At 65.5% G+C, this 57,039-nt stretch carries 52 protein-coding genes (1 of these 52 only partly in view); 25 read left to right on the top strand and 27 right to left on the bottom strand.

The window, feature by feature from the left end:
- The 3 genes in view from mshB to typA are tightly spaced (at most 48 nt apart) and all read right to left on the bottom strand, a layout consistent with a single transcriptional unit that may run on beyond the window.
- Positions 1-768, bottom strand: the 5' portion of a protein-coding gene (gene mshB, locus WIMU1_RS23690) for an N-acetyl-1-D-myo-inositol-2-amino-2-deoxy-alpha-D-glucopyranoside deacetylase (RefSeq protein WP_030164121.1). 105 nt of this gene lie to the left of the window's left edge; the window shows 768 of its 873 coding nt (coding positions 1-768); the start codon lies at positions 766-768; its stop codon lies beyond the left edge, outside the window.
- Between the two features lie 16 nt (positions 769-784).
- Positions 785-2,761, bottom strand: coding sequence for an ABC transporter family substrate-binding protein (locus WIMU1_RS23685; protein ID WP_062800799.1), 1,977 nt, complete (start codon positions 2,759-2,761; stop codon positions 785-787).
- Positions 2,762-2,809: 48 nt separating this feature from the next.
- Complete coding sequence (typA, locus tag WIMU1_RS23680; RefSeq protein ID WP_023963277.1) at positions 2,810-4,720, bottom strand: translational GTPase TypA; 1,911 nt, start codon at positions 4,718-4,720, stop codon at positions 2,810-2,812.
- A 173-nt stretch (positions 4,721-4,893) separates the two neighbouring features.
- Between typA and WIMU1_RS23675 the strand changes: the two genes are divergently transcribed.
- Positions 4,894-5,076, top strand: a complete 183-nt coding sequence (locus WIMU1_RS23675) for a hypothetical protein (protein ID WP_033335720.1) — start codon at positions 4,894-4,896, stop codon at positions 5,074-5,076.
- Here the strand turns inward: WIMU1_RS23675 and WIMU1_RS23670 are convergent.
- From WIMU1_RS23670 to WIMU1_RS23655, 4 genes are read right to left on the bottom strand one after another with little or no spacing between them, the layout of a single operon-like run.
- A complete protein-coding gene (locus WIMU1_RS23670) occupies positions 5,048-5,467 on the bottom strand; it encodes a (deoxy)nucleoside triphosphate pyrophosphohydrolase (RefSeq protein ID WP_062800797.1) in 420 nt (139 codons plus the stop codon). The two genes, WIMU1_RS23675 and WIMU1_RS23670, sit on opposite strands and share 29 nt — an antisense overlap.
- On the bottom strand, positions 5,460-6,506 hold the full coding sequence (locus WIMU1_RS23665; protein ID WP_062800796.1) for an ABC transporter ATP-binding protein: 1,047 nt from the start codon (positions 6,504-6,506) through the stop codon (positions 5,460-5,462). Before WIMU1_RS23665 ends, WIMU1_RS23670 begins: the two co-directional genes overlap by 8 nt.
- A gap of 1 nt (position 6,507) precedes the next feature.
- Positions 6,508-8,112 carry an ABC transporter permease gene (locus tag WIMU1_RS23660; protein WP_062800794.1) on the bottom strand — a complete coding sequence of 535 codons (1,605 nt, stop codon included), beginning with the start codon at positions 8,110-8,112 and terminating at the stop codon, positions 6,508-6,510.
- A 35-nt stretch (positions 8,113-8,147) separates the two neighbouring features.
- Positions 8,148-9,179: a thiamine ABC transporter substrate-binding protein gene (locus WIMU1_RS23655; RefSeq protein ID WP_062800792.1), complete on the bottom strand. Its 1,032-nt coding sequence runs from the start codon at positions 9,177-9,179 to the stop codon at positions 8,148-8,150.
- Positions 9,180-9,467: 288 nt separating this feature from the next.
- On the opposite strand from WIMU1_RS23655, the gene WIMU1_RS23650 reads away from it, so the two are divergent.
- The 4 genes from WIMU1_RS23650 (at position 9,468) to WIMU1_RS23635 (ending at position 13,332) form a co-directional block, all read left to right on the top strand.
- Positions 9,468-10,277, top strand: a complete 810-nt coding sequence (locus tag WIMU1_RS23650; protein ID WP_030164144.1) for an Rv1157c family protein — start codon at positions 9,468-9,470, stop codon at positions 10,275-10,277.
- Between the two features lie 245 nt (positions 10,278-10,522).
- A complete protein-coding gene (locus WIMU1_RS23645) occupies positions 10,523-11,389 on the top strand; it encodes a hypothetical protein (RefSeq protein ID WP_084248523.1) in 867 nt (288 codons plus the stop codon).
- A gap of 32 nt (positions 11,390-11,421) precedes the next feature.
- Entirely contained in the window at positions 11,422-12,594 is a 1,173-nt protein-coding gene (locus WIMU1_RS23640) for a lipase family protein (protein ID WP_120802688.1), read from the top strand.
- Positions 12,595-12,600: 6 nt separating this feature from the next.
- Positions 12,601-13,332: a lysoplasmalogenase gene (locus WIMU1_RS23635; protein ID WP_062800786.1), complete on the top strand. Its 732-nt coding sequence runs from the start codon at positions 12,601-12,603 to the stop codon at positions 13,330-13,332.
- On the opposite strand, the gene WIMU1_RS23630 is transcribed toward WIMU1_RS23635, so the two are convergent.
- Entirely contained in the window at positions 13,319-13,534 is a 216-nt protein-coding gene (locus WIMU1_RS23630) for a PspC domain-containing protein (protein WP_062800784.1), read from the bottom strand. The genes WIMU1_RS23635 and WIMU1_RS23630 overlap by 14 nt on opposite strands.
- Positions 13,535-13,695: 161 nt before the next feature.
- Here WIMU1_RS23630 and WIMU1_RS23625 point away from each other — a divergent pair, with 161 nt between their 5' ends.
- Positions 13,696-14,505: an enoyl-CoA hydratase gene (locus WIMU1_RS23625; protein ID WP_062800782.1), complete on the top strand. Its 810-nt coding sequence runs from the start codon at positions 13,696-13,698 to the stop codon at positions 14,503-14,505.
- Between the two features lie 2 nt (positions 14,506-14,507).
- On the opposite strand, the gene WIMU1_RS23620 is transcribed toward WIMU1_RS23625, so the two are convergent.
- On the bottom strand, positions 14,508-15,989 hold the full coding sequence (locus tag WIMU1_RS23620; protein WP_030164163.1) for a sugar porter family MFS transporter: 1,482 nt from the start codon (positions 15,987-15,989) through the stop codon (positions 14,508-14,510).
- Between the two features lie 202 nt (positions 15,990-16,191).
- A complete protein-coding gene (locus tag WIMU1_RS23615; protein WP_120802686.1) occupies positions 16,192-16,677 on the bottom strand; it encodes a hypothetical protein in 486 nt (161 codons plus the stop codon).
- Between the two features lie 139 nt (positions 16,678-16,816).
- Here WIMU1_RS23615 and WIMU1_RS23610 point away from each other — a divergent pair, with 139 nt between their 5' ends.
- Both WIMU1_RS23610 and WIMU1_RS23605 read left to right on the top strand, forming a co-directional pair.
- Complete coding sequence (locus tag WIMU1_RS23610; protein ID WP_062800852.1) at positions 16,817-17,383, top strand: HhH-GPD-type base excision DNA repair protein; 567 nt, start codon at positions 16,817-16,819, stop codon at positions 17,381-17,383.
- Between the two features lie 40 nt (positions 17,384-17,423).
- A complete protein-coding gene (locus WIMU1_RS23605; protein WP_062800851.1) occupies positions 17,424-18,167 on the top strand; it encodes a hypothetical protein in 744 nt (247 codons plus the stop codon).
- 36 nt (positions 18,168-18,203) lie between these two features.
- Here the strand turns inward: WIMU1_RS23605 and WIMU1_RS23600 are convergent, their stop codons facing one another.
- Positions 18,204-19,535, bottom strand: coding sequence for a wax ester/triacylglycerol synthase domain-containing protein (locus WIMU1_RS23600; protein ID WP_425470436.1), 1,332 nt, complete (start codon positions 19,533-19,535; stop codon positions 18,204-18,206).
- Positions 19,536-19,799: 264 nt separating this feature from the next.
- Between WIMU1_RS23600 and WIMU1_RS23595 the strand changes: the two genes are divergently transcribed.
- From WIMU1_RS23595 to WIMU1_RS23580, 4 genes are all read left to right on the top strand, one after another.
- The gene (locus WIMU1_RS23595; RefSeq protein WP_062800777.1) at positions 19,800-21,416 is read left to right on the top strand and encodes an aldehyde dehydrogenase (NADP(+)); all 1,617 of its coding nucleotides are present in this window, start codon (positions 19,800-19,802) and stop codon (positions 21,414-21,416) included.
- A 29-nt stretch (positions 21,417-21,445) separates the two neighbouring features.
- Positions 21,446-22,381 (top strand): 5-dehydro-4-deoxyglucarate dehydratase, encoded by a 936-nt coding sequence (locus tag WIMU1_RS23590; RefSeq protein WP_062800775.1) that lies wholly within the window; start codon positions 21,446-21,448, stop codon positions 22,379-22,381.
- The gene (locus WIMU1_RS23585; RefSeq protein WP_062800773.1) at positions 22,381-23,652 is read left to right on the top strand and encodes a glucarate dehydratase family protein; all 1,272 of its coding nucleotides are present in this window, start codon (positions 22,381-22,383) and stop codon (positions 23,650-23,652) included. Before WIMU1_RS23590 ends, WIMU1_RS23585 begins: the two co-directional genes overlap by 1 nt.
- Positions 23,653-23,736: 84 nt before the next feature.
- The gene (locus tag WIMU1_RS23580; RefSeq protein WP_023963249.1) at positions 23,737-24,630 is read left to right on the top strand and encodes a LysR family transcriptional regulator; all 894 of its coding nucleotides are present in this window, start codon (positions 23,737-23,739) and stop codon (positions 24,628-24,630) included.
- Between the two features lie 21 nt (positions 24,631-24,651).
- Here the strand turns inward: WIMU1_RS23580 and WIMU1_RS23575 are convergent, their stop codons facing one another.
- Positions 24,652-25,047, bottom strand: coding sequence for a universal stress protein (locus WIMU1_RS23575; RefSeq protein ID WP_023963247.1), 396 nt, complete (start codon positions 25,045-25,047; stop codon positions 24,652-24,654).
- On the bottom strand, positions 25,044-26,090 hold the full coding sequence (locus tag WIMU1_RS23570) for a 2-hydroxyacid dehydrogenase (protein ID WP_084248520.1): 1,047 nt from the start codon (positions 26,088-26,090) through the stop codon (positions 25,044-25,046). Before WIMU1_RS23570 ends, WIMU1_RS23575 begins: the two co-directional genes overlap by 4 nt.
- A gap of 423 nt (positions 26,091-26,513) precedes the next feature.
- Between WIMU1_RS23570 and WIMU1_RS23565 the strand changes: the two genes are divergently transcribed.
- From WIMU1_RS23565 to WIMU1_RS23530, 8 genes are all read left to right on the top strand, one after another.
- On the top strand, positions 26,514-28,031 hold the full coding sequence (locus WIMU1_RS23565) for an ABC transporter substrate-binding protein (RefSeq protein ID WP_245969238.1): 1,518 nt from the start codon (positions 26,514-26,516) through the stop codon (positions 28,029-28,031).
- A gap of 70 nt (positions 28,032-28,101) precedes the next feature.
- The gene (locus WIMU1_RS23560) at positions 28,102-29,028 is read left to right on the top strand and encodes an ABC transporter permease (protein ID WP_030164191.1); all 927 of its coding nucleotides are present in this window, start codon (positions 28,102-28,104) and stop codon (positions 29,026-29,028) included.
- Positions 29,029-29,037: 9 nt separating this feature from the next.
- Positions 29,038-30,054: an ABC transporter permease gene (locus WIMU1_RS23555; protein ID WP_023963241.1), complete on the top strand. Its 1,017-nt coding sequence runs from the start codon at positions 29,038-29,040 to the stop codon at positions 30,052-30,054.
- On the top strand, positions 30,051-31,073 hold the full coding sequence (locus WIMU1_RS23550; RefSeq protein WP_062800770.1) for an ABC transporter ATP-binding protein: 1,023 nt from the start codon (positions 30,051-30,053) through the stop codon (positions 31,071-31,073). Before WIMU1_RS23555 ends, WIMU1_RS23550 begins: the two co-directional genes overlap by 4 nt.
- Entirely contained in the window at positions 31,066-32,133 is a 1,068-nt protein-coding gene (locus tag WIMU1_RS23545) for an ABC transporter ATP-binding protein (protein WP_062800768.1), read from the top strand. Before WIMU1_RS23550 ends, WIMU1_RS23545 begins: the two co-directional genes overlap by 8 nt.
- The gene (locus WIMU1_RS23540) at positions 32,130-32,846 is read left to right on the top strand and encodes a sulfite exporter TauE/SafE family protein (protein ID WP_062800767.1); all 717 of its coding nucleotides are present in this window, start codon (positions 32,130-32,132) and stop codon (positions 32,844-32,846) included. Before WIMU1_RS23545 ends, WIMU1_RS23540 begins: the two co-directional genes overlap by 4 nt.
- 25 nt (positions 32,847-32,871) lie before the next feature.
- Positions 32,872-34,230: a glucarate dehydratase gene (gene gudD / locus WIMU1_RS23535; protein ID WP_062800765.1), complete on the top strand. Its 1,359-nt coding sequence runs from the start codon at positions 32,872-32,874 to the stop codon at positions 34,228-34,230.
- A gap of 17 nt (positions 34,231-34,247) precedes the next feature.
- On the top strand, positions 34,248-35,222 hold the full coding sequence (locus tag WIMU1_RS23530; RefSeq protein WP_062800847.1) for a 2-hydroxyacid dehydrogenase: 975 nt from the start codon (positions 34,248-34,250) through the stop codon (positions 35,220-35,222).
- A 137-nt stretch (positions 35,223-35,359) separates the two neighbouring features.
- Here the strand turns inward: WIMU1_RS23530 and WIMU1_RS23525 are convergent, their stop codons facing one another.
- Both WIMU1_RS23525 and WIMU1_RS23520 read right to left on the bottom strand, forming a co-directional pair.
- Complete coding sequence (locus WIMU1_RS23525) at positions 35,360-36,574, bottom strand: HNH endonuclease signature motif containing protein (protein WP_255283894.1); 1,215 nt, start codon at positions 36,572-36,574, stop codon at positions 35,360-35,362.
- A gap of 211 nt (positions 36,575-36,785) precedes the next feature.
- Entirely contained in the window at positions 36,786-37,268 is a 483-nt protein-coding gene (locus WIMU1_RS23520) for a LuxR C-terminal-related transcriptional regulator (RefSeq protein ID WP_084248519.1), read from the bottom strand.
- A gap of 54 nt (positions 37,269-37,322) precedes the next feature.
- Here WIMU1_RS23520 and WIMU1_RS23515 point away from each other — a divergent pair, with 54 nt between their 5' ends.
- From WIMU1_RS23515 to WIMU1_RS23505, 3 genes are all read left to right on the top strand, one after another.
- Positions 37,323-37,583 (top strand): hypothetical protein, encoded by a 261-nt coding sequence (locus WIMU1_RS23515; RefSeq protein ID WP_174548777.1) that lies wholly within the window; start codon positions 37,323-37,325, stop codon positions 37,581-37,583.
- A 173-nt stretch (positions 37,584-37,756) separates the two neighbouring features.
- Complete coding sequence (locus tag WIMU1_RS23510; protein ID WP_062800764.1) at positions 37,757-40,075, top strand: carbon starvation CstA family protein; 2,319 nt, start codon at positions 37,757-37,759, stop codon at positions 40,073-40,075.
- A complete protein-coding gene (locus WIMU1_RS23505; protein ID WP_062800843.1) occupies positions 40,075-40,266 on the top strand; it encodes a YbdD/YjiX family protein in 192 nt (63 codons plus the stop codon). Before WIMU1_RS23510 ends, WIMU1_RS23505 begins: the two co-directional genes overlap by 1 nt.
- A gap of 4 nt (positions 40,267-40,270) precedes the next feature.
- Here WIMU1_RS23505 and WIMU1_RS23500 read toward each other — a convergent pair whose 3' ends face one another.
- Together WIMU1_RS23500 and WIMU1_RS23495 are read right to left on the bottom strand one after the other, a co-directional pair.
- Positions 40,271-40,801, bottom strand: coding sequence for a hypothetical protein (locus tag WIMU1_RS23500; RefSeq protein ID WP_147431378.1), 531 nt, complete (start codon positions 40,799-40,801; stop codon positions 40,271-40,273).
- A gap of 46 nt (positions 40,802-40,847) precedes the next feature.
- Positions 40,848-41,933 carry an NADH:flavin oxidoreductase/NADH oxidase gene (locus WIMU1_RS23495; protein ID WP_062800760.1) on the bottom strand — a complete coding sequence of 362 codons (1,086 nt, stop codon included), beginning with the start codon at positions 41,931-41,933 and terminating at the stop codon, positions 40,848-40,850.
- Positions 41,934-42,069: 136 nt separating this feature from the next.
- On the opposite strand from WIMU1_RS23495, the gene WIMU1_RS23490 reads away from it, so the two are divergent.
- Together WIMU1_RS23490 and WIMU1_RS23485 are read left to right on the top strand one after the other, a co-directional pair.
- Positions 42,070-42,951: an alpha/beta hydrolase fold domain-containing protein gene (locus WIMU1_RS23490; RefSeq protein WP_062800758.1), complete on the top strand. Its 882-nt coding sequence runs from the start codon at positions 42,070-42,072 to the stop codon at positions 42,949-42,951.
- 138 nt (positions 42,952-43,089) lie between these two features.
- Positions 43,090-44,550, top strand: a complete 1,461-nt coding sequence (locus tag WIMU1_RS23485; RefSeq protein ID WP_084248518.1) for a family 43 glycosylhydrolase — start codon at positions 43,090-43,092, stop codon at positions 44,548-44,550.
- A gap of 16 nt (positions 44,551-44,566) precedes the next feature.
- Here WIMU1_RS23485 and WIMU1_RS23480 read toward each other — a convergent pair whose 3' ends face one another.
- The 10 genes from WIMU1_RS23480 to WIMU1_RS23435 form a co-directional block, all read right to left on the bottom strand.
- A complete protein-coding gene (locus WIMU1_RS23480; protein ID WP_371850315.1) occupies positions 44,567-45,622 on the bottom strand; it encodes a glycerophosphodiester phosphodiesterase family protein in 1,056 nt (351 codons plus the stop codon).
- Between the two features lie 141 nt (positions 45,623-45,763).
- On the bottom strand, positions 45,764-47,962 hold the full coding sequence (locus WIMU1_RS23475) for a sensor domain-containing protein (RefSeq protein ID WP_062800756.1): 2,199 nt from the start codon (positions 47,960-47,962) through the stop codon (positions 45,764-45,766).
- Positions 47,963-48,116: 154 nt separating this feature from the next.
- Positions 48,117-50,501: an ATP-binding cassette domain-containing protein gene (locus WIMU1_RS23470; RefSeq protein WP_062800754.1), complete on the bottom strand. Its 2,385-nt coding sequence runs from the start codon at positions 50,499-50,501 to the stop codon at positions 48,117-48,119.
- Between the two features lie 106 nt (positions 50,502-50,607).
- The gene (locus tag WIMU1_RS23465) at positions 50,608-51,078 is read right to left on the bottom strand and encodes a nitroreductase family deazaflavin-dependent oxidoreductase (RefSeq protein ID WP_062800753.1); all 471 of its coding nucleotides are present in this window, start codon (positions 51,076-51,078) and stop codon (positions 50,608-50,610) included.
- Complete coding sequence (locus tag WIMU1_RS23460; RefSeq protein WP_030164251.1) at positions 51,078-51,488, bottom strand: VOC family protein; 411 nt, start codon at positions 51,486-51,488, stop codon at positions 51,078-51,080. The genes WIMU1_RS23465 and WIMU1_RS23460 overlap by 1 nt, the downstream gene beginning before the upstream one ends.
- A gap of 5 nt (positions 51,489-51,493) precedes the next feature.
- Entirely contained in the window at positions 51,494-51,943 is a 450-nt protein-coding gene (locus WIMU1_RS23455) for a helix-turn-helix transcriptional regulator (protein ID WP_062800751.1), read from the bottom strand.
- Entirely contained in the window at positions 51,940-54,066 is a 2,127-nt protein-coding gene (locus tag WIMU1_RS23450) for a heavy metal translocating P-type ATPase (RefSeq protein ID WP_174548776.1), read from the bottom strand. Before WIMU1_RS23450 ends, WIMU1_RS23455 begins: the two co-directional genes overlap by 4 nt.
- Before the next feature lie 112 nt (positions 54,067-54,178).
- Positions 54,179-54,832 (bottom strand): DUF305 domain-containing protein, encoded by a 654-nt coding sequence (locus WIMU1_RS23445; protein WP_062800749.1) that lies wholly within the window; start codon positions 54,830-54,832, stop codon positions 54,179-54,181.
- A gap of 89 nt (positions 54,833-54,921) precedes the next feature.
- A complete protein-coding gene (locus WIMU1_RS23440) occupies positions 54,922-55,347 on the bottom strand; it encodes a DUF6153 family protein (RefSeq protein WP_062800747.1) in 426 nt (141 codons plus the stop codon).
- Between the two features lie 77 nt (positions 55,348-55,424).
- Positions 55,425-56,858: an HNH endonuclease signature motif containing protein gene (locus tag WIMU1_RS23435; RefSeq protein ID WP_084248516.1), complete on the bottom strand. Its 1,434-nt coding sequence runs from the start codon at positions 56,856-56,858 to the stop codon at positions 55,425-55,427.
- Between the last annotated feature and the right edge of the window lie 181 nt (positions 56,859-57,039).

The raw sequence follows: 57,039 nt of genomic DNA, 5'->3' as shown, positions 1-57,039 counted from the left end.
GTTGTTGGACAACGCGTACTCGGTACCCGACGCTGACACCGTGACCTGTGTCGCATGAGCGGCCAGTGCCCGGACCTTGTGGTCGTACACCTCTCGCACGTCGATGGCCGTCGTGACCTCGGCATCAGGATGACTGGGCAGCTCTCCCGCCAGCGGCATCCGCCAGCCCGAAGGGACCCGCGTCTGCGCAGAGGCCAGCCCGTCGGCAAGCGCCGATTCCTCGGTCACCGTCCAGTAGTGCTTGCTCACCGTCCACGGCCGGGTCTCCGACGCTGCCGCGAGCTCGATGGCCCGGGCGCAGATCGCATGCACCTGGATGTGGTCGGGATGCCCGTAACTTCCCACCGGGTCGTAACCGACGAGGACCTGCGGACGCGTCTGACAGATCAGCTCGGCCAAGACCTCGGCCGGTACGGTACCGGCGCCGATGAATGCCCGCGGGTGGTCGTTCGACGGCGCCCCGGCCATACCCGAGTCACGCCACCGGCCGGCGCCGCCCAGAAACACCGGTGCGAGGGATTCGGCCGCCGGAGCGCTCAGCTCCGCCAGGGCCCGGGTCAATTCGCTGATCCGGTAGCCCCCGAGCTGATCGGCACCGCCGTCTGCGGCCAGACCACTCCACTGCTCCCCGATCACCTCTCCCTCCTCACCCAGCGTGCAGGTGACGACGGTGACCTCGGCTCCGTCGGCCAGGTACTTCGCGATTGTGCCGCCGGTGGTGATGGTCTCGTCGTCGGGATGGGCGTGCACGAACAGCAAACGGTTCAAGGTGAGAGTTCTCTTTTCAATTTCCGGTCTGCTGCTGCCAGCCCGCGGACCCACCGAAGATACCCGTCTGAACCGGCCCGGTGACAGGTGCGCCGGTCACCAGCGGCGATACCGCCGTCGTGAGGACGTCCTGATAGACGGGCAGATACACAGATTGGTCGTCGAGGAGCCGCTGGGCGCCGCGGAGATCCTCGGTCGGGTCGTCGGCCGAGATGGCCCGCGCCGACAGGGCCTGCAGTGCCGGGTCGCATAGACCGGACACGTTGCTGGTGTACCGCGGTTCGGTGCGCTCCTCGGGTGCCTGCGACGAGCTCGACGCCGACTCGGTGGGGCCGGGCGATGGTGTCGCCGACGGGCTGGGACCGGGTTCACCCGAGGCCGATGTCTCCGTGGTCGCCTCGGTACTGAGGCATTCGGTGTTCGATGCCAGTGCGGTGGCGGGCGACTCGCCCGCGCGGCTCCAGCCCACGACTATGTCGACCTGACGGCCGGTCAGAGCCGAGCTGTAGAGGTCGGCGGTGGACAGGCTGACGGTCTCGGCGCGGATTCCCGAGCGGCCCAGCTGGTCCACGATGTTCGCGGCCGCGGCGCCGGTCCGTGGATCGCCGCTGACCGAGGCAACCCGCACAATGAGGGGGTCACCGTCCCGCTCCACCTGCTGGACGCCCACGGGCAGGCGGGGCAGATCGCCGGCTGGGGTCTGCGGGGTGGATGTGCCCGACTCGTCAGACGAACCAGGTGCAGTGGTGGTGGTCTCCGTTGTCGTCGAGACCGGCGCATCCGACGGGATCGATTCGTCCGACGGGGTCGGTGGCGGTTCGGCCAGTCCCCGGCGATATCCGGCGGCCGATATCCACCCATCGATCTGTTGAGGTGTGGCAACCGTGCGCGGAACCGGGTAATAACCCGGGTCCGACGGTGCGTACACCGAGTTCATGGCCGGCAGCACCTCGGTGTCGTCCGCTCCGGCGTAGGTGACGAGCTGGGTGTCGATGGAACCGAGCACCGCCCGCCGCAGATCCAGATCGGCCATCGAGTCGGTCCGGGTGTTCACCGTGATCCCGAGCGTGCGGGACTGGGCCACTTTCCCGGTCTGGACACCCCCGATGCTGCCGAGGTTGGCGCCCAGGGCCGGCCCGCCGCTGATCGCGGCGACGCGCGTGTCGCCTGAGCGAATCGAGTCCGCCACCTGGCTGATGGTGCCGGCGCGCCGGAGGGTCAGCCGGTCGACGATTGCCGGCTTGAGCCAGAACCGATCGTTGCGGATCATCCGCACCTCGTCGCGGCTGTGGTCGATGCCGCTGATCGTGAAGGGGCCACCGGACGCAGGGAAGCCGCTGTCCATGCCCGACTGGAAGCCGCCGGGAGCGCCCTTGAGCACATGCGACGGAAGGAGGTCGTTGAACAGCTCCCGCCATGCCGGGTACGGCGCCGCGAAGGTCGCGGTGACCTCTTTGCCACCACCGCCACTGCGGACATCGGTGATCAGCCGGTATCCGGCGGGCGCGGTGACGTTGGGTTGACGTGACATCTGCTGCCAGAGGTAGATGAAGTCCTCTGCGGTGATCGGCAGCCCGTCGGACCACTGCGCGTCCTCGTGGATGCGATAGGTGATCGTGAACGGCGCGGTGCCGGTCACCTCCGCGCTGGTGAGCAGAGCCGGGTCCATCACCCATCCCACCCGCGGGCCGTCGGCGACCGGCCGGAATGAACTGGGCAACGTCATCGCCGCGACCGCCGTGGTCACCGCCGACTGGTCCGCGGCCAGGTGTGGGTTGAAGCCGATACCGATCGAATCGGTGGCGACGTACAGCACCTGACCCGACGGCTCGGTGGGCTCGGGCGGAACCGAATTGGTCTGCTGCACAGGGGGCGGCGGGTCGGCGACGCACGCCGTGACGAGCATGAGACACGCCGCGACGAGCCCCAAGCACCTCAGCGCGCTGAGCGCCTTGGTATCCAACCGCGATTGTCCGGCAGCGTCGCCCGTCATCAACTCCCCGTCGTCGATCCTTCGCCCGATGTCAGCTCACACAGCGAGTCAGCTGACGCTCTGGTTGCGGGCCTTGGTCTTCGACCGCTCACGTGCGCGGGTGTTCGAGTCGAGGTTGACCTTGCGCACCCGGACGACCTCCGGGGTGACCTCGACGCACTCGTCGTCGGTACAGAACTCCATCGCGGCCTCGAGCTCGAGCTTGATGGGCTTGGCCAGGGTCTCCATCACGTCGGCGGAGGACTGACGCATGTTGGTCAGCTTCTTCTCCTTGGTGACGTTGATGTCGAGGTCCTCCATGCGCGGGTTGATACCCACGACCATGCCCTCGTACGTGTCGGCACCCGGCTCGACGAAGAACGTTCCGCGATCGGCGAGCTGGATCATCGCGAACGGCGTCACCGTTCCCGCGCGGTCGGAGACCAGCGAGCCGGTGTGGCGGGCGCGGATCTCGCCGGCCCACGGCGCGTAGCCGTCGAACACCGCGTTGGCGATACCGGTGCCGCGGGTCTCGGTCAGGAAGTCGGTCCGGAAACCGATCAGTCCGCGGGAGGGCACGATGAACTCCATCCGAACCCAGCCACTGCCGTGGTTGGTCATGTCGCCCATGCGACCCTTGCGGGCCGCCAGCAGCTGAGTGACCGCACCGAGGTACTCCTCGGGGACGTCGATGGTCAGGTGCTCGAACGGCTCGTGGAGCTTGCCGTCGACCTGCTTGGTGACCACCTGCGGCTTGCCGACGGTCAGCTCGAAGCCCTCGCGGCGCATCTGCTCGACGAGGATGGCCAGCGCGAGCTCGCCACGACCCTGGACCTCCCAGGCATCGGGACGGCCGATGTCGAGGACGCGCAGCGAGACGTTACCGATCAGTTCGCTGTCGAGGCGGTCTTTGACCATGCGAGAGGTGAGTTTGTGGCCCTTGACCCGACCGACGAGCGGCGAGGTGTTGGTGCCGATGGTCACCGAGATCGCCGGCTCGTCGACCGTGATCCGTGGCAGCGCGATCGGGTGATCGATGTCGGCGAGGGTGTCGCCGATCATGATGTCCGGCATGCCGGCGACGGCCACGATGTCGCCGGCGACGGCGACCTCGCCGGGCGTCCGCTCGACACCGACGGTGATCAGGAGCTCGGTGATCTTGGCGCGTTCGGTGACGGGCTCGCCGTTGACCTCACGCAGCCAAGCGACGGTCTGGCCCTTCTTCAAGGTGCCGGCGTAGAGACGGACCAGCGCGAGGCGACCGAGGAAGGCCGACGCGTCGAGGTTGGTGACGTGGGCCTGCAGAGGCGCGTCGAGATCGCCCTTGGGGGCCGGCACGTACGAGAGCAGAACGTCGAAGAGGGCGTCGAGGTTTTCGCCTTCGGGGACGTTGCCGTTCTCGGGCGCCTTCGTGCTGGCGATACCGGCGCGGCCCGAGGCGTAGAGGACGGGCAGATCGAGGGCCAGTTCGGCGGCCTCGGCAGCTTCGTCATCGACGTCCGAAGCGAGGTCGAGCAACAGATCGTGGCTTTCCTCGACGACCTCGGCGATGCGGGCATCGGGTCGGTCGGTCTTGTTGACCAACAGGATCACGGGCAGCGAGGCGGCAAGGGCCTTGCGCAGCACGAAGCGGGTCTGCGGCAGCGGACCCTCGGACGCGTCGACCAGGAGCACAACACCGTCGACCATGGACAGGCCGCGCTCGACCTCACCACCGAAGTCGGCGTGGCCGGGGGTGTCGATGACGTTGATGACCACTTCGGTGCCGTCGGGCTGACGACGGTGCACCGCGGTGTTCTTGGCGAGGATCGTGATGCCCTTTTCCCGCTCGAGGTCGCCGGAATCCATCACACGATCGACGAGTTCGGCGCGTTCCTCGAAAACGCCCGATTGCCGCAGCATCGCATCAACCAGGGTGGTTTTCCCGTGGTCGACGTGCGCAACGATCGCGACGTTGCGGAAATTGGGGGCAGCAGTCACTGAAGTTCTCCGGACGTGAAGTGGGCATGTCAAAAAGGTCGAGCGAGGTGCTCAGACCAATACAGGGTATCCGGTACCCCGGTGAGAGCGCCGTCACAGGACACATCGACCCTAGAATTAAGGTGCTGCTAACCTAACTTTTCCGGGTACGCACCGACGCGAAGAGGTCAGCAGTGGGCAAGAAGAAGGCGGCAGATGTCTGCAGCATGAAGGCGAAAAAGAAGTGCTGCCGATCGTCCACCCGGTGCCTTCGCTGCCCCGTGGTGATCCACAAGATGCAGAAGTTCGCTGATCAGGGCATGTCCAACAAGGAACTCACCAAAGCCCTCAAGAAGGTCCGTTCCCGCGCTGCCTGACGGCCAGCAGTTCGATCAGGTCATCTAGCCAGGCAGCGTCCGCAGGCACGAGTTCACCCCGCGCCGCCATCGACTCGAGTTCCGGAGTCTCGACCCACCGCACGGCCGAGTGTTCCGCCGGGCGGGGCGACCCCTTGATCAGATCAGCGGCCAGCGCGACCAGGACGAGGTCGGCGCGCAACGGTACGGGGTCCCCTAGTTGCCGACCGACTCGTACCTCGATGCCGAGTTCCTCGCCGAGTTCGCGGCGCAGGGCTTGTTCACGGGTCTCCCCCGCCTCGACCTTTCCGCCAGGCAGTTCCCACAACCCGGCGACCTCCGTGGGATAGGTCCGTTGCGCGAGCAGCAGCCGACCATCCCCGATCACTGCCCCGGCGACGACTTCACGCATCGGCGTCCTCCGTGCTGTGTTCGGTGATGACCGCAAGCCGGTGTGCGTCGAGCGCAATCGCCATCCGATCACCCAACGACACCGCAGCGCTGCTCACGGCATCGACATCGATTCCCGCCACCGACAGCCGCACTCGTGTCCCCTCCGGCAGCGACGCCACATGCCGCACCGTTCCCACGGGCGCCGACTGCCCGGCATCGGCAAGCGGTACGGCCGTGACGGCATCCGGCCGTAGCCCTATTCGCACTCGCCCATCGGGAACATCCAGTGCGACCGCACCGAGGTCGCTGTCCAACACACCCGCACGAACGGTCCCTTGGCAGATGGTCGTGCACCCGATGAACCGAGCGACCCGCTCGTTTCGCGGTGCGCGCCACAACGACGCCGGGTCGTCGTGCTGGATGATCCGGCCCCGGTCCATGACGGCGATGTGGTCGGCCATCAACGCCGCCTCGGTGTGGTCGTGGGTCACCACGATGGTGGGAGTGCCTGTGGCGTCGATGATCTCGGCGATCTCGACGGCGAGTCGTTCACGAAGTTGCCGATCGAGGGCCGAAAGTGGTTCGTCGAGCAACAACAGGCGAGGACGAGGGGCAAGAGCGCGGGCCAGGGCCACCCGCTGCTGCTGCCCACCCGACAACTCGGCGACCTGCCGGTTCCCGTAGCCGGAGAGATCAACCAGGTCGAGCATCTCGGCCACCCGGGCGGCGGTGGCATCTCTACGCCAGCGTCGGGCACGCAATCCGTATCCGATGTTGTCTGCGACGCTGCGTCCGGGCAGCAACTGTCCGTCCTGGAACACCACCCCGAAGTCGCGCCGATGGGTCGCGATCGGCGCCAGATCCGCTCCGTCGAACGTGATCGTGCCGCCGGTCAGTGGTTCCAGGCCGGCGATGGCACGGATGAGGGTGGATTTGCCACATCCCGACGGACCCAGCAGTGCCGTGATGGCCGATCCCTCGGTGCCGATCGACAAGCTGAGGTCGTCGAGGACGGTTTCGGACCGATAACCGACTGTCACAGAGGACAATTGGAGCATCTCAGAACTCGCCTCCCCGTTCTTCGCGACGGACGACCTCGATCAGGGTGACCACCACGGCAGTCACCACCAGCATCATCACCGAGCACGCCATCGCGGTCGCGAAGTTGCCCGACCCGGGCCTGGCAAGGGACGAACCGATCAGTACCGGCACCGTCGTGGTGTCGGGACGAGCGACAAAACTGGTCGCCCCGAACTCCCCGAGCGCGATGACAAAAGCGAAACCCGCTGCAGCGCACAGTGCTCGCCTGATGACCGGGAAGTCGACGGTCCACCACACCCGCCACGGACCGGCTCCCAGGGTGGCCGTCGCCTGACGCAGCCGCTGGTCGATCAGACCCATTGCCGGCACGAGGATCCGAATGACCAGTGGACATGCGATCAGGGCCTGCACCGCGGGCACGATGGCCGGCGAGGTGCTCACCTCCCGCGGCATCGTCGTCAGGACAACGAGGTACCCGAGGCCGACGGTCACCGCGCTGACCCCCAGCGGGAGCATGGTGATCACCGTGGCAACACTGCCCGACCACCCCGTCGCCCGGGAGATGGCAACGGCGCCGGCAAGACCGAGGACCATCGCGATGACCGTCGCCCACGTCGCACTGACCAGCGAATACCGCATGGTGTCCAGTGGTGTCTGACCGTTCACCGACTCCGACAGCGCCCGGTAACCGTCCAGATTCCAGCTCCCACCCACGGTGGGTCGCACCGAGCGCAGCACCAGGATTGCCGGTGGGGCCAGCAGGATCACCCCGGACACCCCGAGGATCGAGCCGATCACCGGCCATTCACGGCCGCGTGGTCGCCTGCGATATCGCGGAGCAGCTGTCGCGCGGGCCCGGCGCCCGAGGATCGCGCTGATCGCGACCACCACCGCGACCACGACGATCTGGACCATCGAGAGCGCAACCGCAGCAGGTAGCTGGAAGAAGCCGATTGCCTGCCGGTAGATCTCGGTCTCCAGCGTGTTGAATCTGCCGCCACCGAGTATCAGGATGACCCCGAAGCTGGTCGCGCAGAACAGGAACACCACTGATGCCGCAGAGGCGATGGCCGGGGCCAACGCGGGCAAGGTGATCGTGCGGAACACGCGAACGGGTCCGGCTCCGAGAGTCCGGGCGGCCTGCTCGGAGCGAGGATCTATTCCGGACCACACCGACCCGACCGTGCGCACCACCACTGCGACATTGAAGAACATGTGCGCCAAAAGGATTGCCCAGACCGATGCGGCGAGATCAAGTCCGGCGAGCGGACCGCGATCACCCAGCAGAGCTGAGAACGCAACGCCGACAACAACAGTGGGCAGGACAAAAGGGATGGTGACGAGCACCCTCAGCAGCAGCGCACCCCGGAGTTCATAGGTGGACAGCACCCACGCGAGCGGAAGGCCGATCAGCAGGGTGAGGGCAGTGGACGCGGCCGCCTGCGCGACGGTGAACCACAGCAGGTGTGCGGCGTTGGCGCCATCGAGAAGCTGCCACAGGTTCGACGCGGAGCGGCCGGCGAACGCCCGCTCCGCCAAGGCCACGAGTGGCCAGCCGAACATCACCGCCACGAACACCAGCGGGGCCGCGCCCAGAGCCGTCACCGCCACTCGGCCGGACATGGCCGAATGTGCCGGCCGAGCCGTCGGCACCTCGATCAGCGGCCCATCACGGTGCGCCACTCCTGTTGCCACGCTTCGCGGTTCGTCGCGATCTCGTCGGCGGGCATGGTTGCGGCGGACTCGGGCTCGGGAGCGTGCTGAGCCCAGTCGGCGGGCAGAGGTGTTCCTTCACGGACCGGGTAGACGTACATCGACTCGGGAAGCGCCGCCTGAACGGGCTCACTGATCAAGTAGTCGATGACTTTCTTGGCGCCGTCTTCGTTCGACGCGCCGCGCAGCACGCCGGCGTACTCGATCTGCTCGAAGCAGGTGTCGAGCAAGGCGGTGGTGGTGGGGAGAAACGCGGGCGACGATGCGTAGGAGACGACGATCGGCTTGGAGCCCTTGCCCTCACCCGCGGTGAACTCCTGGTTGTAGGCCTCGGTCCATCCGGGCGCGATGGCCACCTCGTTGTCGCGCAGTCGCTGCCAGTAGCCCCGCCATCCGCCGTTCACCCCATCCGGGTAGGCGGCGATGGTCGCGAGCAGGAACGCCATTCCGGGTGATGACGTAGCGGGATCCATGGCGACGGTCAGCCCGCGGTACCGCGGATCGGTGAGGTCGGCCAGGTTCCGGGGTGCGGGCAGGTTGCGGTCGGCGAACCAGGTGTTGTCCACGTTCACGCAGACGTCTCCCCGGTCGACGGCGGTGAGCAGGTTGGGGGGCGGCAACGCGTCGTCGGCGGGTCCGAGCGCGTTGTCGGGGCTGGTGTACTCCGCCAGGGCACCGGCGTCGATGACCCGGGACGCGAAGGTGTTGTCGATGCCGTACACGGCGTCGCCGCGAGGCGATCCGGCCGTGAGGGCGACCGAGGACGACAGCTGACCCGCATCGGCTTCCTTGACCACCTTCAGGGTCAGTCCGGTCTGGTCCTCGAAGGTGGCCAGGAGTTCGTCCGGCAGCACAAACGAGTCGTGGGTGAGCAACACCACCTCGTCGCTGGTGTCCGAGTCGCCACAGGCGCTCAAGGCGGTCGTGGCGACCGCGGCAGCGATCAGCGCTGCTACGAGTTGATGTCGTCGACGCATCGAGCCTCCAGAGGTGCGGTGGTGCTGGTCATCAATGATCTAACCAGGCACTCGACGGAACCCTCTCGCCCAGTGCGCGAGGTCGTGGCCCGAATGACACATAACAATTGTGTCTCCAGCCCCATGAGTCACTCCAGTAACACGCTATGGTCCCCTGGCGACAGAAATCGATTCTCGCGGCGCGTCCCCCTGTTGGCGGGATGGTCACGGAACGGTTACCGTCAGCACGGCGATTTACACACCAGCCGTCAGATCGCGGGCAATCAACGCAAGATGGGACACCACACAGTGCTATTCAGTGAGCCGACAGGTCGCAGCAGCAAGCGTTCACGCAAGCCGTTGCCCAACCTTTCCGCCCGCCGGGTCGTCACGGCCGTCGCGGTTGCCGCCAGCGCTGCGCTCGCACTGCCGGCCACGGCCTCCGCCGCACCGGCCCCGGCGCCGACACCCAAGGTCAGCGAGGCCACACTGCAGTCGCTGGGCGCATTCGTCCCGGCGATCATCGGTTCGGCCGCGACCCCGGGCCCCGACGGCAAGGTCAATGCCGATCTGATGGCGAACGCCAAGACCCTGGCAGCCGACTCCGGACTGCCGCCAGACCTCGCGAAGATCTGGGATCGTGTCATCAGCTTCCTCGAGGGCACCGGCGGTGGCGGTCCCGCCATTCCCACCGGCCCCGGCGCACCCGTGATCCAGCAATTCCTCTACCCGACCCTGGGTAACGGGTGCATTCCCGGAGGCAACTCCGTGGGCACCGCGCTCGCGACCGCAGGACCGCAGCAGGCACCCGCTCCCGGCCCCGCCCGCGGCGAAGCCGGCTTCGTCTACACCAGCCTCGGCACCGGGCCCGCAGTGAACAACAAAGAAGCCCCGCTGACCGTGGCCTGGGTCAACATCGACACCGGCAAGACCGGCCAGCAGAGCCTGCAGCGCAACGAGAAGATCAACGTCGCCGAGGGTCCCGGAACTTTCACCACGATCGCGAAAACCGGTAAGGGCCGGGTCATCTCGGCCATCTACGGCAACGTCACCACAAAGACCGAGGGCAAGGTGGTCAGCTGCACCATCATCCCGACCGTCGGCTTGATGAACATCTAGCCCTCCCCCGCACAGCAACAGGCGCCGACCATCTGGTCGGCGCCTGTTTCTTTTCTCATTGCGAACAGTCCCGCCGAGATCCGTTGACCCGCAGGGAAACCGGAACGGTAGCAGTTGCATCACAGGTCGGCGTCGCAGCTTGCCTTCTCCTTGAATCACATGGTTGTGTGTAACAAGCGCACCATTGGCCACATCTGTCACACGGGTAACAGGTGGCCCATCATCATTCTCTTCAAGGGGGAACCATGCCCAGCTCACCAATGCTTCGCCGAGGCGTCGCCGCACTAGCGATCGCAGCGTCCGGAGCGCTGCTGATGCCTGCCCTGGCTTCGGCCGAGCCTGCGGCACCGATCAACACGACCCTCACCGCTCCGAAGCACACCCCCAGCGACGCCGAACTCACCTCGGCGATCGGAACGCTGAAGAAGACCTCGGGAGATCCGACCGCCCTGGCCGCGGCGAAAGCACTCCTGGGCGGAACAGGTCAGGTGCCGACCGAGGTCGCCGGCACAGCGGCCACGCCGGCAGCTGACTCCTCGGACATGTTCGGCCTTCTCGCCGAAGCGAACGAGAGCCTGCGCAAGCTCGGCATCCAGAGCTTCATCAACCCGTCGGCGGCCTTCAACTGCACAGCCCCGACCGAATCCAATCCGCTCGGATTGGTCCCCGCAGTAGGTGGAGCGATTCCGGGCCCCTACTTCCTGCCCGGGCTGAAGCTTCCCGAAGGACTCGACGCCAACCTGATCAAAGACGGTGAGACGCTCTTCGGCTTCTTCCCGGCCGGCATCACTGCCGACGGCGCAGCCACGGGCATGCAGGTCGCCTGGTTCAACGTGAACACCCTCAAGGGCGGTTTCGCGGACATGGCGCCGGTGGGCACGACGATCGTCGACCTGCTGATGAAGAACGTCCCCGCCTCCTTCCCGGCCGCAATCCGCACCGCGATCGCCGAGCGCATCTCGGCCGTGGTGAACAACGTCAGCGTCAAGGGTGCCCGTCTGGCACCGGTGGAGACGGGCAACGGCACAGTGTTGTCCGCAGTCTTCGGCACCGTCCAGAACGGAAACCGCAGCTGCTTCTTCTTCCCGATGATCGGGATCACCCAGGCGTAGCTCGGTATCAGCGTTTTCTTGTAGGAGAAGTCATGAAAAGTGTTCACACACAAGCACTGCGACGGATGGGTGTCAGCGGTCTGACCGTTGCTGCCCTGGCCGCGACCGTTGCCACCGCGATCGGGACCGGCGTCGCAGCCGCCGCGCCGACCGCCACCTCGGGCACCGTCCACGCCAACATCGGTCTGCCAGACGACCGCTGGGTCACCGGCGCCGGCAGCGCCGACCGCTTCACGTACTGGACCACCGCGGCCGAAAATCGGAGCGAGATCAGCAGTGCCGCGGTGTACCTGCCGAGAGGCACTGCGCCCGAGGGTGGCTGGCCGGTGATCGCATGGGCGCACGACACCGTCGGCCTGGCCGACAAGTGCGCGCCGTCCTGGTCGGGCAAGACCGAATCCGCCGCCCACTGGAACGACATCACCCCCTGGCTCCGCAAGGGCTACGCCGTGGTCGCCTCGGACTACGCCGGTCTCGGTGTCGAAGGGGCCACGCCGGACCTGCAGGGCGACATCAAGGCACGCAACATCGTCGACGCGGTCAAGGCCGCCCACGACATCACCCCGGACCTGTCCGACGAGTGGATCGTCAACGGGAACGGGAGTGGGGCGACCTCGGCGCTGGCGACTGCGCGCAACGCCATCACATGGCAGGGCCCAGAGCTCGACTTCCGGGGCGCGGTGACCACCAGCGTGCCCGCCAACCTGGGCGAACTGGTGCTCAGTGCCGGACCGGGTTTCATCCCCGTGCCGCTGCCCACCGATCTCACCGCCGAGGTGCTCTATGCGATCGCCGGTATCCGCGGCTCGTACCCGGAGCTCAATCTGAACTCCTACCTCAGCACCGAGGGCAAGGCACTCGTGGACAAGGCCCTCAAGGTGTGTTCCGCCGAACTGCAGCGCTCGGTCGCCTCGACCGGACTCAACGAGTTGTTCACCAAGCCGGTCGCGTCGATCCCGAACATCAGGCCCGTCGTCGACGCCTATCTCGGTGTTCCTGATCGCGGCTACGACAAGCCGGTGTTCATCGGACAGGGCCTTCTCGACACCACGGTTGTGCTGCCGTACACACTCGACTTCATCAACAGGGTTCAGGCGTCGGGACAGAACGTGACGATCCGGACGTATCCGTCCGACGGTCAGGGCACGGCTGCGGCCGCATTGCCTGATGCCTCAGGGTTCGTCGAGAGACTCTTCGCGGGCTGACCAGACATGCAGGTATCCGGCTGGAAGTATCCGGAGCGCAAGGCGTTTGCGGTGACCACCGTGTTGGTGGCGGCAGCGGGAGCTGTTCGCCACCGGCCGGTGGTCGCTGTCGTCAAGCCGGCAGCGCTGGGAATGTTGGCGATCACCGTTGCCCGAGGCACGAAGCGACGGGCCCCGGCGGACAACGCATTGCTGGCCGCCACGATCGTCGCCTCGGCAGCCGGCGACTACTTCATGTATCGCGAAGAGTTCGCCGACGGTCCCGGTAAAGACCGGCACATACAGACCGGCGCAACCATGTTCGGCGCGGCACACCTGGCCTACCTCGGTCTGTTCACCCGACACGGTGCCCGGCCGACACGTCGACGACTGCTCCCCCGGTTCACGGTGATGAACGAGGTTGCTGCACTGCTGATCCTGAACCAGCCCAGGCTGCTGCCCGTACTCGGTACCTACGGAGCAGCCTTGTCGGTGATGGCGGCCACGGCCGCCGACCCGTGCCTGTCGTCGGGCACACGAGGCGATCCCACCCGCCGACTGGCAACGGGTGGGATCCTGTTCATGCTGTCCGATGCGATCCTGATGAATCGCCGGTATCTGTTGCGCGGCAATCTCCCACGCGCGATGAGCGAGGCAACCGTGCTGTCGACCTACTTCGTCGCCCAGATGTTCCTGCTCGACGGCGTCGACTCACTGGCCCGGCGTCGCCATGCCGCAGGCATCGTCAGACCGGCGTGACCCCGCCGGCGGGAACGGTCTTCCCCTGCATCGGCATCACCAACCAGAGAGCCAGGTAAACGACAAGCTGCGGTCCCGGCAGCAGGCACGAGACCACGAATGCCACGCGCACCGCATTCACGTCCCAGCCGTACCGTCGTGCGATGCCGGTGCACACGCCTCCCAGCATCCTGCCCTCGGAAACCCGAACCAATTCGTCCATGTCATTCCTTTCTGTTCAGTCCCCCAGCGACACCGAGCCGCTCTCACCTGTCCCAATGTATGGACGTCGAGCGCCCCTGCCATCGGGGATCGACCCTGATCTTTGTGGCCGACTTCCCTGATTCGCACCTCAGGGAACCCGGCTCGTGTCACGATGGCGAAATGTCGTATGTCCGGGTGGACCATCCCCGCGAACACATTGCCCTGGTGACCTTGGATCGCCCAGAACGCATGAATGCCATGGCTTTTGACGTCATGCTGCCCTTCAAGGAAAAGCTCGAGGAGATCAGTGCGGACAATGCGGTCCGAGCTGTGATCATCACCGGCGCAGGACGCGGGTTCAGTTCTGGCGCCGACCAGAAGTCGGCGGGCAAGATACCCGGGATCGACGGGCTGACCGCCCCCACGATCGCGCTTCGTTCCTTGGAGCTGCTCGACGAGACGATCAAGGCGATCCGCCGCATGCATCAGCCGGTGATCGCCGCTGTCAACGGCGCCGCGATCGGTGGCGGACTGTGTCTGGCGCTGGCATGCGACATCCGTATCGCAGGCGCAGCGGCCTATTTCCGTGCGGCGGGTATCAACAACGGGCTCACCGCAAGCGAGTTGGGTTTGAGTTACCTGTTGCCGCGAGCCGTCGGCAGCTCACACGCCGCGGAGATGATGCTGACCGGATGGGATGTCCACGCCGACGAAGCCGCCCGTATCGGGTTGGTATCGCGAACTGTTCCCGACGCCGTCCTGCTCGACGAGTGCTGCCGCGTCGCTGACCGGATCGCCGAATTGTCCCGCCCGGGAATCGAACTGACCAAGAGAACGCTCTGGTCGGGCATGGAGGCCTCGAGCCTCGACGCGCACATGCAGGCCGAAGGCCTCGGCCAGCTCTACGTCCGGTTGCTGACCGCGAACTTCCAAGAAGCGACGGCCGCCCGCAAAGAGGGACGGCCGCCGCTGTTCACCGATTCGCTGTAGCGCTATTTCTCTTTGGCCGCGGCCTTTTCGGCCTTGAGTGCGGCCTCGACGTCGCCGAGGGTGTCCATGTCCTCGAGTTCCATACCCTTGGTCTCGGGAACCTTGAAGTGCACGTAGAAGTACGACACGATCGCGCAGAACGCGAAGAACCCGTAGATCCATGCCAGGCCCAGGCGCGAGTTCAGTTCCGGGAAGAGCAGCGAGATGGTGAAGTTCGCGAGCCAGTTCACACCGGTGCACACACCGAGCGCCACACCGCGGATCCGGTTGGGGAACATCTCCCCCAGCATCACCCACATGACCGGACCCCATGTGGCAGCGAACGCGACCACGAACAGGTTGGCACCGATCAGGGCGACCACTCCCCAGTTGTCGGGGAGGGTGATGTCGTCGCCCGAACCCTGCTGCTGGGTGAAGGCCGCGCACGCCAGGATGAGACCGATGGCCATGCCGACCGAACCGATCAGCAGGAGCCTGCGGCGGCCGATGCGGTCGACGAACAGGATCGCCCCGAAGGTCATCACCACGTTGACAACGGCGGTGATCACCGACGTCTTGAACGACTCGCTCTCACTGAATCCGACGGACTGCCACAGCGTGGTGGAGTAGTAGAAGATCGCGTTGATGCCGACGAACTGCTGCAGCACCGCGATCCAGATTCCCACCCACACAAGGGGATGCAGACCAAACGAAGGCCCGCGGATGTCCTTGATCGACACGTTGGATTCGCGTTTGAGCGTCAGCCGGATCTCTTTGACACGTTCGAGCGGGTTGGGCTCACCGGTCACTTCGGTGAGGATGCGGGCGGCTTCCTCGTCGAGGTTGCTCCCCACCAGGTACCGGGGTGATTCCGGAATCAGTAGGGCCAGAACGCCGTAGACGATGGCGGGGATGACGCCGACCATGAACATCCAGCGCCACGCCTCGATACCGAACCACAGATCGCTCGATGCGCTACCGGCGCTGTCGGCGAGCAGCGCATCCGACAGCAGTGCGACGAAGATGCCCATGGTGATGGCCAACTGCTGAAGGGATCCGAGTGCACCACGGTATCGGGCGGGGGCGATCTCGGCGATGTACGCCGGAGCGATCACCGACGCGATGCCGATACCGAGGCCGCCGATCACACGCCAGATCAACAGGTCTGGAACCGACCACGCCAACCCTGTACCGATGGACGAGGCGATGAACAACGCGGAGCCGAGCAGCATCACCTTCTTGCGGCCCCAGATGTCCGCGAGCCGACCGGCGAACCAGGCGCCGAGCGCGCACCCGAGGAGTGCGATGGCGACCGCGAAGCCCTTCATGAACGAGTTGAGCTCAAAATGTGTGCCGATGGATTCGACAGCACCGTTGACCACCGAGCTGTCGAAACCGAAGAGGAATCCGCCGACGGCCGCGGCGACGGTCACACCGATGACCTTGGCGACGTGGGCCTCACCCCCGACCGGCCGACTGGATCTACTGGCTGCACCTGTGGACATCGGGGGGTACCCACCTTCCGGACGGCGGTCGGCAATCACCGCCGACGACATACGCCAAGAGCTGACGTTACTCCTGTCATGTCAGGCGAGTTCGCAAGTCCCCGAAAGACAGTCGGTCACAAGTCGGTCACCGGCGAGCGGGGGCGGCACGCGTTTACGCCCCCGCGAGATGGGGAACTCCAGCGCCCCACCCGACCGGTGGTCACACCGTTGCAGCGCCGCGACAGGTCGACGATTGCGGGTTCACCATGGGCATGAAGGCGAGTGCGCCGATCTTCTGGGTGACGACGTAGGCCACGTGGCCACGGCCGGTCGGCAGGGAACCTTCCCAACTGGCCGAACGGCCCCGCGCCGGGATGATCCTCGTCCCACGCGCTCCGGTGGTGGTGTTGACCCAGCGGACGGTTGCCTCGACGTTGTAGTCGAGCAGGAAGCCAGGACGCGAGTTGTTCGCACTGAGGTAGAGGACAGGCCCACGCGCCCCGTCGGGCGGGAAGACGACATCGTTGTACACGTCGATGTCGATCCTGAGCCGGCCCGGCGACCACGGGTCGGCGCTGTCGCAGCGCACGGTGTCCACCAGGTCGGGTTCGGTGTACGGCTCGGCAGAGGATTGGCCGGCGGCCAGCACAGACATCGTGGCCGCGGCAGCCAGGGCCGCCGCCGCAACTCGCGTACGTCTCCACATGACCGACTCCGCTCTCCCCGACCCGGACCGTCCTGTCGAGCATTCAATCACCACCGAGTCACCGGCGATCGGCGTTCGGTGCGACGGGTCCTCGCGCGCGTCGATGTGGGTTGGGTGCCCGGCACTAGACTTCGTGTCCATGACCAGTCTGCACATCACGGGCGACCCGTCCGCCGACGAGTTGCTCAGTACCGATTCCTTCGCGCTGCTGGCCGGGATGTTGCTGGACCAGCAGTTCCCGATGGAGCGAGCATTTGCCGGGCCTGCCAAGGTCAGGGAACGGTTCGGCAATCTCGATCCCGCCGCGATCGCCGCCGCCGAGCCCGACTCGTTTGCCGACCTGTGTGCCACTCCTCCGGCCGTCCACCGCTACGGCAGGTCGATGGCCGCGCGCCTGCAGGCCCTGGCCACCATCGTGGTGGAACAGTACGGCGGCGACACCGCCCGGATCTGGAACGAGGCGGCAGACGGACCTGATCTGGTCAAACGCATCAATGAACTGCCGGGTTTCGGTGCCCAGAAAGCCAAGATCTTCACCGCCCTGCTCGCCAAGCAATGTGGCGTCGCCCCGGCCGGCTGGCAGAAGGCGGTCGGCGACTACAGCAAGGCCGGTTACCGCTCGGTGGCGGACGTGGTGGACGAGGAATCCCTGCAGAAGGTGCGAGCCTTCAAGAAGGAACAGAAGGCAAAGGCCAAAGCAGGGTGATCGGCCACCGGCGTGGAGGGGACGTCTTAGGGTGAACGGCATGGATGCCAGATTGGTGATCGAACTCCCGACCCGGTTGGGATTCGCGATCGCAGGGGCGGCCCTGTCGGCCGTCGAGGCCAGCGTGGCGGTCAGTCGTATCGCCATCGAAAACGTGCAGCACGAGATCACGGTGGCGTTGGGGGTGTCTCAGGGACCTCCCGGCCGCAGTCCCCTTCAATTGATCGGCCAGGTGGCCGAGCTCCTCGAAGACGACCGCTCATTGGGTCGCGTCCTAGCCAGGGGCGGGCCGTTGGAACGCTTGGTGTCCGAGGACGGACTGGTGAACCGGATGCTGTCCGACGACGGCGTGCTCTATCAGATGACCGAAGACGGTGGACCTCTCGATCGCCTCCTCTCTCGTGGTGGCCCGGTAGACCGCCTTCTCGCCGAGGACGGGATCCTCGCGATGCTGACGACGACGGGCGGTTTGCTCGACCGTCTTGCCGAGGACGAAGGCTTCATGGACCGACTTGTCGCCGAAGAGGGTTTGCTCGAGCAACTCCTGGGCGAGAACGGCGCGATCGAGCGCACCATCGCGCCGGGCGGACCACTGGATCGGTTGACCGAACTCGTCGAGGTGATCGGCGAACTCGCGCCGAACATCCGAAAACTGCAGGAGACGGTGGATCAGCTCAACGATGCCGCCGAAGTCCTCGGCCAGGCCGTGCTCCCGCTGGGCGAACTCGTCGGCCGATTGCCGAAACGGTTGGTACGCACCAAGAACGGAAGCGACGACCACTGACGCCAAGCAACGGGCGGCCGCAGAGGAGCCGGTCGGTCACCGTCCGGCGACGATACGGTTCCATGCGATGGACGCACTCAGCGATTCGAGATAGTCGTCGATGTTCCCGATCGCAGACTCTGCGGCGTGCACGCTGATCGCCACCGTGTCACCGATTCCGTGCACCCCGTGGGTGACGCCCATCGCAGGCGACAGGGCCGGGTAGCCGGCGGTGAACGCAACCGGCGCCCCGCCGAATGTCAGGTCGGCCGGGCCGCGGTTGATGCTCGACACCACCGTGTTCCCGATGACCATGGGTGCGACCGCAGTCGGGTCGAATTGTGTTGTTCCCCAGTACAACAAAGGAGCGGGAACCGCCGCGAAGGCTTCGTCGGCTGCTCGCAACGCGGGATGAGCACCACGTGATCGACGATGCATCAGCGCCTCGGCGATCTGCTCGTTTCTTCGTTCCCATGATGGCGTGGTGCTGAACAGTTCGACACCGACGTTCCGGAAGTGGTTGCGAGCGAGGGGTTTTCCCGGTTTTGCAACAGTCAGCTCCGCACCGAGCGTGGCAGTGTCGACACCCTGGCCGGCGAGGTGCTCCGACAACCCCAGCGAGATGGCTGCGAGCGCTCCGACGGTGACGGTGGGCCCCGGAAAGTCGTCGCGGTCACGGACCAGCGTGCGGATCGCGCGGCGACCCTCCGGCCTGTTGTTGGTGGGCAGTGCCGGCCGCACATCGGCCTGCGCGGGCACGGATCCGTCGGCCACGTCCGCGACCAGCCTTCGGTGCGTCACAGCAGCATTCAGCCCCCGCAAACCCAATGAGCCGAGCTGCTTGGGTGTCCGGATCGCCGCGACCGTTGCCGCCCGCACCGTCGAGTAGCCGCTCTCGGGTTTCGCGGCAACGCTGCGGCGCTGTCCTCTGACATCGACGAACAGACTCCTGGCCACGCCCGTCGCACGGCGACCGTCGGCGAGGGCGTGTCCGATCTGCAGGACCACCACTGTCGCCGATCCCTGGCAGCGGGGAACGTCCCCGACACCCTCGAACACGTGCAGACGCCACACGCTGTCGCGGAGGTCGAGCTGATCTGCGAACAGATCCTGAACGGCCGCAAGGCAACCCGACCAGGTGGGCTGCGGCAACTGGTGCACTGCGACGTGATCTGGTCCGACCCCGTGACGAACCCAGTACGGGTAGTCGAAGGCACACCCTGGGTCGGCAACCCGCAGGGTCAGATCGACGTTCGACGCCGCGCGCCCGAGCACGTCGTCGATGGCCGACTCGAGGTTGCCGACTTCACCGTCGAAGGCGAACAGCAGGAATTGGTCGTTCGGAACTCGACTCGACATCCAGTACATCTGGGCATCGATGGGTGTCATTCGCTCCATCCGACGAACGTACTTCACCGCCGCGGGCAAATCGGGCGCCCATCTGTTGACCGCAACCGTCCGCCCACGTCGGTCGATACAACTTGGCTATTGAACACGTCCATATTTGACTTGGACATGAATGAATAAGCGGCCTACGGTCGATGTATGACCCAGGTCACGCCTGCCGCTGGGCGGCGTGGTCTGGGTCGACGACGCAGGTCGGCCGCGATCGCCATGGCCGAACAAGTACGCACAACAGGTAGGAGTCGGCACATGACGACGACAGAAGATCGCGCGACAGAGCAGGCGCAGATGAACACTCTGACCGGGCAGATGATCATCGCGGGCACCTTTGTCACCGGGCAGGGCGACACCGTGCACGGGCTCGACCCGGCGACCGGGGACGTCCTCGAACCCGGTTACTCCTACGGGTCCGACAGTGACGTCGACGCCGCATGTGCCGCTGCCGCCGCTGCCCTCGACCGGTATCGGTCGACCACGTCCACCGTCCGCGCCGAATTCCTCGAGGCGATCGCGGAGAACATCGAATCTCTCGGCGACGCCCTCGTCGACCGAGCCTGCTCCGAATCGGGTCTACCCCGCCCCAGGATCGCCGGCGAGGTGGGCAGGACCGCAGGACAATTGCGTTTGTTCGCAGGCGTACTGCGAGACGGCGGCTGGAACGGTGCACGCATCGATCCCGCACAACCCGATCGCACACCGTTGCCGCGCGCCGACATCCGGCAACGCAAGATCCCCCTCGGACCGGTGGCAGTGTTCGGCGCCAGCAACTTTCCCCTCGCGTTCTCCGTGGCAGGCGGCGACACGGCCTCTGCCCTCGCCGCCGGCTGCCCGGTGGTCGTGAAGGCACACGACGCTCATCCCGGTACCTCAGAACTGGTCGGTCGCGCCATCACCGAGGCAATCGCCCGCACGGGGATGCCTGCCGGAACGTTCTCGCTCCTCTACGGCTCGGGACCGATCCTCGGTACCCGGCTGGTGACAGACCCGAGGATCAAGGCCGTCGGATTCACCGGATCACGTTCTGGCGGAACCGCTCTGGTCGCTGCCGCCGCAGCCCGGCCCGAGCCCATTCCCGTCTACGCCGAGATGAGTTCGGTCAACCCGGTGTTCCTGATGGAGTCCGCCCTGCGGAACCGGGGCACCGACCTCGGGCAGGCATTCGTGGGGTCGTTGACCATGGGTGCCGGGCAGTTCTGCACCAACCCCGGCCTGGTCATCGCCGTGGACGGCCCCGCGCTGAATGACTTCGTGCGGTCTGCGAGCGACGCGATCGCCGCGTCGGCCCCAGCACCGATGCTCACCCCCGGCATCGCGAGGTCCTACGCCGACGGCGTCGAGGCGTTGTCGACCGCAGCGACCGCCGAGGTGAAGGCCCAGACGACCGACCGGCCGAACACGTGCGGTGCCGCTGTCTTCAGCACCGACGCCGATACGTTCCTGGCATCAGAAGTGTTGCAGGAGGAAGTATTCGGATCGGCCAGTTTGGTGGTCAAATGCGTTGACGCGAACCAGGTACGCGCCGTCGCGGCACGCCTGGAAGGCCAGCTCACCGCAACGGTGCACTGCGACGACGACGACCTCGAGGCGGCGGGCGAGCTGATGAGTGTTCTCGAACTCAAGGCGGGCCGGATCCTGTTCAACGGCTGGCCCACCGGGGTCGAGGTCGGCCACGCCATGGTCCACGGCGGCCCGTATCCGGCGACGTCCGATTCGCGTACCACGTCAGTGGGATCACTTGCCATCGAGCGGTTCCTGCGGCCGGTCGCCTACCAGGACGTCCCACCCGCACTGCTGCCGTCGGCGATCGCCGACGGCAACCCCGATCAGCTGTGGCGCCGCATCGACGGCCGCCTCGTCCAAGACTGACCAACCCCACCCATTCAAGGAGAAATCTGATGCTCGACGGAGTTCTGTTCTTTCCCGTCACCCCGTTCACCCCGTCCGGGGATGTGGACTACACCCTGCTCGCCGAGCACCTCGACAAGGGTGTCGCTGCGGGACCCGGTGGCGTCTTCGTTGCCTGCGGCACAGGCGAATTCCATGCTCTGGGGCTCGACGAGTTCAGCAAGATCGTCACAACGGCGGTCGAGGTCGTGGCCGGACGGGTGCCCGTGTTCGCCGGCGCCGGCGGATCGCTGGTCCAGGCAAAGGAATTCGCGCGTAGCGCCGAGGCCGCGGGCGCTGATGGCATCCTGCTCCTACCGCCGTACCTCGTGACGATGCCGCCCGCCGGGCTCGTGGAGTACACCCGCGCCGTCGCTGCCGCAACCGACCTCCCGCTCATCGTCTACAACCGCGGTTCGGCCGTCTACAACGAGGCTGCCGCGGTCGAGGTGGCGCAGCTGCCCACCGTCATCGGGTTCAAAGACGGTACCGGCGACCTGGACAACGTCGCCCGCATCGTGATGGCCGTCAAGGATGCCTTGGCACCTTCGGGCAAGAACTTCCTGTTCTTCAACGGTCTGCCCACAGCCGAGATCACCCAGCAGGCCTACCGCGCCATCGGCGTCACCCTGTACTCCTCGGCAACCTTCGCGTTTGCCCCTGAGATCGCGCTGGCGTTCTACAACGCCCTGGAGTCCGGGGACGACCAACTCGCAGAAGCTTTGTTGCGCAAGTTCTTCCACCCGTTGGTCCGCTTGCGCAACCAGGTCCCCGGTTACGCGGTGTCGATGGTGAAGTTCGGCGTCACAATGGAAGGTCTCGATGCCGGACCGGTTCGTGCACCGCTCGTGCCGCTGACACAAGCGCACCAGCAGGAGCTCATCGAGATCACCGCTGCCGGCCGGGCCGTCCTCGAAGGCGCCCTGTCACCGGCCGTCGCGGTCTGATGCCCACTGGACCCATCCGGATCACCGGCGCCCGCATCACACCGGTCGCTTTCGCCGATCCGCCGCTGCTCAACACCGTAGGCGTCCACCAGCCCTTCGCACTCCGGGCGATCATCCAGCTCGACACCGACGCCGGAATCGTCGGGCTGGGCGAAACCTACGCCGACACCGCGCATCTGGCTCGGCTCGAGGCGTCCGCGAAGGCGATCACCGGACACGATGTGTTCGCGCTCAACGCACTGCGAACGACCATCGATGCCACCCTGGGCACGCTGTCGGTCAGCGGCGGGGACGGTGTGGCCGGCATGATCACCACCGCCAGCACCACCGATCGGGTGCTGTCGCCCTTCGAGGTCGCGTGCCTCGACATCCAGGGCAAGGCCCTGGGCCGCCCGGTGTCGGACCTCCTCGGCGGCGCCGTACGCACCGAGGTGCCGTTCAGTGCGTACCTGTTCTACAAATGGGCCGCCCATCCCGGAGCAGACCCCGACGAGTGGGGTGCGGCGCTCGACCCGGAGGGTCTCGTCCGGCAGGCGCAGCGGATGATCGGCACGTACGGATTCAAGGCGATCAAGCTCAAGGGCGGCGTATTTCCTCCCGAGCAGGAGATCGCGGCCATGAAGGCGCTGCGGTCGGCATTCCCCGACCTGCCGCTGCGGCTGGACCCCAACGCGGCATGGACGGTGGACACCTCGATCGAGGTGGCATCCGAACTCGCCGGCGTCGTCGAGTACCTCGAAGACCCGACACCGGGCCTGCAGGGCATGGCCGACGTGGCGGCGGAAGCAAAGATGCCTCTGGCGACCAACATGTGCGTGGTCGCCTTCGACCAGCTCGAACCGTCGGTCCGGCAGAACTCGGTGTCCGTGGTTCTCTCCGACCACCACTATTGGGGTGGCCTGCAACGGTCTCGGTTGCTCGCCGGGATCTGTGAGACCTTCGGTCTGGGCCTTTCGATGCATTCCAACTCGCATCTGGGCATCAGCCTTGCCGCCATGGTCCACCTGGCCGCCGCGACGCCCAATCTGTCCTACGCCTGTGACACTCATTGGCCGTGGAAGACCGAAGACGTCGTACGAGCAGGAGCGTTGTCCATCGTCGATGGCGCAGTACCGGTTCCGACTGGTCCGGGACTGGGTGTCGAGATCGACGAAGATGCCCTCGCGGCTTTGCACCAGCAGTATCTCGACTGCGGCATCCGGGACCGCGACGACACCGGCTACATGAAAACCATCGACCCGTCGTTCGAGAACACCTGCCCGCGCTGGTGAACCCGCTCGTCCGGCGCTGAACCGGCGCGTACATTGATCCACTGGGCCGCTTACGCGCCCAATTCCGATACCGGGAGTGGATCAATGTTCTCGCTGGCTCGCCTCACCTGCTTCATCGCCGTCGCCGAAGAACTCCATTTCGGCCGAGCTGCCGAACGTCTTCACATGACGCAGCCGCCACTGAGCAGGCAGATCCAGCAACTGGAGAACGAACTCGGGGTGCAACTCGTCGACCGGACCAGTCGTTCGGTCACGCTGACCGCCGCCGGTTCGGCATTTTTGCCAGACGCCCGCCGCATCGTCCGGCTGTCCGAGAGCGCAGTACTGACCGTGCGCCGGGTGCCCGCCGGCGATCTCGGCACGGTCATCATCGGATTCACGGGCGCTTCTGCGCATGCGGTACTGCCCCGGTTGCTCGCCACCGCCCGCGAGGTACTACCCGACGTCAAACTCGTTCTGCGCGAGATGGTCTCTTCCGCCCAGATCGAGTCACTGTCGGGTGGAGAACTCGACCTGGGGCTCGTGCGCCCCATCATGACCCGCCCAGGTATCAGCAGCCGGCCGATCCATCACGAGCGGCTGATCGCCGCCTTGCCCGCGGATCACGATCTCATCGATGCCGAGCATCTCACCATCGAGGACTTCGACAACCGTCCCGTGGTGATGTACTCCCCCGTCGACGCCCGCTATTTCCACGAGTTGCTGATCAGCACGTTCACCATCGTCGGCGCGACACCACGTTACGTCCAGTACGTCACCCAGGTGCACACCATGCTGGTGTTGGTCAGGTCCGGTCTCGGGATGGCGCTGGTGCCCGAATCAGCCGCCACCATGCACCCTGAGGGCGTCGTCTTCAAAGAGGTGACAGCGGTTCGAGACCGCCCGGTTCAGATGAATGCCGCGTGGCGCCCGGACAATCCGAATCCGGCACTGGCCCGGATCATGGAAGACGTTCTACCGCAACGTGAATGGATATGACTCAACACCGTGAAGCAGTGGTCACACAGCCGAGCGCACCGGGGGTTTGACTGCCGCGACCGGGCACTGCGCGTCGAGCAGAACCCGTTGCATGGCGCTGCCCGTCAGCAACTTGCCAACCGGTGAACGTCGACGGATACCGATCACGATGAGCTCGACATCGTCGCGATACGACGCATCGATGAGATTGTCTGCGTGAGAGAGGGCCGGGTCGTTTGGCTCGATCGCAAAAACCACATCGGCCGCCCCGGCGGCCTGGCGAGCCGCGTCGAGATCCGATTCGAACTCCGGAGACGATCCGCTGTCGTCCTCGGCGATGACCATCAGATCCGTTCCGCGCATGCGTGCCTCGGCGAAACCGAACGACAACGCGCCGCGCCCCTCTGTAGAGGGAACATAGCTCAGCACAACGCTCATGGGCGCGGCCTTCCTTTCGGTTCAGGTTGCAGCACGGCCGTCCTCAGCGTGCCCTGGGCGAGATACTCGTCGAGGTTGGCCAGCGTCAGGGCTTCCATCGCGGCGCGGGTCTCGGTGGTGCCACTGGCTACATGGGGCAGCAGCACAACGTTGTCGAGGCCGACGAGCGCTGCCGGGACATGCGGCTCGTCGGCGAACACGTCGAGACCCGCGCCGGCCAGACCGCCAGACGTGAGCAGGTCGACCAGCGCTTCTTCGTCGACCACGCTGCCCCGCGCCACGTTCACGAGGAAGCCGTTGGGCCCCAGCGCCTCGAGGACATCACGATCGACGAGCTGCCGGGTGTGTTCACCACCTGAGGCCGCCACGACGAGTACGTCCACCGACGCCGCCAGTTCGGCCGGCGACGATGAGTACCGATACGGCGAGCCGACTATCTCGCGGCGGTTGTGGTAGGCAATGCTGCACCCGAAGCCTTTGAGGCGCTCGGCAATTGCCGAACCGATGCGGCCGAGTCCGATGATTCCGACTCGGGCGCCGCTCACCTTGCGCGTCAGGCGGAAGTTGCCCTCGCTCGCCCACCGGCCGGCCCGCACGTAGCGGTCCGCGGCAGAGAAACCGCGCAGCGTGTCGATGAGCAGTCCCACCGCAGTGTCCGCAACGCAATCGGTGAGGACGTCCGGGGTGTTGCTCACGCCCACGCCCCGCTGCTGGGCAACCTCGACGTCGGTGGTGTCGTAACCGACGCCGAAGTGGATGATCGCGCCGAGGTTCGGCAACTGTGCCATCAGTGCCGCGTCGACGCCCGTGCGGCCAGAGGTGACAACAGCGGCGACGGCATCGCCCCGAGTGGCGAGGAAGCCCTCTCGGGAACTGTCGTCAGGGAGCAACAACGCTCCGTAGCCGGCTGCCAGGGACTCAGCGAGTGACGGCTTGAGCGGGCCGACCTGCAGCACCCGTCCCGCCTGGTCCTCCGAGTCGTGATACTGCTGTGGCGCAGTGCTTTTCGCCGGTCGTGCCGCGACTGGTGCGACATCGGCCATCGTGCCTCCTGACGACAGGGAAAGACCATCATGGTCTTCATCGAGTTACCCGTACGGTAGGCCGCCTCAGGAATACCTGTCCAACTCGTAAATAACATGGACTGATACCCAAACGGCATCACTGGGTTGGCTGCCGAGCGGGCTCGGCGACAAGCAATCCGTAATGCGGCAGGTCAGAGGCTATATTGCAGGTGAGTCGTGTCACCAGATGAGACATCCAGTGACGCCCATCACCGACAGATATGGCGGTTTGCAGGCCTTTTGGCCTGTTGACGCCTCCTCGGGGCACTTCTAGGTTGTGGCTACCGTCACAAACGGTCAGCGTCTCGATCGACGCGATTCACCATCATCAACGGAGGACCCATGCACGCCGCAGCCCCGCAGCCGGCATCCCGACGCCATTCCGTACGGGCGGTCGTCGCCATGGCCGCCGTGGCCGCTCTGGCCACCGGTTGTTCGGTTGCCAACTCGACACAGACCGACGCTGCCGACCCGAACACCCTGCGCATCGTGCTCCCGCAGGAGCCTCCGACGCTCGAGCCGTGCGACGCCTCGCTGACGGCCACGGGTCCCGTGGTCCGGTCCAACATCACCGAGCCGCTCATCGAACGCAATCCCGATACCGGTGACCTCGAGCCGAAGCTGGCCGACTCATGGGAGCAGACCTCTCCCAACACCTGGACGTTCCGCATCCACCAGGGCGTCAGATTCAGCGACGGCACGCCCTTCGATGCCGAATCCGCCGCCTTCTCCATCAATCGCACGATCAACTCCACGATCGGCTGCGAGGTGGACGGCTACGTGTTCGGTGACGACGAACTTGTCGTCGAAGCGACCGATCCGGCGACGGTGACAGTGACCACCCCCACTCCGGATCCGATTCTGCCGCTGCGTGTCTCGTTCATCGAGATGGTCCCGACCAGTACCGACACCGCGGACAAGGTGCGTATCCCGATCGGCACCGGTCCCTACCGGGTCGACTACTGGGATCCGGGCCAAAAGCTGGCTCTCGCGCTCAATCCCGAGTACGCCGGTCCCACCCCGGAGTACAGCCGTGCGGTGTACCAGTGGCGTACCGAGGGCAGCGTGCGCGCAGCCATGGTGACCAACGACGAGGCGGAGATAGCCACCTACCTGGGCCCGGAAGACGGCGCCGGGGACCTGGGTGTGTCGTACCCGAACAACGAGACCACCGCGCTGCGGATGCAGGCGGATGAACCACCGCTCGACGACTACCGGGTCCGCGAGGCCATCGACCTGTCGATCAATCGCGACGGGATCATCAAGGCCCTCTTCCGCGGCCTCGGAGATCCGGCGGCACAGCTCGTCGGCCCGAGCATCATCGGGTTCAACGACACGATCTCCGCCACCCCCTACGACCTCAACCGCGCGAAAGAGCTTGTGGCCGAGGCTAAAGCAGACGGCGTGCCGGTCGACAAGCAGATCAAGCTCATCGGGCGCACAGGTATGTACCCGAAGATCAACGAGACCATCGAGGTCATCCAGAACTCACTCGACCAGATCGGTCTCAACGTCAAGATCGAGATGATGGACACCTCGGGCCAGATGCTCTACCAGATCCGACCCTTCCCCGACGAGGGACCGATCCTGCTGATGATCCAGCACGGCAACCAGGCCGGTGATGCCCAGTTCACCGCCGAGCAATACCTGCTGAGCGATGGCTACCAGAGCACCTATGGCACGCCCGAGTTCGACGCCGAGATAGAGACGGCCCAGAACCAGACCGGCGATGCCCGCCAGGGGGCGTTCGCCGCGGTCCTCGCCGACGAACCGAGCAAGATCCGTCAGTACGCCTACCTCGCTCACATGAACGCGGTACTGGCCAAGGCTCCGTCGGTTGCCTATCAACCGAACTCGGCAACCGGCGACGAGATGCGACTGGCCGAGATGACCCATGCCACCGCCTCCGGCAACGACTGACCCCCGCTTTCCACACCACCTGAAGGAACCTGTCATGACCAGCCCCATGTCCTCGAGAAAGCGGTGAGAGATGTTCGCCTTCCTGCGACGCCGCATGTACACCAGCCTCATCCCTCTGTTGGTCGTGCTCTTCGGTGTCTTCCTGCTCGCCCGACTCACCGGTGATCCCACCAACCTGTACCTCCCGGTGTCTGCGACCCCGGATCAGCGTGCCGAGTTCGCGGCCGAGAACGGTCTCGACAAGCCCGTCTGGAACCAGATGCTCGACTACCTGGGCGGCGTGGTCCACCTGGACTTCGGCGAGTCCCTACGCACCGGCGAGTCGGCCGCCGAGATGGCCTTGCGGGCATTTCCCGCGACGTTGCAGCTGGCGTTCTTCACCATGTTGCTGGCCATCGTCGGCGCGGTGATCCTGGGTTGCTGGGCGGCTTTCCGGCCCAACTCACTTGCCGACCGCTTCTCGTCGCTGCTGTCGATGACGGCGGCGAGCGTCCCCGACTTCTGGTTCGCCATCACCGGCATCTGGATCTTCGCGGTGGTCCTGGGCTGGCTGCCCACGTCCGGTACGGGCAGCACCCTCTCCTGGATACTGCCGATCGCCACACTGCTGATCAGGCCGCTGGGAGTCCTGACCCAGGTGGTCCGGGGCGCGATGGTGCAGGCGCTCTCCGCGCCGTATGTGCGACTTGCCCGCAGCAAAGGGGCCGGCGACATGCGCGTCGTCACGCACCATGCGCTGCGAAACGCCGCCGCGCCGGCGTTGACCGTGGCGGGCGACCTCGCCGTCGCGCTGGTCAACGGTGCGGTGGTGGTGGAGGCCATCTTCGGTTGGCCCGGCATCGGCAAGCTGATGATCGATTCGATCCTGCAACGCGACTTCGCAGTGCTGCAGGCCGCCGTATTGCTCACCGCTGTCAGCATTTTCATCCTCAACGTCGTCATCGACGCCGGTTACGCGCTGCTGGACGCGCGGGTCCGCGAAAAGGTCAAGGTCTAGGAGAACGTCATGTCGATTGTCACCGGACCGTCCGAGTCCACAGTCACCGATCCCACCGGTTCGCTGGTCGCGCCCACTGACATCACCGGCGATTCCGTTGCCGCAGGCAAGGTTCCGTCCAACAGGATGCCCCTCTGGCGACTGCTGCTGCGGGATCCGATGGCCACCGTCGCCGCAGGCATCCTCGCCTTTGTCCTTCTCGTCGCGTGCTTCGGGCCGTGGCTGGTGGGTAGCGCCGCCACCGATCAGAACCTCGACCAGTCGAATCTGGCCCCGTTCAATCTCGACACCGGCTGGATGAACGTGCTCGGCACCGACCCGCTCGGTCGCAGCATGCTGGCCCGTCTGATCGTCGCCTGTCAGACCACGATGATGGTGGCCCTGCCCGCCGTGGTGATCTCTTGCGTCATCGGTTCGGTGATCGGCATGTGGGCCGGTTACCACCGCGGCTGGCGCGAGACCACCGCGATGCGGGTCGCCGACGTGATCATGAGTTTTCCTTCCCTGCTGCTGGCGGTCGTGGTGCTCTACGTGTTCTCGCCGAGTGCAGCCAATATCGTTCTGGTGCTGGCCTTCACACGCATCCCCATCTATCTGCGTACCGCACGGGCGGAGTCGGCCGAACTGCAGAGCAGGGTCTTCGTCGATGCCGCCCGCACGTTCGGCGCCAGCAGTGGATCGATCATCCGCTCGCATGTCCTGCCTATCCTGCTGCCCACCTTGCTCACCGTTGCCACCCTCGACTTCTGTTTTGTCATGCTGGCCGAATCGTCGCTGAGCTTCCTGGGCATCGGAATCCAGCCCCCGGACATCAGCTGGGGCCTGATGGTGTCGCAGGGACGCACCTACCTGCAGACCGCATGGTGGCTGTCGTTCTTCCCAGGTCTCGCCATCGTGGTGACCACGGTGTCCGCCACGATCCTCGCGGCGTGGGCCCGGATCGCCACCGATCCCGGTCAGCGCTGGCGCCTCACCGTGCCGCGTGCCCGCCGCCGTCTGTTCTCCTCACGAAAGGCAGTCGCATGAGCGCACCAGCCATCACCGATCCCGGCGCGACCACCGCCGACGAGCGGATCGCCCTAGACGTCACCGACCTGACCGTCGACCTGCGCACCCCCACCGGGGTGGTGCGGGCCGTCGACCACGTCTCGTTTGTCGCCCGCCGCGGCGAGACGCTGGCCCTGCTGGGTGAGTCCGGATGTGGCAAGTCCATGACCGCCCAAGCCCTGGTCGGGCTCTTGGACCCGATCGCGGATGTCACCGATGGCACGGTGATGCTCGGGGACACCAATCTGACGACGGCGAGCAAACGCAAGCGCCGCCAGGTCGCCGGAACCGAATTGGCGATCGTCTTCCAGGACGCGCTGACCGCGCTCAACCCCGTGTACACGGTCGGTACCCAGCTCGCCGAGCCGTTCCGTATCCATCGCGGGATGTCTGCGCGGGCCGCCAAACGCGAGGCCATCCGGCTGATGGAGCACGTCGGCATCCCTGAGCCCGAGTCGCGTATCGACTCCTACCCCCATCAGTTCTCGGGCGGCATGCGCCAACGACTGCTGATCGCGATGGCGGTGGCCCTGAGCCCCAAGGTGCTCCTCGCCGACGAGCCGACGACTGCGCTCGATGTCACCGTGCAGGCACAGATCATGTCCCTGCTGCAGAACCTGCGGGCCGAGTTCGACATGGCGGTCATCTTGATCACCCACGACCTGGCACTCGTGGCCGAGCAGGCCGACCGCGTGGCAATCATGTACGCCGGCAACGTTGTCGAGACCGGGCCGGTCGCCGAGGTGTTCTCCCGTCCGAGACACCCCTACACCAAGGGGCTGCTCGACTCGGTGCCCGTGAACGCCAAACGGGGCGACGATCTCAAGTCCATCGGTGGCACTCCCCCGGACCTGCACTCGATCCCGACCGGGTGCGTGTACCAGGCCCGATGCCCCCTGGCACAAGACATCTGCGCCACCTCCCGACCTGCACTGAAGTCAATCGCCACCGGCCGTTCCGCGGCATGCCATTTCACCGAGGAGGTCGGCAATGTCTGAGTCCACACAACCGAGATCGACGGGATCGTCGGTCCTCGAGGTCCGCGACCTCACCAAGACGTTCCGGGTGCCGGCGGGCAAAGACGGCAAGACCGAGCTCAAGGCGCTCGACGGGATCGACCTCGATCTCGCCCCCGGTGAGACGCTGGGTCTGGTCGGTGAATCAGGTTGCGGCAAATCAACTCTCGCCCGCACTCTGATGATGCTGGAGCGTCCCGACGCCGGGACGGTCAGCTGGGATGGCGTCGATCCGTACACCCTCAAGGGCAAGGACATGCTCGCCCTGCGTCGCCGCGTCCAGATGGTGTTCCAGGATCCGTATGCCTCACTCAACGCTCGGATGACGGCCGCCGAGATCATCTCCGAGCCGTGGCGGACCCACAAGACCCTCTACAAGTCCAAGCGAGACAGGGCCGCTCGGGTGCGCGAACTCCTGCATCTGGTGGGTCTCCGCCCCAGCGACGAGCACCGCTCACCACAGGAGTTCTCCGGTGGGCAGCGCCAGCGGTTGGGAATCGCCCGGGCGCTGGCCCTCAACCCGTCGGTGGTCATCTGTGACGAGCCGGTGTCGGCACTGGACCTCTCGGTGCAGGCCCAGGTGCTCAACCTGCTCAACGACCTGCAGCAGCAACTCGGCATCTCCTACGTCTTCATCTCGCACGACCTGTCGGTCGTGCGGCACGTGGCTGATCGCGTCGCCGTCATGTATCTCGGTCGCATCGTCGAAACAGGGCCTACCGAAGCAGTTTTCGACACCCCGATGCACCCCTATACCGAAGCTCTGATGTCGGCGGCGCCCACCCTCGACCCCGGAACCCGGCGCACCCGGATCATCCTGGAGGGCGAAGTGCCCTCGCCGCTGAATCCGCCGTCGGGCTGCCGCTTTCGTACTCGATGCTTGCACGCCACTTCCGAATGCGCGGAGTCGGCGCCGCCCGTCGCCACTGACCTTCCACAGAGCAAGTCGATCCGGGCAGCGCTGAGCGGTCCGGCACACGTGGCTGAGTGCTTCCACCCGCGCAACGCGGTGTCGCTCGGTATGCCCGCTGCGGTCGGGTGAGCATCACAGCTCTCGTCGTGATCAGCGTGGCAGTGTTTGCTGCCGCCTGCATGCAGGCCTCGATCGGGTTCGGCATGGGGATGCTTGCCGCGCCGATCGTCGCCCTGGTCGATCCATCGCTCATCCCGGGCACGCTGATCATGTCCGCGGTGGTGGTGACGCTGCTCGTCGTGGTCCGCGAACGGCAGAGCCTCGACCTCAGGGGCACCGGGTGGGCGCTGGCGGGCCGTGTCCCCGGCACCGTCGCGGGGGCATTGCTGCTGCTGTTCCTGCCCGAACGCGGGCTCGCGTTGCTGCTCGCGGCCGTGGTGCTGGCCGGTGTTGTCATGGCGACGATGGGTTGGGCGCCACCGCCGCGGCGACGAAACCTCGCGACTGCGGGCGCTGCGTCGGGCCTGCTCGGCACCGCGACCTCGATCGGTGGTCCGCCGATGGCTTTGGTGTTGCAGGGATCAAGCGGCCCCCGGCTGCGCGGGAACATGAGCGCGTTCTTCTTGGTCGGGTCGTTGATGTCCATCGCGGTGCTGGCCGCCGCCGGTGCCATCGAACGGGAGAACGCCGAGATGTTCCTGATTCTCATCCCGGCGATTGTGCTGGGCTACGCGGCCTCTCGATTCGTCAACACATTGCTCGACCCGGTGCGGCTGCGCCGGCTCTCCATCGCAATCTCCTCGGTGGGGGCTGTCCTGCTCATCGGGCAGCAGATCATCTGAAATCACAACAGCGAAAGGCTCCACCATGACGTCATCAGCCACATCGCGAGTATCGCGTGGTGCTCCCGCGGTCACCGAGATGCGGGTGATCCCGATCGCCGGCCGCGACAGCATGCTGCTCAACCTGTCCGGGGCACATGCTCCGTTCTTCACCCGGAACCTGGTGATGATCACCGATGCAGACGGGAACACCGGGGTCGGCGAGGTGCCGGGCGGCGAACCAATTCGTCAGACCCTGTGCGACGCAATCGACATGGTGGTCGGACGCCACGTGGGCGACCACAACGCAATTCTCGGCGACATGCGGCGCGCCTTCGCCGATCGTGACTCGGGTGGCCGAGGCAATCAGACGTTTGATCTTCGCACCACTGTCCACGCCGTCACCGCTGTCGAATCCGCTTTGCTCGACCTGTTGGGCCAACACCTCGGAGTGCCGATTGCCGCCCTCCTCGGCGACGGCCAGCAGCGTGAGCGCGTGCAGGCGCTGGGATATCTGTTCTTCGTCGGCGACCGCACCAAGACGGGACTCGACTACCTCGACGGTTCCGGTGAGTCCGACGACTGGCTTCGACTACGGCACCAGGAGGCGCTGACCCCTGAGGCCGTCGTCGCTCTCGCCGAGGCCGCGCACGATCGTTATGGCTTCTCCGACTTCAAACTCAAGGGCGGGGTGCTGGCGCCCCAGGAGGAAGCGGCCGCGGTGACCGCCCTCGCCGAACGCTTCCCGGCCGCGCGCATCACGCTTGATCCGAATGGCGGCTGGCTGCTCTCGGAGGCGATCGAAACCTGCCGCGGACTGCGCGACGTGCTCGCCTACGCCGAGGACCCGGTCGGGCCCGAGGGCGGCTTCTCCGGGCGTGAAGTGATGAGTGAGTTCAAGAGGGCCACCGGGCTGCCCACCGCCACCAACATGATCGCCACCGACTGGCGGGAGTTGGGGCACACCATCCGATCCGGAGCGGTCGACATCCCATTGGCCGATCCCCACTTCTGGACGATGGCCGGATCGGTGCGGGTGGCGCAGCTCTGCGATGTGTGGGGCCTGACGTGGGGATCGCACTCCAACAACCACTTCGACGTCTCACTGGCCATGTTCACCCACGTCGCCGCTGCCGCACCCGGCGACATCACGGCCATCGACACCCACTGGATCTGGCAGGACGGTCAGCGGATCACCAAGGAGCCGTTCGAGATCATCGACGGTCACCTCACGGTTCCCGACCGGCCTGGACTCGGTGTCGAGCTCGACATGGACCAGGTCGAGCTCGCACACGAGCTGTACCTCCGCGAGGGTCTGGGGTCCCGCGATGATTCGGTCGGGATGCAATTCCTGGTACCGGGCTGGAGTTTCGACAGCAAGCGTCCAGCGCTGGTTCGGGCATGAGCGATCCATTGGGGCGGATGGTGATCGTCGTCGGCGACCGGAATCTGCTGCCGCATCGTGAGTTGTTCGAGAGCTTGCTGCCTGCCGAGAGTGAGGTCCGGTGGCACCAACGCTTCGACGAGCGGGCGATCATCAGCGATCTCCCGGCAGCCGATGTGTATGTGGGCGGCAGGTTCACGACAGCAATGGCAACCGCCGCCCCGCGACTGCAACTGGTGCACGTGGCAGGGGCGGGCACCGACAATGTCGCATTCGACGCGCTCGGGCCTCGCACCAAAGTCGCCAACACGTTCCATCACGAGGATTCGATCGCCGAATACGTGTTGTCCACGTCCGTCATGCTGCGCCGTGGTTTCCTCGCCCATGATCGGGCACTCCGCCAAGGAGTGTGGGCGACATCGGTGTACGACGACTCCCTTCCCCAGCCCCTCACCATGCGCGACGCGCACATCGGCTTCGTGGGGTTCGGCCACATCGGGTCGAAGAGCTGGAACCTGCTGCGCACGTTGGGCTGCACCGCGTCGGCGGTCACCGGCCGCGGCACCGTCGACGCCGAAGAACAGGGCCTGTCATGGGCAGGAGATGCCGCCGATCTGGGCCGCCTGATGACCGAGTCCGACGTTGTTGTCGTCTCGGCACCGCTGAACGCTCATACCCGAGGAATGATCGGTCGCGCGGAGTTCGAGGCCCTCGGTCCGGATGGAGTGTTGATCAACGTCGGACGGGGGCCACTCGTTCAGCAGCAGGCTCTCTACGATGCACTCAGCACGAACACCATTCGTGCGGCCGCCATCGACGTCTGGTACTCGTACCCCGGCCCGGATGGTCGCGGTGTCCCGGGCGATCTGCCCTTTGCCGAACTCCCCAATCTGCTGATGACGCCGCATTCGTCCGGCGTCACGCACGACACCTTCGTGGGACGGGTTCGGGACATCGCCGACAACATCCGCAGACTCGCCCGGGGCCTGACACTGGCTCGTACCGTCCGTTGATCGCGCGGGTGGTTCACACTGTGAAGTTGTCAATGTTCCATCGCGGTTCCGGCCGTGGGCCGGTTGCGAGTGGGTCTATCGATCTATCGGCCCAGCAGTTCGGTGTGGTCTTGCAGCCTTGTGCGGTTCGGCCGCATTCACGCAGCGAGGGTGAGCGTCCTACGGTTGTAGGCCGGCAGGGGTTTTCGCAACGGATCCACGTCAGCGGGCGGTAGCAGCCATGGGTGTCCGTCTGGCCCCATGACAACGTCCCAGTCCGTGTTGTGAACTGCGCGGTGGCAGGTGCGGCACAACAGGCACCCGTTCTCCAGGGTGGTCGGGCCACCTGCTTGCCAGTGAACGATGTGATGGCAGTCGGACCAGTACGCCGGTGCCCCGCATTTCACACAGCACGCGTCCCGGATGATGATCGCCTTGCGCAGCAGCCCGGTGAAGAGGCGGCGTGGTGGGCTCATATCGATCGGCACCTCTTGGCCGTCCAAGGTCACCGATGTGATGAACGAGTCGCAGGCAAGCGCGGCGGCAGTGGCTTCGGTGATGGGACCCATCCACCGCAACGATGCGCGATCGGGTTCATCGGCCGGAACAGTCACGATCACTTCCGTTCTCGGGGCCGGCGCCGATGTTCGTCCACCACCGCTGTCCAATAGCTGGTGCAGGGCATCGGCTCTGCGCTGCGCCGGGGACCGGCGATCTTCACTTCCGTCGGGCTCAGGGCGCGGCTTGCTCCAGACGTTCAGGGCAGATCGCATCTTCTCCCCCATCACCGCATCGAGATCGAACTTTCCCACGAACCGACCGTCGACAACTGCAAAGTCCACGGTGTTCATCGCCGAATCCTCGGACGCCGGGAGCCCACCCGTGTTCCCAGAGATCTGATTTCCGAGCTTGCGCGCGGCCTTGCCCACCTCGTCGGGCGAGGCGCCGGAGATGGCGTGGCTCAACAATTTCCGTTCGATGTCCACTCGCTCCTCAGCAACCATCTCGGAGCCGGCCCGGGCCGCGACGTGCGCGCGCCCCCTGACCACCGCATCAACATGTTCGGTCGACAGGAATCCATCGCGAAAGTAACCGGCGGTGCGATCCAAACCGGTCAGTCCGGTCCCGATCCGTAACCACCGTGATGCAACCGCTGGAGCCACCCCATTGGCTTGCAACAACTTCGAGGTGGTGGACCCTGACTTCTTCGCTATCCCCAGCCGTTCGATATGAGCTGCTGCAGCAGACAACTTGCACTCGGTCGCATTGCGAAGGGTGATCAAGTCCTTGATCAGACCCACAACACCCGGTGGGTCATCCGGAACGACCAACCCCATCACATCGTCGACCACATCGAGAATCCGCATCCTCATACCCCTCCCCAGGGACCCCCACAGCAGTTACGCCGATCGAACTCTGCGCCAGCTGCCCGATTTATGCCTTCATATTACCGCATTCGAACACATGTTCGCAAGGGTTGATCTACAGGTTCCTCCTGTCCAACAACAGCTTTCGCTACCCAGGAGAGCGCACACACCACGCCGGGCGGAGGCTACCATCCACCTCCGACACCACCCCGTCGCGTCAGTCTGGCTGTCCTCCAACACCCGCGTCCCTCGCCCTGGCCACCGCCTCCGCCCTCGTCCGAGCACGCATTTTGGCCAGGATCTCACTGACCCGGTTGCGAACGGTCTTCTCGGACAGGAACAACCGGCGGGCGATGGCAGCGTTGTCCAAACCCCGGGCCATCAGTTCCAGGACTTCGCGCTCACGGCTCGTCAGCTCCGGAAAGGCCTGGGGTCCAGCACTGTTCGGGGCCATCGCCGAGAAGAACCCGACCACCTGTTCGGCGACGCGGGGTCCGAAGACGGCCTCCCCCCTGGCGACCGCCGCAATCGTGCGGTGCACATCACCGGCCTCGGCTTCCTTGAGCAGATAGCCTCGGGCGCCGGCCCGCAGGGCTGCGAAGACCGAATCAGGGTCCTCGCTCATCGTCAGGACCACCACTGCGACGTCCGGATACCTGTCCACCACCCGCGCCGTGGCCGCGAGCCCACCGATACGCATTGTCGACGATGTCAGTAGCGGCAAAGCCCACGCATCGACAAGTCGGGACTGTACGTGCTCTACGTTCTCAACGCCTTCGGCTCGTTCATCGGATACCTCGGCGTCACGGTCGCTGCGGGCGCCGTCGCCTGGATGGCATTCGGCGAGCGTCTGGTCTCTCGCTGGATCGGGGTGGTCAGTGTGCTGGCGGTACTCCCCGTCATCGTCACCGTCGGCGCATTCGGGCTGCCCGGGTTCCCGGGTGTGGTGAGCGGGGTCTGGCTGGTCATCGCGTTCGGTGGACTCGCGCTGGGAAAGAGCACCATCAACCGGTGAGTGAGGTCGTTCGGCACGGAAAGGGGTCTGAAAATCAGTGTTCCTGGCCGGGCGTAGAGTGACCGGCGCCACACTGGTCCGTGAACCCATGGATCAGGGTGGCGCCGGATACAGCGCTTGCGGCAGACAGCAGGCGTGAATCCTCCTACCGCCCACAACGCACAGGAGCCACGGTGACCGTCACTCAGGAACGCGACCGAGATCCCCACATCGATCTCATCCGCACCGACCCCGATCTTCCCCCCGTCGCCATCGTCGACCGAAGTCCGATGACCGTTGGCAAACGCATCATGTTCGCGATCATCGCGATCATCGGGGCGTGCGCCTGGGCGATCATCGCCTTCGTCCGCGGCGAGACGGTCAATGCGATCTGGTTTGTCATCGCGGCACTGTGCACGTACGTGATCGGCTACCGCTTCTACGCGCGCCTCATCGAGATGAAAGTCGTTCGGCCCCGCGACGATCACGCCACCCCGGCCGAAGTCCTCGACAACGCCCAGGACTACATGCCCACCGACCGGCGGGTGTTGTTCGGGCATCACTTCGCAGCCATCGCCGGCGCTGGGCCACTGGTGGGACCCGTCCTCGCCGCGCAGATGGGCTACCTGCCCGGAACGATCTGGATCATCATCGGCGCAGTGTTCGCCGGCTGCGTCCAGGACTACCTGGTGCTGTCGATCTCCACGCGGCGCCGCGGCCGCAGCCTCGGCCAGATGGCCCGCGACGAACTCGGTGACGTCGGTGGCTTCGCGGCGATGATCGCGGTGTTCGTCATCATGATCATCCTGATCGCGGTCCTGGCACTCGTTGTGGTCAACGCGCTCGCCGAGAGCCCGTGGGGTGTGTTCTCGATCGCGATGACCATCCCCATCGCCTTGTTCATGGGTATGTACCTGCGGTTCCTGCGTCCCGGCCGGGTGTCAGAGGTGTCCCTGATCGGCTTCGTGCTGCTGATGTTCGCGATCATCTCCGGCCGATGGGTCGGCGAGTCGAGCTGGGGCGCAGACATGTTCAGCCTCTCGCCGGTATTCCTGAGCTGGGCCATCGTCATCTACGGGTTCGCCGCAGCGGTGCTACCGGTGTGGCTGCTGCTCGCGCCGCGCGACTACTTGTCCACCTTCATGAAGATCGGCACCATCGTGCTGCTCGCGGCCGGCATCGTGATCGCACGACCGGTGATGCAGGCCCCGGCGGTCAGCGAGTTCGCACACAACGGCCAGGGTCCGGCCTTCGCCGGTTCGCTGTTCCCCTTCCTGTTCATCACCATCGCCTGCGGCGCACTGTCGGGCTTCCACTCGTTGATCGCCTCGGGTACCACGCCGAAGTTGTTGGAGAAGGAGAGCCAGGCACGCATAATCGGTTACGGCGGCATGCTGACCGAATCCTTCGTCGCCATCATGGCCCTGATCACCGCCTGCATCCTGAACCAGCATCTGTACTTCGCGATGAACGCGCCGAAGGCGTTGACCGACGGGACTCCGCAGGGTGCAGCCGATTACGTGAACGGCCTCAATCTTCCCGGGGATCCTGCCACGGCCGCACAATTCGAGCAGGACGCCAAGGCTGTGGGTGAGAGTTCGGTGATCTCCAGAACAGGCGGCGCACCCACGTTGGCGATGGGTATGGCCGACACGATGCAGCGCGCATTCGGCGGGGAGTCGTTGCGTTCCTTCTGGTACCACTTCGCGATCATGTTCGAGGCCCTGTTCATTCTCACCACCGTCGACGCCGGAACCCGTGTGGCCCGGTTCATGCTCTCGGATGGGCTGAGCAATGTGAAGGGCGGCAAGCGATTCAAGGATCCGTCGTGGCGGCCGGGCGCGTGGCTCTGCACCTTCATCGTTGTCGCGGCGTGGGGCTCGATCTTGTTGATGGGTGTCACCGACCCGCTCGGCGGCATCAACACCCTGTTCCCGCTGTTCGGTATCGCCAATCAGTTGCTCGCAGCGATTGCACTGACGATTGTGCTGGTGATCGTCCTCAAGCGCGGGCTGTTCAAGTGGGCCTGGATTCCCGGCATCCCACTGGCGTGGGACCTGATCGTCACGATGAGCGCCTCATGGCAGAAGATCTTCTCGAGCAATCCCGCCATCGGATACTGGCAGCAGCACAGCGATTTCCAGAACGCGAAGGACCGCGGGGAGACCGCTTTCAAGACCGCCAAGAACGTCGGCGAGATGGATGCCGTCATCCGGAACACCTTTATCCAGGGCACGTTGTCCATCGTGTTCGCGGTACTGGTCCTGATCGTCGTCATCGCGGCAGCGTTTGTGTGCGTCAAGGCGATTCGGGCAGGAGGACTGCCCACCACGGAAGACACGCCAGTGGAGTCGAAGAGGTTTGCCCCCCGCGGCCTGATCGCCACATCCACCGAGAAGCAGATCGAGCGGGAATGGGCCGAGTTCGAGAAAACCGACAGGGTCTCGACGGCGTCTGCGACGGGCGATCCGGACGGGCACGGTACGGGCAAGGGAGCGAGGCCGGCTCCGTGATGGACGTACTCCGCCGCGGTTCAGACGCGGTGCGCTGGTATGTGGGAGCGATGATGGGTGACAGCGACTATCAGCGCTACCTCGCCCATCACCGGGCGCACCACCCGGCCGATGTCCCGATGACCGAGCGCGATTACTGGCGTACCCGGTACCGCGATCAGGACCGGAATCCGCAGGGCCGCTGCTGCTGATCCGTCAGTCCGGTCGGGTGGCGAAGAAGCGGGCGAGTTGTTCGGTCCAATATCGGTCGTGTCGCTGTTCGACCGCTCTGCGGGTCACCTGCCGGATCACAACGATTCCGCCTACGCCCACCAGCATCGCCAGTAGCACCGCGGGTCCCACTCGTGGGATCGGTCCCCCGAAGGCAGCACCGGCCGGTGCCCAGTCGCCGTTCTCGTCGACGGGGATGTCGCGGTTACTGCCCGCGGGGGTACCCGCCGGTACTGCGATCACACCGTCACGTCGTTGCGACTCCCACTCCCAGTGCGCCCGGACCGCCACGGCCGGGGTGCCGATCGTCTGGGCGGTGGCGGGCATGGCCGTCTCATCGGTCACCGCTCGTACCGCAGCCACCGGCTCGGCGATGGGTGACCGTTCGGCCATGTCCCACACCAGGACTCCTGTGAGCACCGACATCATGCAGGCGATCACCACGCACAGCGCCGACACTCGTCGTAGCCTTCGTTCGAACCGATCGACGGGGCGGCTCAGCAGATCCGGGGGCACCTACTCGATTGTCGGGATATCGCGTGTAGGCGCAACCCGGGATCGATCAACGCCAGGCGCCGCGCGTGTACTGCGGCGGGTAAGGGGCCTCTCGCCAGGTCAGACCCAGTTCGTGCGCCGCGCGCAGTGGCCACGCCGGCTCACGGAGACCAGCTCGGGCCAGCAGTACAGCGTGTGCGGACTCTGCCTCGAGGATCTTCTCCGCCTGCCCTGGCTCGGTGATCAGGCCGACCGCCGCAGTGGGAACACCCGACTGCTCGAGAATGGCCTTGGCGAAGTCGACCTGGTAGCCGGGACCCACCGGGATGTCTGCCAGAACATTCCCGCCACTGGAGACGTCGATCAGGTCGACTCCCAGCGGTTCGACGAGTGCGGCCAGCCGAGCGCTGTCGTCCACCGTCCACCCACCCTCTGTCCAGTCGGTCGCCGAGAGTCGCACGAACAGGGGCTTCCCGTCAGGCCACACACGGCGAACGGCTTCGACGACCTCGAGCAAGATCCGGGTGCGGCCTTCGAAATCGCCGCCATACTCGTCCTCGCGGATGTTCGACAACGGCGAGAAGAACTCGTGGAGCAGGTACCCGTGAGCAGCATGGATCTCGACGACGTCGAAGCCGGCCTCATCTGCCCGGGACGCCGCGGCGGCAAACGCATCGACAACGCCTGCGATGCCATCGCGCGTCAGGGCCGACGGCGTGTCGTAGCCCTCGAATGCAACAGCAGACGGGGCGCTGGTCACCCAGCCGCCGTCTGCATCAGCGATGCTGCCCTCGGCGTCGGCCATCGGGGCGTACGTCGAAGCCTTGCGGCCCGCGTGCGCCAGTTGGACGCCGATCGCCGAACCCTGCTCGTGCACGAAGTCCACGATTCGACGCCATCCTGCTGCCTGTTCGTCGTTCCAGATGCCGGCGTCCTGGGGGCTGATCCGCCCGTCGGGCGTGACTGCGGCGGCTTCGGTGAGAATCAGGCCGAACCCGCCGGTGGCCCGGGCGCCGAGATGGACCAGGTGCCAGTCCGTGGGCACGCCGTCTTCGGCAAAGCAGCTGTACTGGCACATCGGTGCAAGCCAAGCGCGGTTCGCGATGGTCAGATCGCGCAGGGTCAAGGGCGTGAAGAGTGCTGGTGTGGTCACGCCACACCTCAACCACCGAGGCCAGGTGCCGATTCCACGACCCACCCGACCGTGAGATAGGTCTCGCGGGATCATCAGCAAAATCTCACACGTTGCTGCAGGTTGAACACAGGTCCACGGTCTAATCTCGACACAGATGAGTATTCAGATGAAAGCACTGTCGACGATGCTGAGGCTGAACGGGTTGTCCCTCACCAGCACCGCGGAGCGCGCACGCCGACAGATCTACCGGCCCAAGAAGGTCGTGTCGCCCCCGGAACCGATGTACACCTCGCACATCGTCAAACGCCGCTCGATCGGCGGTTTCCGTAGTTACAGCGTCACCCCGCGTCGAGTCCGCCCCCAGACCACGGTGCTGTACTTCTACGGCGGCGCTTATGTCAGCGAGATCAGTGCCCAGCATTGGGCTTTCATCGCGCAGCTGGCCGACGCCGGCATGCGGGTCGAGGTGCCGATGTACGGGCTTGCCCCCCGCTACGACCATCGGGACGCCCTTCCGTTCATCACTGCGGTGTATCAGCGACTGGTGACCGAACACCCCGGGTCGCCCATCGCACTGGTCGGCGATTCCGCCGGCGGCGGTCTGGCGTTGCTGATGGCACAGACCGCGCGTGACCAGAACCTGCGCCCGCCTCAGCGCCTGATCCTCATCTCGCCCTGGCTCGACCTGTCCCTCAGCAATCCCGACATCGCTCGCGTCGAGCGTCACGACCCATGGCTCAACCGGTCCACGTTGGACATGGCAGCACGGGTGTGGGCTCCCGACAAACCACTGACGCACCCGGAGGTCAGCCCGATGTACGGCGACCTCGGTGGGCTCGCCCCGACGACGGTGCACATCGGCACGCACGACATGTTGTACCCGGATGCCCTGCGATTCCACGAGCAAGCGAGCGCGGCGGGTTCGGATGTGGAGCTCAACACCTGCCCCTCCGGATTGCACATCTACCCGCTGACACCGACCCCTGAGGGCCGCGCTGCCACCCGGTTGATCATCGAGACCTTGCAATTCGTCTGACTTCGCCACGCTGGACGCATAACCGGCCGAACACGGTTTCGTCACAGCACGATGTCGCAGCGTGGCTGAAGTCTAAACCTCAACTTGAGCTGGATATGTTTGCCGCGACCTGAATGGTGAGTTGCGGCAAGGAGCGACATGCACGCGTGGGGGGCTCCGGCCGCTGAACCGATCGATTCGAGCACGGGACCGACAGACGGGCGTCGTTGGGCACATGCCCGCCGCCTAGCGGTTCCTGCTCTCCTGGCTCTACTCGTCGTGTTGCTCGCACCGGTGCCGTCCGCGATGGCACAGTCGATCGTGCAGCCGGTAGCGGCCGACCCGACCGTGATCCGCGCGCAAGACGGCCGGTATTACATGTACGCCACCGCCGACGACTGGGGCGATGGCCAGGGCGAGCACAACATGACCGTGTTCACCTCGTTCGACCTGGTGGACTGGAAGTACGTTGGCGACGTGTTCGACGAGGCGCCCGGCTGGCACCCACCGGGCAGACTCGCCTGGGCCCCAGACATTTCGGAGTCGAACGGCACCTATTCGCTGTACTACGCGCTCTACGACGAGAAGAACCCCTGCATCGGCCTGGCAACCGCACCGGGTCCGACAGGACCGTGGACCGATCTGGGCCATCCGGTGTTCTGCGCGCAGGACGTCGGCGTCGGGGGCACCATCGATCCGTTCCTCTGGGACGACGGAAAGACGAAGACCATGTTCGTCGGCAACTTCCACGGCGTGTACGCGATACCGCTCAACCCGGAGGGAAATGCTGCGGCCGGAGCCCCGGTCCGGGTGGCCGACGACCGGTTCGAAGGCCCCGAGGTCATCTTCCGCGACGGCTACTACTACCTGTTCGTCTCGGCGGGCAACTGCTGCAACGGCGCCGACACCGCATACCGAGTTCTTGCCGGCCGTTCGCAGTCACTCACCGGGCCGTACCTCGACCGCAAGGGCGACGACCTGAACGCCGGCGGCGGCGCGCTCATCCTCGCCGGCAGTCAGGCATGGGCCGGCCCCGGGCACAACACCGTTGTCACCGACGACGCCGGAGCGGATTGGATTGTGTATCACGCCGTTCCACGCGATGACCTTCAGTTGCCCAGTGGCGCCCAGCGACGTGAAGGGATGATCGACCGCATCGTGTGGGCCAACGGCTGGCCGGAGGTCGGCGACGGCTCGCCCGCATCGACGGGGCCGGCGTCTCCGCAGACCAAGCTGCCGGTGCAGGTCCGGCTCTCCCCGGAGACACCGACCGAACTACCCGAGGGCGGTGGTCCCCTGAACGCCAAGCTGATGGTCTCCGCACCCGCCGACGCACCCTACGTCGGGCAGGTGTGGGTGGATGTGGCGCAACCAGGCAGCGCAACAGGCACAAGCGTTCTCGCACCGATTCCAGTGGACCTCAAACCCGGGCAGACGATGGAACAGACGGTCACGTACACGGTTCCACCGGAGGCCCCCGCCGGGATCTATGGCATCTTCGCCTATGCGGGCGCGACCGTCGATGCGCCCGTCGAGTTCGGGACAGTCACGGCCACAAAAGCGGGGAACTCGGTCGGCAGTGGGCTCGCCGGGCTGTCGACGTCACTCGACAACGCTTAGGCCAACCGCCAGGGGCTCACGCAGGCGCGGGCAAGGTCATCCCCCGAGTGGCCATCACCTCTCGCAGGCGAGTGGGGTAGTCGGTGATGATGCCGTCTGCACCCGCTTCGATCTGTGCGTCCATCACGGCGGGATCGTTGATGGTCCACGGGATCACGGCCAACCCGGACTCATGCGCTCGGGACACGAAGTCCTCATCGGCCACCAGCGTGTAGCCCGCGGGCGGTACCTGTCCGTCGGGGTACGGGTTCACATAACCGGGCGACAACACCGTCACACCGTCGATCGATGAAGCCCCTTTGATCACATCGCCGCCCACCGCGTCGAAGTCAACCGGGCCGAGCCACTGAGAATCCTTCTTCCATGTGGTCTCATCCCAGAGCGCCACCAACGGAATGCTCGGCTCGGCGTCGTGCACCAGCGGCAGTGTGCGCCAGTCGAAGCTCTGAATGCTGACCCGGCCAACCATGCCCGCCTCTTTCACCGCCGCCAAGGTGACGTCGACGAACTCCTCCGGTGTCGCCGAGTCTGCCCGTTTCTCTGCCTCGATCTTGGTCTCGATGTTGAACCGCACCGCGTCGGCGCCCCGTGTCTCGACGAGTGTGAACAGTTCTGGCAGAACCGCTATCTTGTTCCCAGCCACCGGCTGCGCTTCGGGGTAGCCGGCGAGCACCTTGTCGCAGTTGAGGGTTCGGATCTGCGCGAGGGTCAGATCGTGGACGAGGTCGCCGACGTACGGGAACTGCGGGTCGCCCGGTGTCGCCGCTGCGGTGTCCGCGCATTTGGTCTCGTCTATTTTCGGATCGTGCCAGATGAGCGGCTGATTGTCCTTGGTCAGCACGATGTCCAACTCGAGGGTGCTGACCCCGAGGGACAGGGCCTGGTCGAACGCATGCAGCGATTCCTCGGTGTATTCGCCGCGTCCGCCGCGATGCGCCTGCAAGTCAAAGGATTTCGGCGACTCCGCTTCGGATGCCGACGGCACGGTCGTCGCGCTCTCGGTCGAACCGGTCGAGTCGCTGCCACACGCGACCAGTCCCACCGTCGCGACCATCGCGGCCATCGCGGCCATCGTTGTCGCCAAGAGATTCTTTCGCACACCCATCCCATCGCCCTGTCGTCTGGTACCGCGAAAACCTAACGCACGAGCGGTTCCTGGGCAGGACGAGCAGATCCGAGTTCATCTCTTGTTGGCGTCGAGTCCTACGCCTGGTCACACGATCGCTGACCGCAACGTTGCCGTCACGTCGTCCGCAGCGGCGGGCCGGCCGAGGTGGTAACCCTGCGCATAGTCCGCACCGCACGCCCGCAGAGCCTCGAGCTGCTCGGCGGTCTCCACACCTTCGCCCACGACGGTGACGTCGAAAGCCCGTGCCAGGCCCACGATCGCGGACACGATCGCCTCCGGCCGGGCACCCGGAAGGTCTGCTATGAACGACTTGTCGATCTTGAAGCACTCGAACACCGGATAGCGATCCAGGTAGTAGATCGAGCTGTGGCCCCTGCCGAGGTCGTCGAGCAACAGGGACACCCCCATGTTGTGTAGCTCGGTGAGTGTGCCTGCCACCCTCGCGGTGTCGGACACCCACACCGTCTCGGTGATCTCGAGCCCGAGTGCGGATGCTTCGAGGCCGGTCGCGGCCAGTACCCGTGAGACCACCCGCGGAAAGGCCGGGTCGCGCAATTGCAGCGCACTCACGTTGACCCGGATCGACACCGCGGTGAACTCCCGCCACCTGGCCGCCTGTGCACACGCCTCGGCCAAAGCCCATGTCCCGAGATCCGTTGCCAATCCTGTCCTTTCGGCAACGGCCACGAACTCCACCGGACTGACCGGGCCATGGACCGGATGGTTCCATCTCGCGAGTGCCTCGACCGCGACGATTCGCCCCGACGCGATCTCCACCAACGGCTGGTAGTGCAAGGTGAGCTCGCCGCGTTCGAGCGCCGACCGCAGGTCGATGGACAACGACCGGATCCGCTCGGCGTCGTACACGTCGTCATCGTCGTAGACCGCATGGCCACCGGCGCCCATGTCCTTGGCCCGGTACATCGCGAGATCGGCCCGATGAATCAGTTCCCGCCGGGACGAGCCCGGTTCGCTGACGGCGACACCGATGCTGGCACTCAACGGCGTCGGCGCACTGCCATGCGCGTAGGGAGCGCCCAGCAGCTCGGTGATGGAATGCGCGATCTGCTGTGCCTCGGCGATGTCGCGCACCTCTTCGCAGAGGATCAGGAACTCGTCGCCTCCGAGACGGGCCACCACATCCTGTTCCCGCACAGCGGTTCTGAGTCGCTGGGCGAACCGAACGAGGGCGAGATCGCCCGCTTCGTGCCCCAGGCTGTCGTTGATGAGTTTGAAGTCGTCGACATCCAGGAGCAGCACCGCGACGTGGGTATCGGCGGCCTCTACCCTTTCGAGGGCTTCGTCGATGCACGCATAGGCCAGAGCGCGATTGGGGAGGTCGGTGAGAGGGTCATGCATGCTGCGCTGGCGCACTTGGCGGTCGAGCTCAATGCGCCGGATGGCCGCGGACAGCACATCTGCCACGGTCTGGAGGAACGTGATGTCGCGATCGGCATAATCGCGCGCGTCGGCACTGTGGACCGAGAGCGCTCCCCATGGCGCGGTCGCACCGGCAATGGGTATGCCGACACCACTACGCAGGCCGTAGCTCTTCATCACCTCGGTGGGAAATCGGGTTTCTGCCAGGCGGTCCGGGCACACCACCACATCGGCAGTGTTCATGGTGTAGCCCATGAGCGAGTGATTGCCCGCGGGCACGTCGAAGCCGTCTCCCCGCGGGCCGGTGACCGCCTCGAGGCTCAGGCGTGTGCTGTCGAACTCGTCTACCCGGGTGACCATGGCGGTTTCCACCCCGACCAGCGTCACCGCAGCCGCGGTCGCAGCGGTCAGCAGTTGAGGGAGTTCGGCCTCCAGCGCGAGCCGGCTCAGCTCGGCGACGGCTTTCTGTTCGGCGCCGAACTGAGCTGCAGCGTCGGCGACCTCGCGCAGCCGGCGATCACGTTCATCTCCCCGGCGGCGATCACGGACGATGGTTGCGATCACCGATGGCTGGCCGTCGGACCGCTCCACAACAAAGGTCGTGAGTGTCACCGCGATGCGGGCACGGGTATGAAAATGCTGTAACTCACTGCGACCACGCCAGTACCCCCGTGACCTGAGGTTCTCCTCGACCTCATCGGAGATCGACAAGCCCGCCGGAGTGAAGAAATCTGCTGTCGACAATTCCCCATCAGGCCGGTTATCGGTCCAAAGACCGACCAGTTCCCGGCCGGCGGGGTTGACGTACACCACCCGTCCCGAGAACTCGGACACCACGATCAGGTCGGGAGACAACTCGAGGATCGCGCGCAGTATCTGCGGGTCGTCCACGAATCCGGCCATGCGCCGCCCACCCCTCTCCGACGCGCATGTGACCCTGCGAACGACGATTCCACGGGGCGGGATCGAGCGCGAGCACACCGTGTGCGACTGATCAGATCATCGCACACGCCTAACTCGTTGTTACGGCGCGCGAACCCGCCCCCAGCGGCGCGTTTCAGGCGCCGACGTACGCCGCGAGGTGTTCGCCGGTGAGGGTGGACCGAGCCGCGACGAGATCGGCGGGTGTGCCCTCGAAGACGACCCGGCCACCATCGTGGCCGGCTCCCGGCCCCAGATCGATGATCCAGTCCGCGTGTGCCATCACGGCCTGGTGATGCTCGATGACGATGACCGACTTCCCCGATTCGACCAGCCGATCGAGCAGGCCGAGGAGATTCTCCACGTCGGCGAGGTGGAGGCCGGTGGTCGGTTCGTCGAGCACGTAGATCCCGCCCTTGCCGGCCATCTGGGTGGCCAGCTTGATCCGCTGCCGTTCACCGCCGGACAACGTGGTCAGCGGTTGTCCGAGCTTGATGTAGCCCAACCCCACGTCGGCCAATCTGTCGAGAATCTTGTGCGCTGCAGGCAGTTTCGCATCACCGTCGCCGAAGAACGCTTCCGCCTCGGCCACCGACATGCCCAGCACTTCGCTGATGTCGCGACCGCCGAAGGTGTATTCGAGCACCGCCGCCTGGAACCTCTTGCCGTCGCACTCCTCGCAGGTGCTGGCCACCCCTGCCATCATCGCCAGGTCGGAGTAGATGACACCGGCGCCGTTACAGGTGGGGCAGGCGCCCTCCGAGTTGGCGCTGAAGAGCGCCGGCTTGACACCGTTCTCCTTGGCGAACGCCTTGCGGATGGGGTCGAGCAATCCGGTGTAGGTGGCCGGATTACTTCGCCGCGACCCCTTGATCGGGGCCTGGTCCACCGAGATCACCTCGTCGAGACCGGTCACCGAGCCCTGGATCAGCGAACTCTTGCCGGATCCGGCGACCCCGGTGAGGACAACGAGCACGCCGAGGGGGATGTCGACGTCGACCTTCTGCAGGTTGTGAGTATCGGCCCCGCGTACCTCCAGAGCGCCCGACGGCTCACGCACCGAGGGCTTCAGCTGCGCCCGGTCGTCTAGGTGGTGCCCGGTCAGGGTGTCGCTGGCACGCAGTCCCTCCACGGTGCCCTCGAACATCACCTGACCGCCTTCGGTGCCTGCGCGCGGACCGAGATCCACCACGTGATCGCCGATCGCGATGGTCTCCGGCTTGTGCTCCACCACCAACACGGTGTTGCCCTTGTCGCGCAGCCGCAGCAGCAGACCGTTCATGCGCTCGATGTCGTGTGGGTGCAGCCCGATCGTCGGTTCGTCGAAGACGTAGGTCACATCGGTCAGGGACGATCCGAGATGCCGGATCATCTTGGTGCGCTGCGCTTCTCCTCCGGACAAGGTGCCGGAGGGGCGGTCCAGTGAGAGGTAGCCCAGCCCGATCTCGACGAACGAGTCGAGAGTCTGCTGGAGGTTGGACAACAAACCGGCCACCGACGGCTCGTCCAGTCCACGGACCCACTCGGCCAGATCGCTGATCTGCATCGCACAGGCATCGGCGATGCTGATCTTGTTGATCTTCGACGAGCGCGCCGCTTCGCTCAGCCTCGTGCCATCGCATTCCGGACACGTGGCGAAGGCGACCGCCCGTTCGACAAATGTCCGGATGTGCGGCTGGAGCGCATCGATGTCCTTGGACAGGAACGACTTCTGCATCTGCGGGACCAGCCCCTGGTAGGTGAGGTTGATGCCGTCGATCTTGATCTTGGTCGGTTCCCGGTAGAGCAGGTCATTCAATTGCTTCTTGGTGAACTTGCTGATCGGCTTGTCGGGGTCGAAATAGCCGCAGCCCCGAAAGATTCGGCCGTACCACCCTTCCATGCTGTACCCGGGAATGGTGATGGCGCCGTCGTTGAGTGACTTGTCGGCGTCGTACAGCGCCGTCAGGTCGATGTCGGACACCGACCCTCGCCCCTCACACCGCGGGCACATGCCACCGGTGATGCTGAAGGTCCGCCGCTCCTTTGTCTCCCGTCCCCCACGCTCGATCGTCACCGCACCGGCGCCGGAGATCGACGCGACGTTGAACGAGAACGCCTGTGGGGAACCGATATGAGGTTTGCCGAGGCGGCTGAACAGGATTCGGAGCATCGCGTTGGCGTCGGTCGCCGTACCGACGGTGGACCGCGGGTCTGACCCCATGCGCTGCTGGTCGACGATGATGGCGGTGGTGAGACCGTCCATGACGTCGACTTCCGGCCGCGCCAAAGTGGGCATGAAACCCTGCAGGAAAGCGCTGTACGTCTCGTTGATCATGCGCTGCGATTCGGCAGCGATGGTGCTGAACACCAGCGAACTCTTGCCCGAACCCGAAACGCCGGTGAACACCGTGAGCCTGCGCTTCGGGATCTCCACGCTGATGTCTTTGAGATTGTTCACCCGAGCACCCTGCACGCGGATCAGGTCGTGGGTGTCGGCGATGTGCGGTTCCTGCGATTGCGGTTTCTTGGTGGTGGCCATGCTGCTCCGGTCTCCATCTGTTGGCACGACGTCGCGGCAGAGCGCCGACTCGGTCTAGTTTCGTACAGCGTACTGGGTTTCCCGGACCCTGGGTGCCGGTTGAGGATCAGCGCGGGGTGAGCCGGACAACCGGGTACTGCCTGTCGGACTTCTGCTGATACTTCGCGTAGCGGGGCTGTGCCTCGACGATTCGTTGCCAGGCCTGTTCGCGCTCAGGACCTTCGAGTCGTCGCGGCGTCACCGCGACGACGTCCTGGCCGGGCATTTCCATCGACGCCTGGTCTGGAGCGGCCATCAGATTGGCGAACCAATCAGGGTTCTGGTCCCCGCCGCCCGACGCGATGATGAGCCGGACACCGTCGCCGTCGTCGAACCAGGTCACCGGCGATTGCCGCGGCTCCCCCGTACGCCGGCCGACGGTGTGCAGGACAAGAAGGTCCATACCCATGAAGGTCGCCTTGCCCCGTCGTATGCGGGTGATCGTCCGACTGTTCGTGCGCTGCTGCATCCACCGCGACAACCGCCCCGGCGTCTTACCGCGATTCTTGCGGCTGTCCGCTTGCTTGCTGTCCGTCATCACGCGACTTCCTGGATACGGATCATGTTGCCTGCCGGGTCACGGATCGCGCAGTCCCGGATGCCGTAAGGCTGTTGCGTCGGCTCCTGCACCACCTCGGTGCCGTTTGCCTGCACACGCTCGAACGTGTCGTCCAGGTCTTTGGTGGCGAGCAGCAGGCTCGCGTACGTGCCCTTTGCCATCATCTCGGTGATCGTGCGCCGCTCATCGTCGGTGATGCCCGGGTCGGCACCCGGCGGGGTCAGCACGATGTTGACGTCGGGCTGACCCTTCGGTCCGACCGTGATCCAGTACATGTCGTTGTAGCCGACCTCATTGCGGACCTCGAAGCCGAGGGTGTCCCGATAGAAGGCCTTGGAAGCCTCTGGGTCGGTGTGCGGAAGGAAACTCGAATGAATGTTGATGTCCATGTCGCTCACGCTAGTTGCGACGCGACGCCTTTGGCTTCTCGATTCCTGATCGGTCTGGCCACCTTTTTCGTGACGCAGGACGGCATCCCTGCGGTCTCACCCGCGGCCTCACTCCGGTAGGTGCTCGGCGACATCCCGACCAACTCGGTGAAGCGGGTGCTGAATGTTCCCAGCGATGAACAACCCACGGCGAAACACACTTCGGTGACGTTCAGATCGCCCCGCTGGAGCAGCGCCTTCGCACGCTCGATTCGCCGGGTCATCAGATAGGCATACGGCGACTCGCCGTAGGCCAGCTTGAACTGGCGACTGAGATGACCTGCCGACATGTTCACCCCTCGGGCGAGGGCTTCGACGTTCAGTGGTTCCGCATACTCGCGGTCGATTCGATCGCGGACGCGTCGCAGCAGAGCAAGGTCTCGAAGGTTCTGCGCTGCCGCGGAGTCGCTGGTCACAAGCGTGATGTTGCCATGTCTACTCCACCTTGCCCAGCGTTCGCGGCCTTGTTCCCTGGATCGCGGGCGTCTGGCCGCAGATCCAGCCGGCGCAGGAGCTGCGCGTTGAGGGCAACCACCACCGTCGAGATCGACATGAGGATGGCGCCCACGGACATCGGCAGCACGAACCCGAGCGGGGCCAGCAGTCCAGCAGCCAGCGGCACGGAGATCAGGTTGTAACCGGCTGCCCACCAAAGGTTTTGCTTCATCTTTCGGTAGCCCGCCTTGGACAAGTCGATCACCGACACGACCGAACGCGGATCGTCCCCGGCCAGGATGACCCCTGCCGATGCGATTGCGACGTCGGTCCCGGCGCCGATGGCGATGCCGACGTCGGCCTGGGCCAGCGCGGGCGCATCGTTCACCCCGTCACCCACCATGGCGGTGGTGCGTCCGGCGCCCTGCAGTTCTTTGACCTTCGACGCCTTGTCCTCTGGCCGAACTCCGGCGAACACGCGGTCGATACCCAGCTCGGTCGCGACCGATCGGGCCACGGCTTCGGCGTCACCGGTGATCATGACAACCTCGATGTCGAGTCGGTGCAGTGCCGCAACGGCTTCCCGCGATTCCGGCCTGATGTCGTCGGCCAACTTCAGCGCTCCGATCACCTCGTCGTCGACGAGTACGTGCAGGATGATGGCCCCGTCGGCACGCCAGTTCTCGGCAACCTCGACCTCGGCGCGCTGGTGCCGCTCCAACATGCGCGGGCCCCCGACCCGGACATGCTTCCCTTCCACCGACGCCGACACCCCTTCAGCCGGCGACGCCCGGAACTGTTCGGCCGGGGGAACCTGCAGCTGACGCGCCTTGGCGGCCTCGACGATCGCCTTGCCCAACGGGTGCTCGCTGTCGGACTCCACCGCCGCAGCCAGGGCAAGCGCTTGGTTCTCGGTCGTCGTACCGAGTGCGTGGACCGCGACAACCGTCGGCTCCCCTTGCGTCAATGTGCCGGTCTTGTCGAACAGCACCGCGTCGACCGACCGCATGCGTTCGAGAGCGAGGCGGTCTTTGACCAACACACCTGCACGGGCAGCGCGCTCGGTGGCGATCGCGACCACGAGAGGTATTGCCAGCCCCAGAGCGTGAGGGCAAGCGATCACCAGCACGGTGATGGTGCGCACCACCGCGTCGTCGGTGGATCCGAGGACAGACCAGACGATTGCGGTGAGGGCTGCGGCACCGAGCGCGTACCAGAAGAGCCACGCGGCGGCACGGTCCGCGAGGCGCTGCGCCCGCGACGACGAGTTCTGCGCCTCGGACACCAGTCGCTGGATACCCGCCAGCGCGGTGTCGTCGCCGATGGCCGTGACGCGAACGCGCAGAGCAGAATCGGTGGCGACGGTTCCGGCAACCACAGCGTCCCCGACCGTCCGGCCGACGGTGCGCGATTCGCCCGTCACCATCGACTCATCGACCTCGGCGGTCCCGTCGATGATCGTTCCATCGGCCGGCACACTCGCTCCCGGACGCACGAGAACCACATCGCCCAGACGGAGTGCCGCGGGAGCTACGAGCACCGTGGTGCCACCTTCAATCCTCTCGGCCTCGTCGGGCAACAATGCGGCCAGCGAGTCGAGTGCCGACGTGGTCTGTGCCAGCGAACGCATCTCGATCCAGTGCCCGAGCAGCATGATGACGATCAGTAGTGCCAGCTCCCACCAGAAATCTAGATCATGGTGCAGCACATCGAGGCTCGCGCCCCATGAGGCGACAAACGCGACCGTGATGGCAAGAGCGATGAGCAGCATCATTCCAGGAGCCCGCGAGCGGATCTCGCCGACGGCGCCGCTGAGGAACGGGCGGCCACCCCACACGAACATGACCGTGCCGAGCACCGGCGAGATCCACGAGACGAACCCGTGGTCGGGTAGTTCGTAGCCGATGAGCATTGCGAACATGCCCGAGAATCCGACGACCGGGACTGCGAGCGCGAGCATGATCCAGAACAGTCGGCGGAACTGTCCGACGTGATCGCCGTGGCCGGAATGCCCCGCGTGCCCCGCATGACCACCCTGATGGTCCATTCCCTCATGAGCTGCGTGATGTTCGGCGTGAGCCGAGTGGTTGTGCATCGTGTCCATGTCCCGAATATATACCCCCCAGGGGTATGTGTCGAGGAATTGTTTCGACAACAAAGGCGCTCCCGCCGAAGCCGGAGCGCCTTTGCTGGATCTTTCGATTTCGTGTGTGCAGTCAGGACCGCTGGAGCGACCTCATGGTGTCGATCTCCTGCTGCTGAGTCGCCGCAATGGTCGTTGCGAGTTGCTTGGCGGCCTGGTTTTCACCGTCAGCAATCTCGGCGTTTGCCATCTCGATGGCACCGGCGTGATGTTCGATCATCATGGCCAGCCAGGCCTGGTCGAACTCCGTGCCACTCTTGGCCGCCAGGTCATTCATCTCTTGCTCCGACATCATCCCGCTCATGGTGTCGTCGCCGTGATGCATGTCGCCCTGCCCTCCACCTTGTGCGCTGGGATCAGGTTTGCCCCACTGCTTCAACCACTGGGCGAGCTGTTCCATCTCCGGACCCTGAGCCGACTCGATGGCCTCAGCGAGTTGGACGACCTCGGGAGTGGTGGTCCGACCCTCGACCAGTTGGGCCATCTCCACGGCTTGCGCATGGTGGGGGTACATCATCTGCGCAAACATCACATCGGCATCGTTGAACGCGGCGGCCTGTTCCGAATTCGAGGCCGTCGGAGCGGCAGATGTGGCAGACGACTGGTGGGACATCGAGCCCATGTCGTGGTCACCGTTGTCAGAACTGCACCCCGCAAAAAGCAGGGTGGCCGACGCCGCGATGCCGACGAGCGCGAAACCGGTTCGGCGAGAACGTGTTTTGTACATGGCTATTCCTTCGAATGTTGATAGGGATCGGCGTGCGAAACACACACGCCATGACGAGGACTCGCCCGCAGGAAACGGGCGGGGGTCCATCAGATCCTCAAGATCGACAACTTTTCGAGGGAGGGCGCGGCCCAGGGTGGGGCGCGCGAGGCGTACCTGCCGTTGCCGGGAACGTGAATTCGCGGTGCGGCGTCGGCGCCTTGGTGTCCAAGTAGCCGCCGCACGATCAGCAACACCGACGCGACGGTTATCAACGCCATGCAGAGGGCCATCGCCGCATGCGTCGTCCAGTGGGTGCCGTCGGCTGCCATCGCCGGCGGGTCCATGGTTGTGTGGCCCGAATGCTCCTGGTGGGTGGGGACTGCGGCATGCGCGCCTGCGACGCCATGCGCCGGTGCGTGCACCATGGGCACCGAGTGCATGAGGAGAACTGCCAGTAGCGCTGCAAACGCCGACGCCGCGACAGTGGCGGTTGACCCGACGAAGGCGGAGTCAGCGCGTTGCGTACGCCTCATCTCACCCTCCTCGTGTCGGCCAAAATCGACTATACCCCCGTAGGGTACCGAAGCAAGTAGGTCGACTTGGACTAGCGCTACTTCGTGGCTTGGCGTATCGCAGGTTGCGTAGCAATCTGCTGTCCGGCGCGCGTGTTGACCCAGATCTTTCGGTCGCCATTCAGGACCACTCGGATGATGCCCCGGGTTTTGAGGTCGTGGTGCTCTTTGCACAGGCACTCGAAGTTCGCTTCGATCGACCACCCACCGGCCATGGGGTTGGCATGGTTGAACGGCACAATGTGGTCGAGCTCGCATTTGTCCGCGGGCACGAAACAGCCCGGGTATCGGCAATGCCCATCGAGCGCACGCACTATTCGAGCCAGCCTTGCCCCGGGTCGATATCGCAACGCGCCCGGCGGCGGCGTACTCCAACCACCGTGGCCCTCCTGATCGGGTGGCGCTTTCAGGGGCGGCGGCGGGCCCAGGTTCTTCTCCCCCAGCACGATTCGACTTCCGCCGTCGACCGAGCTCATCAACACCGCCGTGATGTCGTCACGGTTGATCGCCGCGCCTGCGGCAGTGGCGAACAAGTCGAGGAGTCCCGAGACTGCCCTTTCCCCGATCGTCACCAAGCCCCGCCACCTGGACCGACCCGCCAACGACCGCGACTGCTCACAATCGAGCGGCCCGTACCCGAGTAGATATCCCGGATTCGAAGACAACCCCAGGACTGTCGGCAGGTCGACCACCAACTCCGTCCATGCGCGAGGAGCCGACCGCGCGGGCTTCCGCTCTACATCGGCCAGATCGCGCGTATCTGCTTCTGAGCTGACGGCTGATTCTGCGGGATTCGACGTCTCGGCGACAGCGGCTTCAGTCTGGCCATGGCTAGCTGCGATCGCATCGAGCACCGCGTCCACCTGTCCGGCCCGATTGTCCGGCGCCATTTCATCGAGCTGCGCTTTGACCCGGACCGCTTCTTCCGCAGTGCATGCGGTGATCAAACTCGCCATCCCACCCGCACGCCGACGCACCACCACCCGCCGAGCCGGATCGGCTACCTCGTCATCGTCCGCGGTCTCCGGCTCGAACAACATCAGATGACGATCCAGTTCTTCGGCAAATGAGTTGTCACCCAACAGCATCGCGTCGTCCGCGAGCACACCGTCCAGGTCCATCAGCGCGTCCCGGTACCCTCGCGACGCCCGGTGATGCAGCGCCTTGAGCTTGCCGATGCTCACCTCACCGGCATCAAACGCCTCGGCCAAAGCCGGGAGGTGATCCAGCAGCCGCCGACAGCGCAACAAATGATCGGCCTGCCCGGTGGTGCATCGCCACGCCACCGCGATCTCACACGCCGCCGCTCGAGTGCCGTTCTCGTCGTCGTTGCTGGAGACATACCGGTAGTACTCGAGGCCGTCGTCCAGCCGCCGCGCCCATGCCCGATTCACCTCACGCACTCCAGACTGCACCCGCGACAACAACTCCGACGCCTCAGCGTCCATCGTGGTGGCCCCCGCCCAACTCATGAATCGATCATACGTTCGAGGTCTGACAAACAAGCCGAACGCCGACCTAGCCGCCAGTTGTGAGCGCGGCTGATAGCAATCAGACGTTGCCGTTCTCCGAAGCACTTGCTCCCCAGCGACGCGAAAAGGAGTAGTTGGTGGAAGGGCAGATATAGCGGCCGAAAACGTCGACCCAACCCGT

Origin of the sequence: Williamsia muralis NBRC 105860 (assembly GCF_001598915.1) — a bacterium.
GTDB classification, from domain to species: Bacteria; Actinomycetota; Actinomycetes; order Mycobacteriales; family Mycobacteriaceae; genus Williamsia; species Williamsia muralis.
This window is presented reverse-complemented; position numbering and strand designations above follow the sequence as displayed.

Excerpts from the sequence above, each read along its gene's own strand:
- WIMU1_RS23470 (WP_062800754.1), bottom strand. The coding sequence starts at position 50,501 with ATGGCCACCACCAAGAAACCGCAATCGCAGGAACCGCACATCGCCGAC.
- WIMU1_RS23625 (WP_062800782.1), top strand. The coding sequence starts at position 13,696 with ATGTCGTATGTCCGGGTGGACCATCCCCGCGAACACATTGCCCTGGTG.
- WIMU1_RS23435 (WP_084248516.1), bottom strand. The coding sequence starts at position 56,858 with ATGAGTTGGGCGGGGGCCACCACGATGGACGCTGAGGCGTCGGAGTTG.
- WIMU1_RS23685 (WP_062800799.1), bottom strand. The coding sequence starts at position 2,761 with ATGACGGGCGACGCTGCCGGACAATCGCGGTTGGATACCAAGGCGCTC.
- WIMU1_RS23445 (WP_062800749.1), bottom strand. The coding sequence starts at position 54,832 with ATGTACAAAACACGTTCTCGCCGAACCGGTTTCGCGCTCGTCGGCATC.
- WIMU1_RS23655 (WP_062800792.1), bottom strand. The coding sequence starts at position 9,179 with ATGCGTCGACGACATCAACTCGTAGCAGCGCTGATCGCTGCCGCGGTC.
- WIMU1_RS23530 (WP_062800847.1), top strand. The coding sequence starts at position 34,248 with ATGGTGATCGTCGTCGGCGACCGGAATCTGCTGCCGCATCGTGAGTTG.
- WIMU1_RS23565 (WP_245969238.1), top strand. The coding sequence starts at position 26,514 with ATGGCCGCCGTGGCCGCTCTGGCCACCGGTTGTTCGGTTGCCAACTCG.
- WIMU1_RS23630 (WP_062800784.1), bottom strand. The coding sequence starts at position 13,534 with ATGGACGAATTGGTTCGGGTTTCCGAGGGCAGGATGCTGGGAGGCGTG.
- WIMU1_RS23460 (WP_030164251.1), bottom strand. The coding sequence starts at position 51,488 with ATGGACATCAACATTCATTCGAGTTTCCTTCCGCACACCGACCCAGAG.
- WIMU1_RS23600 (WP_425470436.1), bottom strand. The coding sequence starts at position 19,535 with ATGACACCCATCGATGCCCAGATGTACTGGATGTCGAGTCGAGTTCCG.
- WIMU1_RS23545 (WP_062800768.1), top strand. The coding sequence starts at position 31,066 with ATGTCTGAGTCCACACAACCGAGATCGACGGGATCGTCGGTCCTCGAG.
- gudD (WP_062800765.1), top strand. The coding sequence starts at position 32,872 with ATGACGTCATCAGCCACATCGCGAGTATCGCGTGGTGCTCCCGCGGTC.
- WIMU1_RS23615 (WP_120802686.1), bottom strand. The coding sequence starts at position 16,677 with ATGTGGAGACGTACGCGAGTTGCGGCGGCGGCCCTGGCTGCCGCGGCC.
- WIMU1_RS23475 (WP_062800756.1), bottom strand. The coding sequence starts at position 47,962 with ATGGCCGGATTCGTGGACGACCCGCAGATACTGCGCGCGATCCTCGAG.
- WIMU1_RS23665 (WP_062800796.1), bottom strand. The coding sequence starts at position 6,506 with ATGCTCCAATTGTCCTCTGTGACAGTCGGTTATCGGTCCGAAACCGTC.
- WIMU1_RS23505 (WP_062800843.1), top strand. The coding sequence starts at position 40,075 with ATGGACGTACTCCGCCGCGGTTCAGACGCGGTGCGCTGGTATGTGGGA.
- WIMU1_RS23490 (WP_062800758.1), top strand. The coding sequence starts at position 42,070 with ATGAGTATTCAGATGAAAGCACTGTCGACGATGCTGAGGCTGAACGGG.
- WIMU1_RS23660 (WP_062800794.1), bottom strand. The coding sequence starts at position 8,112 with ATGTCCGGCCGAGTGGCGGTGACGGCTCTGGGCGCGGCCCCGCTGGTG.
- WIMU1_RS23605 (WP_062800851.1), top strand. The coding sequence starts at position 17,424 with ATGGATGCCAGATTGGTGATCGAACTCCCGACCCGGTTGGGATTCGCG.
- WIMU1_RS23560 (WP_030164191.1), top strand. The coding sequence starts at position 28,102 with ATGTTCGCCTTCCTGCGACGCCGCATGTACACCAGCCTCATCCCTCTG.
- WIMU1_RS23450 (WP_174548776.1), bottom strand. The coding sequence starts at position 54,066 with ATGGACACGATGCACAACCACTCGGCTCACGCCGAACATCACGCAGCT.
- WIMU1_RS23610 (WP_062800852.1), top strand. The coding sequence starts at position 16,817 with ATGACCAGTCTGCACATCACGGGCGACCCGTCCGCCGACGAGTTGCTC.
- WIMU1_RS23440 (WP_062800747.1), bottom strand. The coding sequence starts at position 55,347 with ATGAGGCGTACGCAACGCGCTGACTCCGCCTTCGTCGGGTCAACCGCC.
- WIMU1_RS23635 (WP_062800786.1), top strand. The coding sequence starts at position 12,601 with ATGCAGGTATCCGGCTGGAAGTATCCGGAGCGCAAGGCGTTTGCGGTG.
- WIMU1_RS23570 (WP_084248520.1), bottom strand. The coding sequence starts at position 26,090 with ATGGCCGATGTCGCACCAGTCGCGGCACGACCGGCGAAAAGCACTGCG.
- WIMU1_RS23620 (WP_030164163.1), bottom strand. The coding sequence starts at position 15,989 with ATGTCCACAGGTGCAGCCAGTAGATCCAGTCGGCCGGTCGGGGGTGAG.
- WIMU1_RS23550 (WP_062800770.1), top strand. The coding sequence starts at position 30,051 with ATGAGCGCACCAGCCATCACCGATCCCGGCGCGACCACCGCCGACGAG.
- WIMU1_RS23640 (WP_120802688.1), top strand. The coding sequence starts at position 11,422 with ATGAAAAGTGTTCACACACAAGCACTGCGACGGATGGGTGTCAGCGGT.
- WIMU1_RS23645 (WP_084248523.1), top strand. The coding sequence starts at position 10,523 with ATGCCCAGCTCACCAATGCTTCGCCGAGGCGTCGCCGCACTAGCGATC.
- WIMU1_RS23575 (WP_023963247.1), bottom strand. The coding sequence starts at position 25,047 with ATGAGCGTTGTGCTGAGCTATGTTCCCTCTACAGAGGGGCGCGGCGCG.
- WIMU1_RS23480 (WP_371850315.1), bottom strand. The coding sequence starts at position 45,622 with ATGGCCGCGATGGCCGCGATGGTCGCGACGGTGGGACTGGTCGCGTGT.
- WIMU1_RS23595 (WP_062800777.1), top strand. The coding sequence starts at position 19,800 with ATGACGACGACAGAAGATCGCGCGACAGAGCAGGCGCAGATGAACACT.
- WIMU1_RS23590 (WP_062800775.1), top strand. The coding sequence starts at position 21,446 with ATGCTCGACGGAGTTCTGTTCTTTCCCGTCACCCCGTTCACCCCGTCC.
- WIMU1_RS23520 (WP_084248519.1), bottom strand. The coding sequence starts at position 37,268 with ATGCGTATCGGTGGGCTCGCGGCCACGGCGCGGGTGGTGGACAGGTAT.
- WIMU1_RS23585 (WP_062800773.1), top strand. The coding sequence starts at position 22,381 with ATGCCCACTGGACCCATCCGGATCACCGGCGCCCGCATCACACCGGTC.
- WIMU1_RS23670 (WP_062800797.1), bottom strand. The coding sequence starts at position 5,467 with ATGCGTGAAGTCGTCGCCGGGGCAGTGATCGGGGATGGTCGGCTGCTG.
- WIMU1_RS23580 (WP_023963249.1), top strand. The coding sequence starts at position 23,737 with ATGTTCTCGCTGGCTCGCCTCACCTGCTTCATCGCCGTCGCCGAAGAA.
- WIMU1_RS23465 (WP_062800753.1), bottom strand. The coding sequence starts at position 51,078 with ATGACGGACAGCAAGCAAGCGGACAGCCGCAAGAATCGCGGTAAGACG.
- WIMU1_RS23555 (WP_023963241.1), top strand. The coding sequence starts at position 29,038 with ATGTCGATTGTCACCGGACCGTCCGAGTCCACAGTCACCGATCCCACC.
- WIMU1_RS23525 (WP_255283894.1), bottom strand. The coding sequence starts at position 36,574 with ATGAGGATGCGGATTCTCGATGTGGTCGACGATGTGATGGGGTTGGTC.
- WIMU1_RS23485 (WP_084248518.1), top strand. The coding sequence starts at position 43,090 with ATGCACGCGTGGGGGGCTCCGGCCGCTGAACCGATCGATTCGAGCACG.